Origin of the sequence: Psychrobacter sp. 5A.1 (assembly GCF_030407455.1) — a bacterium.
In the GTDB taxonomy this organism is placed as follows: Bacteria; Pseudomonadota; Gammaproteobacteria; order Pseudomonadales; family Moraxellaceae; genus Psychrobacter.
The window spans coordinates 1-57,671 of record NZ_JASDDJ010000012.1; the positions used below are offsets into that span (position 1 = coordinate 1).

Here is a 57,671-nt window from a genome sequence, read left to right on the forward strand (position 1 = left end):
TTCTACGACAAGGCTGGATGGAGAATAATTTACCTAAACTGTTCTATGATATGGGTTGTACTAGTTTTATTGTGGATTGACTATACAAACAATATAGCTGATCTACTAACAAAGTTAACATTAATTTATCCCTTTGTTAATTTTATTATATACCAAGTATTGGAATAGAGCACTTTAATATCTAACCGCTCATGAATAAAAAACGACCGTTGGTTAGGAAAAAACTAAAATATTCAATAATGAGAATTATTTATCGTTCAAAAACGTCATTTTTGATACCTAAACCCTATTCACTCTCTAATTCTATCAATAACATAACAAAAAAGAAGCAATACTTGAGTCACTTATAAAATAAAGGTCAATATACCAGTCATAAACCATTAGCCCTTATCAGTATTTGTGATTCTCATACTAAAAGTATGAATAAGGTTGCTAATAGGTTAAAAGTTGTAACAACGAGTCAAAATATATTTACGATGTTAAATATTACTTAAAGGAAGCATTTGAACAGATCGGTAAAACCAAAAAATATTTTACAAAAGCTGATATTTTTGAAGGTGAATTACGATTGATTGTGATGGTGATTAAAAATCATACGATTAATCTGCATGTCTTTTTTTAAAAGACCCGAGAATAGAAATACGAAACTTTAATTCGATTAAAAAACGTACAATGCATATGCACTGACTATTGATATAGATTTTTTCGTTTTCAGTAAGACGCATTCATTAATGATACGAAAATCCATGAGTCCTGAAAACTGGCACGATAGTCTTTGTATAACGATATAAGCAAACTACGATAGCATAGATAATATCGATACAAAAAAATCAAATTCAAGTAAGGAATCTTTGTACCCGCAGAATGCTGTTAATATTTGTGCCACTTTTATTCTGAACTGATTATATCGTTAGGTCAATATAAAAGAGTACGTTTTTACTGCGTTGAGTTTGTCGGCGCCTCTATCGTGCTTACGAACAGCCCAATGAAAAAACGTTAAACCCATACAGCAGCATAGACCACTTTTATGCCGTATCAACTATATAGGGTCTGTTGAACATTCAAATATTAGGGCTGCTGATTGCTAAAATTGCACCAAATTAGGCGCAAGCCGACGATAATGTCGAGACCTTAACTAGGATTGCAACAACGTTTGGGGTGATTTTAGCATCAGCCTTTCAGGGCAGTACTATTTTCTGCCAATATATGGCGAAATTATTTAACCTAGAATGACTAGGCGTCAAAAATTTCACTGCATATTGTCTAAAAAATAGTGACTGCCAGCACCACATTTGAATGTTCAACAGACCCTAGTCAAAGTAAATTCTTTTTTTATATGACTTCAGCCTAGGCCGTGTCTTCATTGCAAAAATGGTGATAAAAATGAGATAAGTTGCCGTCAAACCAGAAAAATAGCGCAGATAATATCGAGATATTAGTCAGCTATTTGACGCCGTTTGGCAAGATTTAGCCATTTTTAGCCCATGTAGATGACTATCGAGTGAATCGAAGACACGCCCTAATAAAGCATTCATTCTGACAAACAATAAAGAGTATGGTTATGATTAAAGTATTGGTGGTAGATGATCATGATTTGGTACGGATGGGCATTAGCCGTATGTTGTCAGACAGCCCCGATATCGAAGTAGTGGGTGAAGCAGACAGTGGTGACATGGCGATTAAGCAGGCCAAGCAATTGCGACCTGATGTTATTTTGCTGGATGTGAATATGCCTAATATTGGCGGGCTTGAAGCAACCAAACGCTTGATTCAGCTCGACATGGGCATCAAAATTTTAGCCGTTAGTAGCATGTCCGCCCAGCCCTACCCATCTATGCTAATCAAAGCAGGCGTCAACGGCTATATTACCAAAGGTACACCGCTTGACGAAATGATACGAGCGGTCAAAAAGATTTATCAGGGAGGTCGCTATTTTAGTCAAGACGTGGCTGAGCAGTTGGCAGATGTTTTATTGTCCGATAATGCCAGCTCACCTTTTGACTTATTAAGTGACAGAGAAAAACAAGTGGCCATGATGGTTGTCAACTGTCAAAGCCCTCAGCAAATCGCTGATCAATTGTTTGTCAGTGTCAAAACCATTAACACCTATCGCTACCGTATCTATGAAAAAGTCGGGGTTGATAGTGATGTGAAATTGACTCATTTGGCCATTCGTCATGGTCTGATTCAACCTTAACTCACTCAGCGTCTATTTTATTACGGTCAGTTTATGAAACCTGCTACCAGTCTTACCTCTGCCATGACTCGCTATGTACACCACGATGATACGCTACCTTTGCCACAATTGCGTAAGTTAGGGCTTATCTATAGTAGCTATCGTTTCGTCGTTAGCCTGTTTTCTATGCTCATGCTATACATCGCGGCTCATACTGAAGGCAGAGCATCCCTACCCAGCTTTTTGCAACAAACCACACTGAGCTTTTATGTCCTTTTGAGCTTAATATTGCTTGGGCTATTTTACGTCGTCAGAAAACATATGCGCCGCCAATTGGCGTTTGGACTGGCATTAGACGTTATTATATTGAGCTTGCTGCTCTACACTGCAGGGGATCCTGATTTGCAGTTGACCATGTTATACATGGTGGTGGTCGCAGCCAGCTTTATGCTCCTACATGGCTCACAAGCATTGGTAATTACCTTGCTGGCCATTATTTTTGTTATTTATCAGCAGTTTTTTTATGCCATTGCCAATAGCATGAGCCTGACGAACTTGGGTGATGCGTTGCTTATGTCGGCGAGTTTTTTGGCAGTGGGCGGCCTGAGCTGGTCTATTTCACAGCGTTTAGTGCAGCTTGAAAAGGTGGCCGCAACCCATGCCAAAGAGGTTGAGCGACTCAACGTCATCAATCAAGAGGTTATCACTCAGATGGTCAATGGTGTCATCGTTATCGATAGACAGCATATCGTCTTAGCAAACCTTGCCGCGCATCAGCTGCTTAGTGTGTCACTCGTTTCACCAAACGCGATGCAAGACACTTTTACCGATATAAAAGAAGCACAAAACAAAGCGCTTCTCTCTAATTTTGAAGAACAGCTCAGTCAACAACACTCTCAGCTATTCAATGCCTGCTTAGCCGTCGCATCAGGACAGTCACGCGCTTTTACCTATGATGTGCCTGCTATAGCAAATGCCTCGATATTTGGTAAATTACGTGTACAGATTATTCCATTAAAAGATGACAGTAAGCTCATCATATTAGAAGATTTACGCCGTGAGCAAGCCAACGCCCAACAACTCAAACTGGCTTCTTTAGGACAATTGACTGCCAGTATCGCTCATGAGATCAGAAACCCTTTGGCGGCGATATCACAAGCCAGTCAGCTATTGATGGAAGATATTACAGAGCAGGCAGAAGATAACAGCCTATTAGCCGGTACATCAGATGCGGCGATGACGGGTAATCATGAGCTTTATGAAATGATATTCGCACAAACAAAACGAGTGAACCGCATCATTGAGGATATTCTAAAGCTGTCTCGCCAGCAGACAGCCACTCAACAGGTGCTAACATTGGCTGAATGGATGCCAACATTTCTAGAAAATTATTTTCAAGGGCATGACATCTTTTTACGAGTCAAAACCCAACCCACCATATCGTTTGATACGCACCAATTAGAACAGATATTGATCAATCTAATCAATAATGGCCTGCGTTACAGCAGTTACACCCATCCCCATGCTTACGTAGAAATCGATATTTACTGTGCGGACAACGATGTTATAATCGACATACTAGATAATGGTGATGGCGTTAGCGCTGATAATTTACAACATTTGTTCAATCCATTTTTTACAACAGATAAAGCGGGTACAGGATTGGGGTTATATTTATCGCAAGCGTTTTGTCAAGCCAATCAAGCACGTTTGCTCTATATTCCCGAACACAAAAAAACGTGCTTCCGCTTAATTGTGCCCGCTATCAATTCTGATAATAAATTTCCAATTATTGAAGAAAATCTCTCCTAACGCTATTTTTTAAGCAAAGTGCTATTTCGCATCAAATCTTGCGAGATGACATATTTGAAGTCAGAAAAATAATATAAAAACAAACTGCTGCTCGATTTTTTATAAAGCGGTACGCCTATTTAGACCAAGCTACTACTATTTTGTAGCCATTGAATACGATGAGATGATGTATGACAACAACCGCGCTAGTCGTCGATGATGAAGTAGACTTATGTCGATTGATGCAAATTACCTTGACTAAAATGGGTATCAAAAGTGATGTGGCTTATAGTTTGTCGCAAGCAAGATCATATTGGCAAGATAATGATTACGATTTTTGCTTGACCGATCTGAAACTGCCAGACGGCTCAGGACTGGAATTGGTCAAAGAAATCAGTAATAGCTCTAATACACCCATCGCCGTGATTACTGCGCACGGTAGTATGGATCTCGCTATTGAGGCATTAAAGCTTGGTGCTTTTGATTTTGTGAACAAACCACTTGAGTTGCCTCGCCTACGGCAGCTGGTAGAAAACGCCTTAAAGGTCATCCATCAAGATAATGAAGCCAAAACCACCCCTGAATGCTCTCCTGAACAGCAAATGTTAGATAGTAGGCTGATTGGTAACTCTGCGGTCATGCACCCCCTCAAAAACACAATCTTAAAACTGGCACGCTCACAGGCACCCGTGTTTTTATCGGGCGCTTCTGGCACAGGTAAAGAGGTGGTCGCCAGACTGATCCATGACCTAAGTCCGCGACGAGATGGCAGTTTTGTCCCAGTGAACTGCGGTGCGATACCGTCAGAGCTCATGGAATCAGAGTTTTTTGGTCACAAAAAAGGCAGCTTTACAGGGGCTGTCGCTGACAAACAAGGGTTGTTTCAGCAAGCCAACGGTGGCACGTTATTTTTAGATGAAGTGGCGGACTTACCGTTAGCCATGCAAGTCAAATTACTGCGTGCCATTCAAGAAAAAACCGTCAGAGCCATTGGTGATACAAAAGAGGTTCCAGTAGACATTAGGATTTTGTCCGCAACCCATAAAGACTTAAGCCAATTGGTACAAGATGGCGCATTTCGACAAGATTTGTATTACCGCATCAATGTCATTGAGTTAAAACTACCGACGTTGAATTCACGCCGTGATGACATTCCTGTGTTAGCAAAACATTTTTTAGCGATGATCGCTGATGAATGGCAATTAGAATCACCGCCATCATTGACGCCTGAGGCATGCGCGCGTTTACAATGCCATGATTTTGCTGGTAATGTTCGTGAGCTACGCAACTTGCTTGAGCGTGCTGTGACGCTAGCTGAAACCTCTCACATTGACACCAGCCATCTGGGTCTACCCGATATTGAACCGAATCTTGCGAATACACCAGAGCAGAATAATAACTCAGCCATCGATGTGCCTGAACGATCTGATCGTCACGTAGAAAGTCAAATCGGCGTGCGATCGACCGCTCAACCAGCAAGCCAATCTAGCAGTAATGTAGCTGAGCAAAATACGACCAATTTACATCCCTATCGCACCAATACTCATCACTACCCTTCGATGGTACAACGCTCGTCATCTAATCATGTAGATTCCTCAACCAGCGTAGTCAACAGTCATGATAAAGCGTCACACATTGATTCTACTCATCAACAAGAAGCACCTGAAGATATCTCAAGCTTACAAGAATTGTTTGATGGTCAACTGCCCATTCAAGGGTTAGAGCACTATTTGCAAGAACAAGAAAAGCAGCTCATTATCACCGCACTCAAACAAACTGGCTGGAATAAAACTCAAGCCGCTGAATTATTAGGCACTACTTTTCGCTCATTACGCTACCGTATGAAAAAGCTAGAGATTTCTGAAGATGCGTTCGACTAATTTCCTTTAAACGGCATCTTCAAATATTTTTAACCGTGAGAGAAGTTAGGTAATGCGCGGTTAATTAATTGCTACGAAAATCTATTCTTTCGTAGCATTTTTTCTAACAAAGCGAATGCCAGAATCAAGTGCGCGCGCCTTTACTAATTCTAATGCTTGCTGTTCCCACGTGTTCTCGCTGCCTGATAAAGTCACATCAGGTTCTACGCCGATCTCGTCTATTTGTTTGCCTGCTGCCGTCATATAGTTGGCCACCGTTAATTTGACGGCTTGCTCATCGTTTAACGGTATGACTGATTGTACTGAGCCTTTACCATAGCTAACTTCACCGATAATAGTAGCGCGTTTTTGTGCTTGTAAACTACTGGCAAGCACCTCTGCCGCTGATGCTGAATAGCGGTTTTGTAGCACAACCATGGGTAACGGTTTGAGTATCGCATCACCTTGGGTCGATAGTACCCGTGATTTATTTTGACGTGCTTGCACCTGCACCACATCGGTATCATCCATAAATAAACTGGCAACACTCACTGCCGATGTCAGTACGCCACCTGGATTATCACGCATATCTAGTAAAATGCCTGATATCGGAGCGTTTAGGTTAATTAAACCTTCTAGTAATTTTTCACGGCTGTTGTTTTGAAACGCCGGTAATTTAACAATGGCAATGCCATCCACGAGCCTTGTCTCGATAATCTGCGGATGACTATTATTACGCTGCAACGTCGTTGTGTGCTTACGGCGGCCAGCTTTGGAAGTAATGATATCTATTTGTGTACCGGCAATACCTGTCAAAAGCTGCTCGATATCGTTGACCTGTCGTCCTTCGTCTAGCTTAAATTCATCAACTTGATGTAAATAGTCGCCAACTGCGATGCCTTTTTTGTCCGCGGGTGAATCGTCGATGACGTCTGTGACGACCCAATATCCCGCCTCTGGCTGATAGCTGACCTTAATCCCAATATCACCTACGTCGCCCTCGGTAAAAGCACGCAGGTTTTCATAGGCTTCTGCGTCCAAAAACTCAGCATGGCTATCAAGCTTGGTCAACATACCGCTCATTGCATTGCTAAATAATTCTTCATCATTGACCGCATCAACATATTGACGGCGTACTAAATCTACCACAGCCACAAAGGTCTTTAGCGTCTCAGGAGAGATAGCATTTAACGATACTTGTGCAACTTCTGCTGGAATGTCCGTATCAATATCATCGGCATCATCTGTTAGCGCGCTTTCATCTGGCACACTATCTATCGAGTCATCTGGCTCATCTGCGACATCTAACATATCGGCAATATTTGATAAATTATCAGCATCATTTTCATCCGCTATTTCATCTGCCTTTAGACTAATCAGCTGTAGACCATTGGTAGGATTATCCCCTTCTACTGCTTGCACATTCATGCTGGCAGCACAGCCAAGCAACCCTATCATAAGTGCAGGCTTCAAGACTCTGGACGCGGCAAACGCTTTCGCTGCTTGTTTGCTTAACTCTTTGGATAAAAAAGAACGCACAAAATAAATAGGCTGCATAAAGGAACTCATTTGAATAATAAAGAATACGAAGTGATGGTTATATACCCACTTATAAGATAGCACCAAAGGCACATCTCAAACCAGCATCGTATTGCAAGTAAATTAGGTAAAATGTATCACAAAAAAAGGAAAGGATAATAAGTTATCCTTTCCTCTTCTAGGGCGTGTTCTCATTTTAAAAATGGTGATCAAAATGAGGACACGCCCTAGTATGGCTAATACGGTACAACACATCTAAAGTGCAGTGCTTCTGCCCATTTGGTTTACAATGCTGGAATCAATAAACTTTCACCCATCATCTCAGCAGGGGCATCAATATTCATCAACCCTAAAATGGTCGGTGCCACATCGCTAAGTTTACCACCGCGACGTACTTGCAGCTTTTGCTCACCCACATAAATCAATGGCACATGCTCGGTCGTATGCTGTGTATGTACTTGACCGCTCTCATAGTCTTGCATCTGCTCACAGTTACCATGGTCAGCCGTAATGAGCATGTCACCACCAGCAGCACGGACTGCTGACTCGATACGTCCAACGCATACATCTAAAGCCTCTACCGCTTTGACCGCCGCATCAAAGATGCCTGTGTGTCCAACCATGTCACCATTGGCATAGTTGACGATCAGTACGTCATACTTACCAGACTCAATCGCTTCTACCAACTTATCTGTCACTTCAGGCGCGCTCATCTCAGGCTTTAGATCATAAGTCGCAACATCTGGAGACGGTACTAAAATGCGCGTTTCACCTTTATACTCTTCTTCACGGCCACCACTAAAGAAAAACGTTACATGCGCATACTTTTCAGTTTCAGCGATACGCAGCTGTGTTTTTCCTTGATCCTGCAAGTACTCTCCCAATGTGTTGGCCAAAGACGTTGGATAGTAAGCGATACTGGTTTTTGGATTGTCAGCCAAAACATCTGAATACTTGGTCAGCATCACAAATGCTGCCAGTTTCGGCTGTTTTTGACGAGCAAATCCAGAAAATTCATGGTCTGGCAGAACAAACGCTTGCGCCAGCTCGCGAGCGCGATCCGAACGGAAATTCATAAAAATCAGCGCATCATTATCATTGACGGTATACGGCACTTCATCACGCCCAATCACGGTCGTCGGACTGATAAACTCATCAGTCTCACGCGCTTTGTAAGCAGCTTGAACCGCACCATCCGCTCGTGTTGACAGGCGGTCGGCTTTACCTTCAGTGATCAGCTCATAGGCTTTTTGTACTCGATCCCAACGGTTGTCTCGATCCATCGCGTAGTAGCGACCGATGATACTGGCAATCTGTACACGGCCACCCTCGTAATGAGCGTTGAGCTTATTGATATAGTCACGCAAACGATTGATGTACTTGTCAGCAGACTTAGGCGGGGTATCACGACCATCTAAAAAACAATGAATAAAGACGTTTTTGGCACCATGAACCAATGCTGAATGACACATGCCTTCGATATGGTCTTGATGTGAATGGACGCCACCATCAGAGAGCAGTCCCATAATATGGACATTACCGCCGCGCTCATTGGCCGCTTTTACGGCATTGACCAACGCTTCATTTTTATAAAACTCACGGCTGACAAGCTCACTTGAGATACGGGTTGAATCCTGATAAAGAACTCGACCAGCCCCTAAATTCATGTGACCGACTTCTGAATTACCAAACTGACCATCTGGCAAGCCAACATCTTCTCCTGAGGCAGAGATCAGCCCATGTGGATATTGCTGATAAATTTTGTCTAAATTTGGCATATTGGCCGCCGCGATGGCGTTGTCTTTATCTTCTTCACGATGACCAAAGCCGTCCAATATCATCAAGACATGCGGTATTTTTTTATTCTGTGCACCATCTTGATTATTGCTAAGCTGTGTTTGTTTATTATCAATAGAGTCTGATGCTTGTTGGGTACTGGTCATATATTACCGCTCCTCGAGTGAATGAACGCCTATAATGCTGTGTAAGGGAATATAAAGCCCTCTATATTAACACACATCTTGAAATAGCTGAAAAACTGACAATTTTTCACTCGCAAGCGCTTAGTTTTATAAAATTGTCGTCTAGGACGTGGTCAATTCATCATGCTACGTATCAATCTGTAATTCAGACTTGCAATCATTCATTTCATTGGTTAAGATAAAACTATTCTGAAGTGTTGGCTAGTAGATGTTTATTCCCTGAGCCGATAATGCTTTACCAGGATGTGGTACCTATCGTCTCATTGTGTATGCCTGCACCGCTTGCGGTGTATCAGGAAACCTGCAGAGATGATGACGCATCCGCCCTGAACTTCACGGTTCATGGGTCGCCATCTTACAGCGGCGCTTCGGTTGTTTCATTCGGTTGGTACGTATATTCTTTATAAAAATATATTTCCTATAAATAGTATGCTTACGACCACTAAAAAGCCCCTTTCGTCATTGATGAGAGGGGCTTTTTTTATGCTTATGATTTAACTATATAGTTATTCGTCATTAGCAGATTTAGTAATCTTTTTTACATCTTTAGGGATGTTTTTGGCAGTACCATCAACCGTAGTATGCTGTTTAAACACATCACCGAATGGGTTTTGCTGCTGTTGACCAAATGGATTCTGGCCATTCATGCCACCTGCACCACCGAACGGATTTTGACCGCCCATGCCACCAGCACCGCCAAATGGATTTTGACCGCCGCCCATTTGACCACCCATCTGCTTCGCCATCATTTCCATCATTTTTTGCTGATTATTCATGACGTAATTATTGGCCAAGTCTTTGAGCTTCTTTTGTACCGGTGGCAAAATCACCAATAACGCGAGCAAATCACTAAGCACCCCAGGAATAAGCAGTAAAATACCTGCAGCTGCCATCGCGATACTCTTAATCATCGTGGTCTCTGGCGGACGCATGGCAGGGTTCATCATGCCACCCGCTTTCATCTGCTGTGCCATTGGATTAAGAGCTGCCATGCCTTTACGCATGAGAGAGATACCAATGACTGCGGCGATAATAAACCACATAAACACCCACCAGCCACTCATAAACTGAGCAAGCAAATACCACAGTAGCATTTCGATAATAAACCAAACGATGGCTATACCAACTATCTGACCCATAAAGTGTCGTCCTATAAAATAAAAACCAATAAATTGATCGCCATACAAATTAAAATGGCTAACATATGATGTATATGGGGATTGGTTGCTATACTATCAAACTTAAGGCTGATTTTTAAGCCATATAGTCGGTACAATATAATTTGGGTACAAGGAAGGTGAACGAAAGTGCTAGAAGTAGTAGGCTAAGCGAGTCTGACTCCTATCCGATTTATATAGGATCGACTATAAAATAAAATGTAAGCAAGACGGGATATTATGGCAATTATTATTGGGATTGATCCAGGGTCACGCATGACGGGTTATGGGATATTACAGCAAACGGGTGATAAGCTGACCTATATCGATGCAGGGACGATTCGCACAGATACCAAAGAGATGCCTGAACGCCTGAAACGTATCTTTAACGGCTTAACTCGTATTACTCAACATCATTTAAAATATGCTGATGAGCCTATTTATACAGCAATTGAGCAAGTATTTATGGCAGAAAATCCAGACTCTGCGCTTAAACTTGGGCAAGCACGAGGTGCTGCGATTGCAGCAATGGTTGCCTTAGATCTAGAAGTATCAGAATATACGGCTCGGCAGATCAAACAAGCTGTCTGCGGCTATGGTGCTGCTGCCAAGGAGCAAGTACAAGAGATGGTTTGCCGGATATTAGCGTTAGAAGTCGTACCGCAACAAGATGCTGCCGATGGACTTGCCTGCGCCATCTGTCATGCTCACTCAAGCCATTCAATGAACAAACTGATATTGAATAGCGCTATGCGTGGTCGCGGCGCTTCTAAAAAGAAAGGCCGTTGGCGCTTGACGGAAGAAGATTTAGGTAACTTACGTTAAAATGAACAGAGATTACAGTAGATAAGTTATAGGAAACACGCGCTATGAGACGCGTGTTTCTTTTATGGATATGTGCGTGTTTACTCTCTGCACTTAAGATGCCAAGCTACGTAGGCTACTCCACCACTGAACTTTCAATGACTGCATCTAATATATAAGCATACTGTTCATCCGCGGTATCATCTTCTGGCAATTCATTGATATTTATCTGGTAGCGTTGTAAGCGCAGCACTTCCTCATGCGTATTATCATGTTGATAGCCATCGATGTCACCAACGAATATCCGCCACTTTCCTTCATAAATTTTGATACCTTGATCATTGTAAGTGATAGGTTTAACTTGTAGACACTGGTTTGAGCGACTGTCTTCACAAGCGGTAGTCTGAGATTTCACAGCCCAAAATATCGTTTCACCCTTACTGTGGTATTTCGCTTGAGGGGTAAGCCTACCACTCCAAACCAAGGTGACATCATCGTTGGTAAACTGCGTCAATATTGGGGTTTCATCTTGATCAATTTTTAACTCACTATTGCCTAGCATCAAGGTATTCAAGGTATTTTCGGCCACATCCAGATCACTACAGGACATTTTGGTACTCATGCCATCTTCAGTACTCAAGTTATGGCCTTGTAACTGATAGGCCGCACTAATTGTGTTGCAACCTACGCTATAGCTTAACGTGTCTTGCCCTTGGTATTGGCTGAATGCGAGTGTTACTTGGTTTTTAGGCACTGCAAACTCAACCAGCGGTTGCTTATTAACGTCGGTCGCGCTCACCAGTGTCCAACGATGATGAGACAAAATCGTCGTCAGCTTGTCTTCAGCGGTCAGTTGGGGCGGGCTATCCGCTGCCGAGCTGGCATTGGACATGGTATTGTCACTCGCTACTGAATCCCTTGCTTTACCAGTTTCTATCGTGTCACCAGCTTCAGCTGTAACTGATATATCATTTTCATTAGATGCTGACTCTTTTTGGCAAGCACTTAACATCAGACTGACCATGAGCACACTGGGCAATAAAAATACTTTTAACGTGGGGTTTTTGTGGCTACCTACCATGCTACATACCTCTTAGTAAGCTTGTATAACCTTTTTCTTGTATCATCTATATGTTGACGTGCATATTTAAATAAGGCATCTATTTGACACCTTAATTTAGAGAAAGGTTGTTAAAGACAGCTTTTATTTAAAATAAGCACCTATTTATGGATAACTATGGCTAGGGCGCGTCATCAATTAGCACATTGAGACATTTAGTGGCCTTAATATGGCTAAATTTTGTCAAACATCGTCAGAAATCTTGTCAATATATTCATATTTACGGCGAGTTCTTCCTTGTTTGGCGGCAATTTTTCTCATGTTAAGCCCCGCAGTCTAAATGATGATACGCCCTAGTTGCCTGTTTTAAATATAGGTGGCACAACTGAGCTAGACTGACCACTATAACCTTGACGCTACTGTGATATGTAACGAAATGTTTATTTTTATTATATTTTAAAATAAATACTGAACCCTTTTGCCCATTGGCATCATTGATTGCACAAAAAAGACAGCTAACGATTGAAGTTAACTGTCTTTTTTAAAGCGATTTATTTTTCAAAAAAGTGAATAAATAAACGCTCTAATCGTTGGCACGGGTATATTTGGCTTTGGCCATATTTTTAATACTAAAGCGTTCATTCATCATTTGATAAAAACGGGCGAGATTTTCACCTTGTCCATTGGGATCAACTTTAAGCACTTTCCCAAAATCCAAACTTAGATATAGCACAATATCAGCAAAGCTTAGCTGCTCACTTACCAGATATTCACGACCTTCTAATATCGTCTCAAAGTACGCCATGGCTTTGACGGCACGAGCAATTGATGGTACGACAAACTCTGGCACTTGCTCAACACGCTTTGCTTTGGATGGATGACTGTGCTGAAACGCCAGCATCAAATTATACATCACCTCAAACTCTGCAACACGGCGCATAGAGCACACTTGCGCACGCTGTATCACATCATTACCCATGACTGAACGCTCACCATAAACGCGGTCAAGATACTCACAGACTGCCTGTGAATCATTCAGCACTGTACCATCACCTAACGTTAAAACCGGTACGGTCTGCATCGGATTCATCTGAGTAAAAGCTTCTGACATCTGCTCGTTTGCAGAAAAATCAATATCTATCACGTCAAGGTCATCCATATCATCGACATCGAACCCCTTTGAGGCCAATAAGATAAGTGCTTTGCGTGGGTTGGGCGCTGTACGGGTGACGTATAGTTTTTTCATGGCGAACTCCTTGTAAGAATGTCTAAACAGTAACTTAGGGTTGATACGCTATACCACAGTTATAGCCTAATCTGGCCATCATGGCAAAGTCTTATTGACCATAAGATAGAAATAAATAAAGCCCCATCACTTTGCGTCATGGGGCTTTATTGAATCGTATTTATACAGCAGCCTACTTACTTATTTGGTGCAGGTGTGGTGCGTAGATACGGCTTAATTTCTGTATAGCCTTTAGGGTATTTGGCAGCAATGTCTTCGTTTTTGACACTTGGTGGAATGATCACGTCATCACCATCTTTCCAGTCTACCGGCGTCGCAATGTTATATTCGTCAGACAGTTGCAGAGCATCAATAACGCGAAGAATCTCGTCAAAGTTACGACCACAGCTTGCAGGATACGTTAAGGTTAGACGGATTTTTTTGCTTGGATCAATGATGAATACGCTGCGTACGGTATGAGTGCTGTCCGCATTTGGATGCATCATGTCATATAGCTCAGCCACTTCTTTGTTTGGATCCGCGATGATTGGGAAGTTCAGCTCAGTCCCTTGTGTCTCACCGATATCTTTTGCCCAAGCATGGTGATCATCTATACCATCAACTGAGATACAGATTGGCTTGACACCACGCTTTTGAAATTCACCATTAAGTGCAGCAGCACGGCCAAGCTCGGTCGTACAAACTGGCGTGAAGTCAGCTGGATGTGAGAAGAAAACAACCCAGTTATCACCCGCCCACTCGTGGAAATTGATGTCACCCTCTGTGGTTACTGCATCAAAATTCGGTGCGGTATCGCCTAAACGTAAATGTGCCATGCTCTATTCCTTAGCTATGTTGATGAACGCTTATATCGACACGTCGGCCTCGCGCTCTATTATTATCATCGACGTGCTCCGTGATCAAATATAACACAGAGCGCCTCAGTAAAAACTGACTTTATCTTAACAAACTGGTTATGAATGTCTTGTGACGGATTGTAATGCGGTTATACCATTTGCAAATAAGATCACAATGAATGATAACGACTCATTAGCCTATCAGCGTATTACTCAACGCTAGCCAGATTTAAACATAGGTGCACCATCAATCTTTAACTCAACCTTATCACCCTTCCATGCCAACTGTGGCGTTGCCTCACTCATACGCTTACTGGTCTCCCCTGAATGTTGCAAGGTAATGCCCTGCTCATCAATAATGGCGATGCCAATGACGTAGGTATATACGAAATTGCTTTTGGCTTTAGGGGAAGCTTTTATGTTAAAGACACATTCTATAATTTGATCTTTATATTGCATTCGCATTTTGGGCTGCAAAGAGGCGATGGAGACTGCGCCATTGGATACAGCGGAATAGACTGAAAATACCAGCGCAACTCTGCCGCCATAATGTTTAGCAATGTCTGAGCTGACCAAAACGGTCTCTTTTCCTGGCTCATTGGCACTAGCAACCTTAATATCACCTTGATGCTCAATATAAGGCATACGGCTCAAACTACCGCTTTGCTCTGGTGCATGGACATAGCTCATGGCTTTACCATTCTGTGCCAATATGCCGACGCGTAAATCCAAGTCATCATTGTTGGCGCTGGCATCACCATTATCTATCCATATCGCTTCTACTATTAAATGATCGTTTCCACCTTTAGTAAGATTGATTCGATGTTCGCTACCCGGTTTATCAAGCGTTACTTTTTTTAGATTAAAAGGCTGAGAGGTTGATGGACTATTTGGATTATGGGCAAAGTCATCCTGTGCGTAAGTCGCTTTATTTTCTTCTATCTGTTTGTCTGCTGCCTCATCATCAGCCACTTCACCACCGAAATGGGTGCCCAAAGCACTCAAGCCACCATTAAAACCTTGTCCAATAGCGTTAATGCGCCAAACCTCATTTTTGCGATAGACTTGTAATAACATGATAGCGCGTTCACTATCAAAGCCGTTACCATCGAAATTGTAAGTGGTTAACGTTTGCCCTGCTTGCTCTAATGTTACTTTACTAGCACCAAGCTCTCGCATGGTTATTTGCCCATCAATGGTCGCGGTCAATACCAAATAATCTATCGTATTGGGCAGTTTATTCAGATCGATATCGAAGCGCTGCTGCTGATTTGTCGCTTGCCAACTGACTGCCCCACATGGCGTCTTTGGCTGATTATAAAAAGTCATATAATCATCACTTGCCAGCTTTTGCTGACTATCCAGCCCAAAGCACGCTACGTCTATAACCGCGCTATTGGTCATCAATTCCACCACCAAAGTAAACTGCTGCGCGATACCTACATCAGTAAACTTAGCTTTTTGACCCGTAATGAGATTTAGCATTATTATTGTCCTAATGATAACTTATTATCAATTTATACTTATTCACAAAAAAGCCCATCCCTAGCGTACTAGAAATGGGCAGGCTTGAAAACCACTATTGTTCAGTATTATCTCAAAACAAATGCCATTTGCACGGCTTGCTATGTATTAGGCAGGTTTATAGCTGTCACGTAAGCTAACGATTTGATTAAAGACTGGTTTATCAGTGCTATGGTCTTCGCTATCAGAGATAAAGTAGCCTTCACGCTCAAACTGAAAACGCGTGCCAGCGTCAGCATTGGCAAGTGATGGCTCAACCACGGCATTGAGTTCAGTCAACGAGTTAGGGTTCAATGCTTGATGGACGTCAGCAACGCTGCTTGGGTCTTCAACACTGAATAGCTGCTCATACATACGCACGGTTGCTGGAACACCTTGACTGGCCGATACCCAGTGAATGACACCTTTAACCTTACGGCCTTCGGGATTTTGACCCAACGTAGTCGGATCAATGGTGGCTTTTAGCTCGACCACATTGCCCGCTTCATCCGTAATATGTTCAGTTACTGCCAACACATAGGTATTACGCAGGCGGATTTCTGGCTTTTCTGGTGACAAGCGCTTATAGCCTGCTGGCGGTTCAATCTCGTAATCGCCTTGGTCGATATATATCGTCTCAGTGAATGGGATTTCACGTTCGCCCATATCGACATTGGGATGGTTTGGCTGAGTCAACCATAAGGTTTGTGCGGCATCATCAAAACGCGCGTTGACGCTATCCGCTTTTAGAGATTCCCAGCTGCTAACCGCTTCTGCAAAGTTAGTGATGGTCACTTTTAATGGCTTGAGTACTGCCATACCACGGGCAGTCGTCGTCTCTAACGACTGACGAATACTAAACTCTAATAAGCGAAAATCAACCACGCTATCTACTTTCGTCACGCCTACACGTTCACAGAAGTCACGTAAACCCTCTGGCGTATAACCACGGCGACGCATACCAGCGACGGTTGGCATACGCGGATCATCCCAACCACTAACGATGTTTTCATCAACCAATTGCTTAAGTTTGCGTTTACTGGTCAACGTATGGTCCACATTCAAGCGGCTGAACTCGTACTGGTGCGGCGGCGTGGCAAAGCCAACTTTTTCGATGACCCAATCATAGAACGGGCGATGGTCTTCAAACTCTAGCGTACATAGTGAGTGAGTAATCCCTTCGAGCGCATCAGAGAGCGGATGGGCAAAATCATACATAGGATAGATGCACCATTTATCCCCTGTTTGATGATGCGATTGATGCATGACACGGTAGATGACAGGGTCACGCATGTTCATGTTTGGGCTTGCCATATCAATCTTGGCGCGCAACACGGCTTTGCCTTCAGTATACTTGCCGTCTTTCATATCAGTAAAGAGCGCTAGGTTTTCTTCGACACTGGCATCACGCTGCGGAGACGGCGTGCCTGCCTCATTGAATGAGCCACGGTTTTCTTTCATCTGTTCAGGCGATTGCAAGTCAACATACGCATCACCTTGTTCAATCAACTGCATTGCCCATGCATGCAACTGGTCAAAATAACCTGACGCATGGTGCGCTTCACCTGACCACTCAAATCCGAGCCATTTCACATCGTTTTCGATATTGTCGATGAAGTCTTGCTTTTCTGCCGTTGGGTTGGTGTCATCAAAACGCAGGTTACACACACCATCGAATTCTTTGGCCACACCAAAGTTTAAACAGATAGATTTTACATGACCTAAATGTAGGTAGCCGTTTGGCTCAGGCGGAAAACGCGTCACAATCTGTTGCTGTTTTTGCGCTTTGATATCGTCACGAATAATATTACGAATAAAGTCGTTTTTGTGCTCGTCTTTTTGTGCATTATTGCTTGAGTTCTCACTCATCGGGTATTGCTCCTAACGCAAATTGTCAGTTCACGATGCATGCCATCACACATCATGGAAAATTCAAACCAAACTATTAGGGCATGTCCTCAATTCAATCGATGGTCATCTAAATGGGTTAAAAATGGCTAAATCTTGCCAAACAGCGTCAAATAGCTGACTAATATCTCGATATTATCTGCGCTATTTTCCTTGTTTGACTGCAATTTATCTCATTTTCACCACCATTTTTAAAATGAGGACACGCCCTAAAAACAGGTTATCAAAAATGATAATAAAAAGTTAAAGTTACGTTATTCTATCAGCTTTTGCGAACGCATTAACAGCCTGATACATGACACAGACTAAAAAAGCCGTTAGACTACCCATGACTTTTTATTAACCAGCTTTTTACCCACCACTTAACAGCGTCATTTAAGGCGCTGCGACCAAAAAGGAATACCCCATGGTAGACATGCCACCAGTAGTAGAACTTGACACCAGTATGGGTGCGATCGTTATCGAACTCAATGAAGAAAAAGCACCAAAAACCGTAGAAAATTTTTTAAACTATGTAAAATCTGGTCAATATGACGGTACGATTTTTCATCGCATCATTGATGGTTTCATGATTCAAGGCGGCGGAATGGACGCTGAAATGAATGAAAAACCAACCAATGCTCCCGTTGAAAACGAAGCAGACAACGGTCTAAAGAATGACAAAGGTACGATTGCGATGGCGCGTACGCAAGATCCGCATTCAGCGACTAGCCAGTTCTTTGTAAACGTAAAAGACAACGACTTCTTAAACCACACTGGCAAAAACATGCAAGGTTGGGGCTATACTGTATTTGGTAAAGTCACAAGCGGTATGGATGTCATCGAAAAAATGAAAGGCGTACCAACAGGTCGTTTCGGCATGCATGCTGATGTACCAAAAGAGCCAGTCGTTATCAACTCAGCGACCATCATTACTCAATAGTAGTTATTTAATAGCTGCTACTCAGTGGTAGTTACTTAACGATAGCTGTGAATTAGTGAGCATTACTCAATAAAATTTATTAAGCAATGCTCGCTATAAGTCACGAGGATAAAGATAAATGCAAACTTTTAATCATTTAATCACGACCCGCCCTCATGAGGTGCGGCAAGTTTTGATTAGCGATTTGCATTTATCGCCTGAAGAGCCTGCCTTAGTGCAGGCTTTTTTGGCGCTGCTTGACGATTGCTTTGCCTTGCCTGCTCTCAAGCGTCTATTCATCTTAGGTGATTGGTTCGAAGTATGGCTGGGTGATGATGTTTATCTATCGTTGTCAGAAGATGAACGCCAGACCCATTGGCTCACCCCGCTTATCGTGAAGTTAAAAGCACTGCGAGTGGCTGGCTGTGAGATTTTGGTGATGCATGGCAATCGTGATTTTCTATTAGATCAACCATTCTGTAATTTATTCGGTGGTGAGCTTATTTATGAGCCATACACCCTAAACGTTGGGCAGCAAAACTACCGATTAGAGCATGGCGATGCGCTCTGTACCGATGATAAAAAATATCAGTTCTTTCGCAAAATCATGCGCAACCGATTGACTCAATGGTATTTACTTAATAAATCACTAGAAAAACGCTTGGCAATTGCTGATAACATGCGGCAAAAAAGTCAAAGAAATAACGCTAATAAAGCCACCCATATCATGGATGTCAATGCAGACGCAGTCAGTACAGTGATGGCTGATAGTGATGCCTTATTACACGGGCACACTCATCGTCCAGATATTCATCAAACTGCCAATGATAAAATGCGTTATGTCTTAGGTGATTGGCGACTATTAGATACAGAGACACGCCAGCCGAAAGTCAGTGCCGTTATTGGTGCAGTGATAGATGATGAACAATCAAATGACAGTTTTAGTAGTAATAATACTGAGTTTGGATTGTTTGAATTTAAAGTACTCGTTTAATTTGATTTTGGAATATATATTGAAAACAAAAAGGGTCTGTTGATGATACAACAGGCCCTTTTTACTGTCTCGCAATTGCTCGCTTGTATCTAGAGCATTTTTCGTTTTAAGGAATTAACTTAAAGAAATGCTGACGGTAATGCTTTAACTCACGGATAGAGTCACGAATATCATCTAGGGCTAAATGACTGCCACCTTTTTCAAAGTTTCTTAAGATATCAGGGCGCCAGCGGAAACAAAGCTCTTTGATAGACGACACATCGAGGTTACGATAATGAAAGAAGCGCTCAAGCTCTGGCATTTGGCGTGCCATAAAGCGACGGTCTTGACAGATTGAGTTGCCGCACATTGGCGACTTGCCGCTATCCACCCATTTGTTTAAAAACTTAATGGTCTCAGCTTCGGCTTCTGCTAATGTCACCGTACTGCGACGCACACGGTCGACCAATCCTGACTGGCCATGCTGCTTGGTATTCCAATCATCCATCTTATTTAAGACTTGATCAGATACCTTAATGGCAAACACAGGGCCTTCTGCCAATACATTCAAATCTTCGTCAGTGACGACAGTGGCAATCTCGATAATCTCGTCATTGACGGTATCAAGACCTGTCATTTCTAGGTCAATCCACACCAGCCCTTTTTTGCCTTGGTTTCTGATTTTAATTTTATTGGGATGGTCATCGGTACTCATATTTTGTCCTATGGTCAATAAAGCTTGGAACAACTTTGGGGCAATGTGAACTAAATAAACCACCTATAAATGGTCATGCTCAAATGATATTATGTTGCGCTGACGGATTCATAACATCTCAAAAACTTAAAACATTACAAAACCACCGTCCGGTATAGGCGCTTTAGGCTGTATGTTAGCAAATTTTCACGCTACACTTAGCAATATTTTTTTAATAGGTTCAAACCCATGGCATTAATCCGGCAACGCAAACTGACCAAACAGCAGATTCGTCGCATCGACAAGCAGCAATTGTTAAGTCAAGACAGCATCGATGGCAGTTTGATGGATGGCGTGGTCATGGCGCATTACGGTAAGCAACTAGAAGTGCAAGTCACCAGCTTGCCTGCGGTGATACCTGAGCAGCCAGAGATTGGACCTGATGATCCTGAGCCGTTTTGGCAAACGCTTGAGTTGGGTGATATTTGGCGTTGTCATGTACGTACCAATTTGCCGATGCTAGCGGCAGGCGACCAAGTACGCTGGAACGCCGACTCCAATACTGGATTTGGCCGTATCGAGTCCGTCAAACCACGCACCTCGCTGGTCTCTCGACCTGACCGCTATCATAAGCTCAAACCCGTCGCTGCCAACGTCGATATTTTGGCCATTGTCTTTGCACCACTGCCTGCTGCTGCACCCACACTGATTGATCGCTACCTAGTGGTTTGTCATCTTGCTGACGTAAAGCCATTATTGGTGCTGAACAAAGCCGATTTACTGGCGCAAGAAAACAGCGTCGATACCAATGAGTTATTGGCACAATATGCAGCACTTGGGTATGAGAGTGTCTTAACCTCAGTAGATTGCCCTGAAAACGTCGCTGACAGTGATGAGCAAGAAGGACTGGATGAGCTAAAACGCTACATAGATAAAAAACTGGTTATCTTTGCAGGACAGTCTGGTGTTGGTAAAAGCAGTTTAATCAATGCGCTGCTGCCAGAATCGGGTCAAGTGGTAAACATCATCTCTGAGAACTCGAAGCTCGGTCAGCATACCACTACCACCAGCCGCTTATTACCGTTTAATCCAGACGACTTGACTCAAGGTGGCATCGTCGATACGCCTGGTATCCGTGAATATGGTATTTGGCATTTGAGTCCAGATGATATTATCTCAGGCTTTGTTGAGCTTGCACCACTAGCAGGCTACTGTCAATTCCGTGACTGTCGTCATACTCACAACAGCAAAGGTTGCGCATTATGGCAAGCCGTGGCTGACGGTGAAGTATTGCAGCGCCGTGTCGAAAACCTTGTGACCCTTAGAGAAGAGGCCGATACTAAACCTTATTAATCGCGGCCTTATTAATCGTTCATCACTAGGTTGACCATCACACGTTTACTATGGATGGTCTAATCGGTATAATAGCGCCTTGTTCAATATCGTTGGGCTGGCTTCTCGGCTTAACAGAACACTTATTTTTTTGGAGGTATGGTTTGGATCGTGCGCTGGAATTTGTGGGCAACCACCCGTTTTTATTTGGTATATTAGCCGTACTTGCCGTGCTGTTTTTTACGATTGAAAACAAACGTAGCGGTAGAAAAATATCGCCTAACACCCTTGGTATGATGGTCAACTCGCAAAACGCACAGTTGATCGATATCCGTGCCAAAAAGAAATTTGAGACGGGCTATATCCAAGGCAGCCGCAACATACCTTTCACTGATCTCAAAGACCGCTTAGAAGAAATTCGTGCCATTGAGCAGCCAGTGATTATCATCTGCGATATGGGCGTACAAGCAGGCGCTGCCATTCAGATGATTGGTAAAGCTGAAGTCTATCGCTTAGAGGGCGGTGTTGGTGGCTGGCAAGGCGCTGGTATGCCATTGGTTGGTGTAAAAAATGCCAAATCAAAGAACAAAGGTAAAACGAAGCCCAGTCTAAGCAAATAATAGACCTGTATAGGCGCTTAAGTGAAGCGTTTATACACATTGCTTAGCCCATGTTTGTGTGACCTGACTGACGGTATCATCGCTACCAATGCTATGAAGAAGACACCTTTTTATCAGGTGTCTTTTTTTGTACCGCATTTATGATACTACAACGCGTTTTGGGCTAAGGCGGCTTGAATTTGTCATGCCCATCCCCACTTTAGTAATGAGCTTCACCGAATACATGTGCACATTACTCATTGATAACAGATTATACCGATACTTAGACGATGAACCTTTATCATGCGCTCTATCATCCGTTTGTTATCTCATAAATTTATAAATAAGGATTTCCCATGACTGTATCTGTCAAAGTTTATACCACCCCTATCTGCCCATATTGCTCAAACGCCAAACAACTACTAAAAACCAAAGGCGTTGATTATGAAGAAATTGGCATGCATGATATGAGCAGTGAAGAGCGCCAAGCACTGATGAAAAAAACCAATAACTATCGTACTGTGCCACAAATTTTCGTTGGTGAAACCTTTGTTGGTGGTTTTGATGAACTCAACCAAATGAACCAACAAGGCAAACTTGACGAGCTATTGGCAGGTTAATCTGCTACCTTGCTTTACTGCCTGTCTTTATCTATGTAAAGATAGGCAGCAATGGGTTTAAAATAGCAATAAAAAGTAGTGATAAAAAAACATCGAGTTTTAGTTTCGATTTATATTACAATGAACTTTTATTGAAATGACAGTTTGCCCAATCATTTGATTTAATTTTAGAGGAATTATCATGGCTGAAGAACAAGCACAACCACAATTGGCACTAGAACGCATCTACGTAAAAGACATGTCACTTGAAGTACCAGGCGCTGGCGTATTCACCAAAGAGTGGAACCCAGAGCTTGATATCAATTTGTCTAGCAACGCCGAAAAGCTGGATGATGAGCATTATCAAATCATCTTGACTGTGAGCGTTACCGCTAAAAATGCTGATGAAGCAGCCTTTATCGCTGAAGTGCATCAAGCAGGTATCTTTTTGCTAAAAGACATTCCAGAAGACCAAATCGGTCAAATCTTGGGTGCATACTGCCCTAACGTGCTATTCCCATACGCTCGTGAAGTCATCAGCGACATCGTGACGCGTGGTAGCTTCCCGCAATTGCTACTAGCACCTGTAAACTTTGATCAAGCTTACGCACAAAGCCAGCAGCAAGCACAAGTTGGTGCTGAAGGTAATGCCTAAGCTTTAATCAGAAATATGCGAGCTTTATCAGTCACATGTTTTGATAAAAAGGCCGTTTACTTATGATGAGTGAACGGTTTTTTTGTGGGTGCTTTTTAATTCTAAATGAACAAGCCATTACGACAAATAGATTCGTGAGATATAAAATCATCAGATACAAGATCATTAGGGCGTGTCCTCATTTTAAAAATGGTGATAAAAATGAGATAAATTGCCGTCAAACGAGGAAAATAGTGCAGATAATATCGAGATATTGACCAACTATTTGACGATGTTTGGCAAAATTTAGCTGTTTTTAGCCCATTTAGAGGACACTCGTTTGAATTGAGGACACGCCCTAGCCATAAAAAGACCCTGCTATTAAACAGGGTCTTTAATGACTATACCAACTAGCTAAAATTGATAATTAGCCTTTTAGTGCAGACAAAATTTGTTGCTTCACATCATCGATACCTTGCGTACCATCAAACTTGTCATACTTAGGCGCATCAGCACCTTCTTTGGCTTTATCTTGATAAAAACCAACCAATGCAGATGTCTGCTCATGATAAGTCGCTAGGCGATCACGAATCGTAGATTCTTTATCATCTTCGCGCTGGATTAGCGCTTCGCCAGTCACATCATCAAGACCATCTTGCTTAGGTGGATTGTGATGAACATGATAGACACGACCTGAGCCTGGATGCTGGCGGCGACCAGACAAGCGGCTCACGATTTCATCATCAGGCACACTGATTTCGATGACATGATCGATGGCAACTTCAGCATCTGCAAGTGCTTGCGCTTGAGGAATAGTGCGCGGAAAACCATCTAGGATACAACCATTCACACAATCAGGCTTAGCGATACGCTCTTTCACTAGGTTGATAATGAGGTCGTCAGAAACCAAACCACCAGCGTTCATGATATCTTTGGCTTTTTTGCCAAGCTCGCTGCCTTCTTTGATTGCTGCGCGAAGCATGTCACCAGTTGAGATCTGTGGAATATCATATTCTTTAGAAATAAACTGGGCTTGGGTACCTTTACCCGCGCCTGGTGGTCCTAGCAAAATAATACGCATCATTACACGACTCTCCTTAATAGATAGGATTTTGGGATTAATAAAACTTAGGGATTAGTAGTTTGCAAAGCTACCTTACCCTGTGGCCTTGCAAAGCTCAAGTATTTTCATTATTGCTGTGATAAGTTGGCATGACTTATCTGTTCATATACTATGGAATTTGTTGATTAATTTCCACATTGGCCTGATTTTGTTCTGCGCTGATCACCACTGGATTACCAGATAAATCGCCTGACTCTGCACTGGCATTGCCACTATGGCTGATACGAGCGATGACTGCTAACTGAATTTTATCTGTGCGAGCAGATTTCAAAGTACGCTCAGGCATCATGGCATCAAGATCACTTAGGCTAATAACAGCTTCACCTTGCTTGATAGTACTGATTGGTAAGCGTTTCGCCGCAAATGGTGGGCCGCCTTTGACGTCACGTATCGCCACAAATAGCACATCATCAGCTTTTACCAAGGGTAGTAGACTCGCGCTGATTTTGACCGTTACCTCAACGCCTTCAGACGCTTGCTGCTGCTGTAGAACCACATTAGCACTCAGCTCATCTAGACTTGATAATGCTTGCGTATGATCACCTGGTTTAGCAGAAATACTCTCACGTAGCCGCTTGATCCAGCCTTGTGCTTGATCGAAGTTACTAGCGCGAGCTTCACCCATTGCCATGAGCATTTGCGCGCCCTCATGCTTTGGGTTATTGGCCAGTACGTTTTCTAGCACGCGGCGACTATTTGCATCTAGCTGACCTTTATTAGAAAAGAAGCTGATTTGCGCATAAGTGGTCGCAATTTCTTCGTTATCAGGCGATAGACGATAAGCACGCGATAAAGCCTCTAATGCCGAATCAGTCGCCTCTAACGACAAGAACAACTCTGACAAGCGCATCCAGCGATTGTAATCACTAGCATGACGATAAACGTTGGTCTGCATGGCACTAATCAGCTGATTGCCATCTTCAATCGCCCAAGCAGGCGGCTGATCAATTTTTCCTGTTAACAAATCATCGGCCACTTGACCCACTTTGTCCTCGCTTGCCCAAAGCTCAAACACAGGCGTACGATCACTGACCATCAGATATGCCATGGCAGTCAATACAGGTACCCAAACCATGATAATCAATCGGCTTTTGATACCAGGCGTGACCATCGGTGATACTTCACGCTGAGCATCCAAAAGCTGACGTTCAAGCTCAAGCTTTTGGTTTTGATAATGATGGTCATCAATGATACCACTGTCTTTGTCTGTTTTTAGCTCTGCTAATCGCTCACGAAATACAGCGACGTTGATATCTAGCAGTTGATTGTCCAAAGGCTTACTATGCGTATGCGGTGCTCTTAGCCATGGCTTGATGGTAATAACCGCCAATAACAAGGCGATAAGTAAGCTTAGCGCAATAAATAAGCCAACAGTAGAAAATATGGTCATTTTTTGCCCCCAAGGCTTGTAGTATCGGCTTTGTCATCATTGTTAGCCCGTGACAACAGGCGATCAAGTTCTGCTTTTTCGGCGGCAGACAACGCTTTGACATGGTTATCTACTGCCACACCACTCTCGCCACTGGCGACAAGCTGCCGACGTTTACTGTGCCAAAACCAACCGACCAATAGAACGATGAGTAATAACGGCGGGAAAAACCATAAAATCCATGTTGAAGGGCGGACAGGCGGCTTGTAACTGATAAAATCACCGTAGCGTTCTTGCATATATGCTCGAATCTCGCCATCACTACGGCCATCTTTTATTAAATCATAGGTTTTTTGCTTCAAATCTTGGGCAATGGGTGCATCAGACCCAGCCAAATTTTGGTTTTGACATTTGGGACAACGCAGCTCTTCGATGAGACCACGATATTGGGCTTCTTGTTGGACAGAATCAAAATCATAGACATCAATGGCAGCAAAACTGGCCATACTGAATAGACAAGCGATAAACAAGCTTGCTAACTTTATGGACGCATTTCTTATTTGGTAGGCTATCATTTGCAGGCCTCCGCAACTTGGCTCGGATCTGGACTGACACCATTATTGCTAGCATCATTGAGCACCATCAAGCAAGGCGTGATACGACTTTGCCAATTGCTCTCATTGATCTCGCCGATGATATGCTGACGAATGATTCCATCACCATCGACGATGAATGTCTCAGGCGCACCAGTCAAACCCAAATCTAGAGCGAACTGTCCTGACAAGTCCTGAATAGACATCGAGAACGGATCACCACCGCGATTTAGGTATCCTAATGCATCACCAATATCATCTTTGTAGTTTACGCCCACCAAGTTAACACCGCGCTCTTCTAGCGTCATCAAAAAAGGGTGCTCAATGATACAAGTCGGACACCAAGAGCCCCAGATATTCATCAGAAATGGCTTATCAGGCAGATTGTCATTGGTCATGATACGACTGGTATCTGACAGTAATGGCAGCTCAAAAGCAGGCACAGGACGTTCAAGCGCCGTATTGGTCACGATATCAGTGGGTTTACCCAAACGCATATATAGCATGGCGATCAAACCAATAAAGATCACAAGCGGAATCAAAAACCCAATCTTAAGTTTTTTCTTACTGTTGACTTTATTGCTGCTTGCCGTTTTAGTGTCGTTGACAGTCGCTTGCTGAGCTTTTTTATCAGATTCATTGTTTGAGGTAGTCATCTTAACGCTCCCCTATCTTTGTAGCTGATGCATCCAAATCCGCAACTGTCGCAAAGCCTGATTTTTTGGCCGCGATTTGCGCAGGGGTTTTGGTCTTCTTAATGCGGTAACGACTGTCTAGCATACTGAGCAATGCACCAAACGCCATGATAAGCGCACCCAGCCATATCCAGCGGATAAGCGGTTTGACGTAGATACGAAACGCCCATTCATTGCTGTCTGCGGCAATCGGCTCACCAAGTGCCACATATACATCACGCATCAGATTGGCATCAATCGCAGCCTCCGTCATCGGCATCATACTGATGATATAGTTACGTTTTTCAGGATATAACGTGGTCACTTCTTGACCATCTTTACTGACTGTTACTTCTGCTTGCGTAGCGTCAAAGTTACTGCCTTTTACTTCACTAAAGCCTTTTACCGTAAAGTCATAGCCTTGCACATTGACACTGTCATTAGGCCCTAATGCCACATCGCGCTCAATGCTCAACGTGCTGGTAAATGCCACGCCGATGACCGCAATGATGACGCCGATATGAGCGGTTTGTTGACCCCAATAGCTTAGGCGCAATTGACGTAAACCCTTCAATCGACTCGGTGCATTTTTGGTCTTGTCTTTGAAATCGACAACCATCCATAACAACACCCAAAAACTGACCGCTAATGTGACACCGATATTTAACATCGCTGATGGACTGGTGAAATACGTGATAATGGCGGCCAATACCAAACTACTCGCCGCGATAACCATGCCAGCACCCAATAACGGGCGGCTGTCTTGTTTCCAGCGGATATTAGAACCCATACCCATCGCTACCAGTAGCAGCCATGTCAACGGCACAAATAGGGTGTTGAAGTATGGAGGACCAACCGATACCTGACCTAAGTTAAAGGCATCAGCAATAATAGGATATAGCGTACCAAGTAGTACGACTAAGGTTGAAATTAGAATAATAACGTTATTGATTACCAAAAATGATTCACGTGAGATGAGTCGGTACTGACTCTCGACCGTCAAACGCCAGCCACGTACAGCAAACATCAACAAACCACCGCCGACAATGATACCGAGGATGACCAGAATCACTAGACCACGCGTCGGATCAGCGGCAAATGAATGCACTGACGTGATGACACCTGAACGTACTAAGAACGTACCAAGCAAACTGAGCGCAAAAGCAAAGATTGCGAGCATAATCGTCCATGCTTTAAACACACCGCGTTTTTCGGTGACAGCAAGTGAATGCAATAGCGCTGTCCCTGCCAACCATGGCATCAATGAGGCGTTCTCTACTGGATCCCAAAACCACCAACCGCCCCAGCCAAGCTCATAATAAGCCCACCATGAGCCAAGCGCGATACCGACTGTTAAGAACCCCCAAGCAGCCAATGCCCATGGACGCGACCAACGTGTCCATACCGCATCCAAACGCCCTTCCCACAATGCTGCCATACAAAACGCAAATGGCACAACCATGCCCACATAACCCATATAGAGCATCGGCGGGTGAATAATCAAACCAAAATCTTGCAATACAGGGTTTAGATCCGCGCCATCAACAGGTAGATTGGGTAATGTGCGATCAAATGGCGATGAGGTAAAGATTAGCATCGCCAGCATCATCATCTGCACGCCTGCCAATATCACCAGCACTCGCGCGCGCATAGACAACGGCAACCCACGGCTAAAGTAAGAGACCAGCGCACACCAAGTGGCCATGATGGTCATCCAAAGCAGCAGCGAGCCTTCATGCCCGCCCCATGTCGCCGACAGCTTGTAGTACCAAGGCAGCAATGTATTGGAATGCTGAGTGACATAGACGAGACTAAAGTCGTTGTAATAAAAGCCTGCCATCAGCGCAGCAAATGAGGTAATCATTGCCGCAAATTGCGCCCATGCTAGACTTGGCGCCAAACGCTGCCAAGCGACGTGGTCACGCATGACGCCAATGGTTGGTAGTACCACCTGCAAAATCGCCAGTATAAAAGCGGCCAGCAAGGCAAAATAACCCAATTCTGTGATTAACATACGGTCTAACCTTGTTTACCTTGGATACAATTAAGGGTTCACCGATGGCATTGCTAGCCACTGGCAAACGCTAAATAGTCCTTTATGCGGTCATAGTTTACGGTTAAAAACTGAGGTTTCAATTGCTGTAGAAGCACATAAAACCCGCTACTATCATTGTGACGTATCAATATGAATGATTGATACAAAATGCTTATCTGTCGTTAATTTTACATTTTTTTAATTATTCAAAGCTTATTCAATACAGTTATACATTACCATTTGAAAATACTTATTAATGCATTACTGCATCGAGGGGAAGAACACTAACACTAAATGCAACCAACCTGCCAGAAATCCGGTCAAACCGCCCAATACAATCAACGTCATTTCATCCTCACGAAACGCTGGACGCAACAGGTTTTGAAACTCGTTTGGCGTAAGCGCACGTATTCTATCGCGAAACAGCCCAAATATCTTACTGGCTCGGCTTTCATTTAGCTCAGGATCTCGCAGTGGCACCATCGTTGCGACAATGGATTTGTCAATAATGGTGTTTTTTAGCTGGCCATAATCACGGCGACCCAATCCGACTCGCAACGTCGTACTGATAACAGGTGACTCTAGCACCATATACAGATGCGATTTCATCAAATCACGGGTTTGTGCCGAGCGATCACCATACATCATCTCATTCATGATGTTTTCTAGAGTGACCAAATCCTTCACCACAATCTCAGCAAAAACGTCAGAGACTTCCTCTTGGCGCTTCATAAAGCCACCTTGGAGGCGATACTTTGCGATATGCGGCATTACTGGTTTGATAAATGGGAAGCGATTCTGGACCGCAAAAAACTTCAAATAAGAGATGAAATGTGGCTCTACTGGATTAAACACCATCCAAATGGCAATCCAATTGGTTAGAAAACCCCAAATCGCCGCAAAAAATGGTACGGTCCAATGCTGTGGCACCACTAGAAATATAAACAGCTGAATGATACCAAATACTAAGCCAATCAATGCGCTGATATGCCAGATAAAATCGATCTCTTTTTGACCGACTTTTAAAAACATATTGACCATCAAACGACGATCATTTTCCATCGTATTGACAATCATCTTACGCATATCGACCAGATCTTCGACATGATGGGTCAAATCCGTCACGAGTGACTGCATAATACTGGGCAATTCTTTATGGGCTTGCGCATAGACACGGCGCTTTAACGCATAAGGCAGATTGCCCCACAATGCTGGCGAGTGATCCAGCATAATCTCATCAATCAATGGCTCAAGATTTTTGTCTACCGTATCAGTGACGAATATCGCCATCTGTTCAGGTTCCATCGCCTTAAAAAACTCATCAAGCGAACCGAGTTTCGAGAGCGTCTGGTCAACGATAACCCCTGATATCTTACCCGCTTTGCGCGGCACGATACCTTGCCAGCCGATACCTGGCAACCCAAAAAACGGGAAGTTTGGAATACGAATACCCCAAAACTTGACCGGATAAAATAGCATCTTGAGCGCCATCCAGACATGTACCCAAGTGACAAATGCCGTCACTGGCGGAATGGTCAGCATGGCAAAAAACTCTGGGTGTTCCGCGATCGTCTGCCACAATGAAGTTACGCCCATGACTTATCTAGTCCCTGACAGGTTGATTGTCGTTGCTAATATTGTCGTTACTAATAACGAACCTGTAGCAAAATCAGAACGTTCCAAAAGACGCTCTGCCCATAATAACCACTATAAAATAAATCGCCTGATTTTAGCATACTTGCTATTTATTAGCACATGTAGACCCTCGGCAAGTTGTGACTAAAGGTGACACCTCTTATACCATCCTTTTGGTAGCTAACATATCCGTATGGCCCGTCGCTTATATAGCGGACAACCGCAATAAAATAAATGGCAGGTTACTGCGCCTTCTCATTTGTTCTGTTATAATTTGTAGTGAAATAACACAGACCACCTGCGTATCAATGGATGTGTGCTGATTTCACGCCATATCATCCTATGTGATTGAAACCATTTGCCTTATCCTTTAGACTCACCGCACTTTGGTTGATTAACCTGCCCACTTACTCCTCTCTTGCTGACTCACTGACCGTTTGGGCTCTGATTTTCTATGAATAAACCGCTAACTCCCAATACCGAAAAGGTCAACAGCATTTTTACCAATCGTATTATTATCTTTGGGATTTTGATATTCATTGGCTTAGGCGGCCTGATAATGCGTTATGGCTACCTACAAGTCTACGCTCATGACAAGTACACAACGCAAGCTGATAACAATCGAATCAAGCTGATATCTGCACCGCCTAGCCGCGGCTATATTTACGATCGTAACGGCGTGATACTGGCGGACAATCAGCCTGTATTTACGGCAATGTTAAGCCCTGACGAGGTCGAAAACCCTGAGCGTACGTTGAATTTGCTCGCGCCTATCTTTGAATTAACCGATAAAGATATTACCGATATTTTGGCGCGTCTAAGTAAAAATAAGAATGACCCTGTCACCATAAAAATCGACCTAACAGAAGCACAATTGGCTCAGTTTAGTGAGCGCAAGCCCTTCTTTCGCGGGGTCTCTATTCAGAGTAAGCTGACACGCTCCTACCCTTACGATAAGCTATTTGCGCATGTCATCGGTTATGTCGGTCGTATCAATGATAAAGAGTCTAAACGCATCGATAAAGATCGCTATGCGGGTACTGACTTGATCGGTAAAATCGGTATTGAAGACTATTATGAAGATATCTTACTAGGACAACCAGGCTATCAATCGGTAGAAACAGACGCTCATGGCAATATTTTACGTCAATTGGATACCAAACTTCCCATAGCAGGTAATGATATTACGCTGAGCTTGGATTATGGTTTGCAAACCATCGCCCAGCAGCAACTGGATGGTCGACGCGGGGCAATCGTAGCGATAGATCCCAAAAACGGTGACGTCTTAGCGTTTGTCAGCAACCCAAGCTACGACCCCAACCCTTTTATCTCAGGCATATCCTTTAGAGACTATGGCGACCTGCGTGAAGATTTGGATCAGCCACTATACAATCGCGCACTACAAGGGATGTACCCTCCTGCTTCTACTATTAAACCGTTCGAAGGTTTGGGCGGTATTCATTATGGCCTACGAGATTGGAACAGCACCATTTATGATCCTGGCTATTTTAGCTTACCGGGAGATACGCATCGATTCCGTGACTGGAAACGTGGCGGGCATGGCACGGTAGATCTCAAAAAATCCATCATGATGTCGGTCGATACTTATTATTATAAGTTGGCCTATGAGATGGGGATACAACGTCTGCATGATTGGATGACACGCTTTGGGTTTGGTCAACAAACAGGCATTGATTTGCCCAATGAGAAGTCAGGCATTATGCCATCGCCAAAATGGAAAAAAGACACTTACGATAGAGACTGGCTACCGGGTGAAACCATCTCGGTCAGTATTGGACAAGGGTATTTTTTAGCCACGCCGCTACAGGTTGCCAACGCTACAGCCATGACAGCCAGTAAAGGTCAGCACATTACCCCGCATTTATTAAAAAGCAGTGACGGTGCTGCGGACGTCAAAATCATTACTAAACCAGATGGCAAAATTGACTATAACGGTAAGCCGTCCGACTGGCTACGTATGCATGATGCGATGGAAGACACGGTCAAAAGCGGTACTGGGCGCGGTATCTACACCCCACGCTATCGCATTGCAGGCAAAACTGGTACGGCACAGGTGAAATCGATTGCGCAAGGTAAACGTTATGACAAGTCTGCTATAGATAAACGCTATTGGGATCATGCTTGGTTCAATGGCTTTGCACCAGTAGAAGACCCTCAGATTGCCCTTGCCGTATTGGTCGAAAATGGTGGTGGCGGTAGTAAAGTTGCTGCACCGATAGGACGTGCGCTGTTTGACTACTGGGTATTACAACGCAAAAGCAATCCTATACTGCCACCAACAGCTGATGAGTTGAAAGTCATCAAACGTCAAAAAGCATTTGATAAAGCACTGCGTGATGCCCTGCGCGATAAAGAAGAAAAAGCATTGGAAGCTCAAGAGGCGGCAGCGGCAGAAGCACCAACGACAGCGCCGTCTGAATAATAGTGCCTATTTTTGTAAATGTTCAACACGCTCTGACAATACTTAAGAAAAAAGATCTAAATAAAAACATCTAAGAAACAGCACCTAAGTGAACAACAGTAAGCGAGACACTCTTAATGAAAAAGACCTCAAACGGGCGCACACCAAAGAACAATCACAAAGCAAAGCGTGGCGCGGCTGGTGATGTTCGTATCATTGGTGGGCAATTTAAGCGCCGTATTGTAAGTTTCATCGATGCAGATGGCTTACGCCCGACCCCAGACCGTCTGCGCGAGACACTGTTTAACTGGCTACTGGCTGATATTCATGGGGCTTATGTGCTGGATAGCTGCGCAGGTAGTGGCGTACTGGGGTTTGAAGCGCTGTCTCGCGGTGCAGCTCACACCACTTTTATCGAAATCAATACTGCACAAAGCAACATGCTACGCCAAAGCGCTGAGCAGCTGCGCCTTGATGCCGCTGCTTATCAAATCATTACTGGCACTGCTGAGCAAATACTGAGCCAAGATCAACTAACCACTCGACCTTTTAATGTTGTATTTATTGATCCACCTTACGCTCAGGATCTATGGCAGCCAATTTTGACAGTCCTGATTACTCAGTCGTTAATTGATACCGAAACGCTGATTTATTTGGAAGCTGACAAAGATTTAGAGAGTCAACTGCAGCAATTGGCAAATACTTTAAATAATAATTTAATTGCTCAAGAGCAGACAACCCTAAAGGTTGTGGCGTTTGAATGCTTGAAACAAACCAAAGTTGGACAAGTTGTCGCTGGACTTTATCGGCTATCATCGTCATAATTGCACGGTGATTACCAAACGTAACATTGACGGTTATGTCATTTGTCATGTTTGATAAATCACTTAATACCCACTAAAAATGTCTAAAACCGCTTAAAACTGGCCAAACGCTGCAGTTAAATGTATATAAGGCAAAAATAAACCCTAATGCAGCTTGCAAGCGTAGGCTCTACTGCTTATAATGTGCAGTCTGTTTTTTGAGAGCCCCGTTCCCAGCTAAACTCTCAATGAATTCTAATTTTAAGGTTTTATCATGAAAACACTTAGTGCAAAACCAGCTGAAGTGACCCATGACTGGTATGTCGTAGATGCTGACGGCAAAACCCTTGGTCGCTTAGCCACTCAAATTGCTACTCGCTTACGTGGCAAGCATAAGCCTTCTTTTACGCCGCACGTTGATACTGGTGACTTTATTGTTGTCATCAATGCTGACAAAATCACGGTAACGGGTAAAAAAGCGCAAGACAAAAAATACTATCGTCACAGTGGCTACCCAGGTGGTATCAAAGAAACTAACTTCAGTAAATTGCTTGCACATAAGCCTGAAGATGTTCTACACAAAGCAGTTAAGGGTATGCTTCCAAAAGGCCCTCTTGGCTATGCGATGATCAAGAAGCTGAAACTATATGCGGGTACTGAACATCCACATGAAGCACAGCAACCTAAAGCACTAGACATCTAAGGATACACTTATGGAACGCAATTACGGAACTGGTCGTCGTAAGACTTCTACTGCTCGTGTCTTTTTATCAAAAGGTACTGGTAGCATTGTCGTTAACGGCAAGCCACTTGACGAATACTTCAGCCGTGAAACTTCACGCATGGTAGTACGTCAGCCATTAGAGCTATTAGACTCTGCTAACGCATATGACTTATATGTAACTGTTGCAGGTGGTGGTATTAGTGGTCAAGCTGGCGCAATCCGCCACGGCATCACTCGTGCGCTAATCGAAGCTGATGAAGCTTCGAAACCTGCTCTAAAAGCAGCTGGCTTTGTTACTCGTGACTCACGTCAAGTTGAACGTAAGAAATTGGGTCTACGTAAAGCACGTAAACGTCCACAATTCTCGAAACGTTAATCAAAGCTATCTTTTATTTTTTTGCGACTGTTGTCTTTATCTCAGAGCGGCAGTATTCGCATTAAATAAAAGAGTAGATTTGCAAAACCTTACAAGCTGTTCGCAGCTTGTAAGGTTTTTTTATGGCTATTGATTAGGGCGTGTCCTCATTTTAAAAATGGTGATAAAAATGAGATAAATCGCAGTCAAACAAGGAAAATAGCGCAGATAATATCGAGATATTAGTCAGCTATTTGACGCTGTTTGGCAAGATTTAGCCATTTTTAACCCATTTAGATGACTATCGATTGAATTGAGGACATGCCCTAGATAGATCGTTATCTTTCATATTTTATAGATACGCCAATTCATGGCATTTTGATAGACTTATTTTGCCAAAAACCAACTTGTAAACCCGTTGTCACTACCCCATTATCATAATAACTTTTCATCAATAGCCACAATGCTATAAGATGCTATAACCCGATGCCATAAAAGTGCTGCAAAAGGATATTATGAAAGCGCCCGAACAATACGATCCCAGTAAACACTCTTCCAAAGACAGCATGCCCTCACCGAGCATACAGCCGTCGGCTAAGTCACCAGCACTCCCTGCTGGTACGCCAACGATTACGCAAACCCATAAGCGCACAGCGCAAGCCGATAAGAAATCCTTTCAATGGCAGTTTTTATCACCTAGATACTGGGGCATTTGGGTATTGTTCTTGGTCATGTTACCAATGATATTGCTACCATTACGTTGGCAATTTTGGCTAGGTCGTAAACTGGGTGTTTTGCTTTATAAAATAGCAGGCTCTCGCAGGCGGGATACGTTGATTAACCTCAAGCTGGCCTTTCCAGAAAAACCTGAAGTTGAACGTGAACTGATGGCCAAGCAAGTCTTTGTCAATCAAGGTATTGGGGTATTTGAAACTTTGTGTGCCTGGTTCCGCCCGAATATTTTTACTCGCACGGTCTCTATTTCAGGCTTACAGCATTTGGTCAATGCGCAAAAAGAAGGACGCGCGGTAATTTTGCTGGGCGCTCATTACACCATGCTAGATCTGGGTGGCTTATTTTGTGCCCAATTTTTTGCCTTAGACTGTATGTATCGCACACAAAACAACCCGCTGCTTGACTGGTTTATTTATAATGGTCGTACCAATATTTTTGGTAAGCAAATCTCCAGTCGTGACATGCGTAGTTTAGTCAATTCCATCAAGGCAAAACATGTTATTTGGTACTCGCCTGATCAAGACTATGGTCTTAAACAAGGTGTCATGGCACCGTTTTTTGGTGTGCCAGCCGCAACGATTACAGCATCGCGTCGCATGGCTAAACTGGGTGACAAGACACATCCACCAGCGCTAATGGCGCTACATACCTATCGTCAAACGCCGGACAATTTACCAAGGGGTAAACGTCCGCATTATCATCTGACGATTACGCCTGAGATAAATAACTATCCGAGTAATGATGAAGTTGCTGACGCCACTCAGGTTAATGAAGTCTTAGAAGGACTCATTCGTATCGATCCTACCCAATGGATGTGGTTTCATCGGCGCTTTAAACATGGTCCGAAAGGTCGCACGGATATCTACAAGTAGCCGTTATTGCAAAGAAAAATGGTCGAAAAGTTTGTTATACTTTGTGGTCAATATTTTCACTATGACTAGGGCGTGTTCTCAATTCAATCGATAGTCATCTAAATGGGTTAAAAATGGCTAAATCTTGCCAAACGTCGTCAAATAGCTGACTAATATCTCGATATTATCTGCGCTATTTTCCTTGTTTGACTGCAATTTGTCTCATTTTTATCGCCATTTTTAAAATGAGGATACGCCCTAACTCATAAATAACAACGCATTTATAATAATTTGATAAACGAAATAACGGATTTCCTATGACTAGTAATGGTACATCTAACAACCAAACCTCTACCGAAGTAGCAGCTGTAAAGCGCGTATTGACTGGTATCAAACCGACTGGCACTCTACATTTGGGTAACTACGTTGGTGCGATTCGTCCAGCCATCCAAGCTATTCAAAACAGTGACGATGAAGCATTTTTCTTTTTGGCAGACTATCACGGCATTATTGGCTGCTACGACCCCGCTATCATTCATGAGTCGACCAAAGCGATTGCCGCGACTTGGATTGCCTGTGGTCTAGACCCAGAGCGTGTGACGTTTTATCGTCAGTCAGACGTGCCTGAAATTCCAGAGCTAGCTTGGATCTTAAACTGCTCATGTGCCAAAGGGCTAATGAACCGTGCTCACGCTTATAAAGCAGCGGTCGATATCAATATGGACAAAGAAGACGTCGATCCTGATCAAGGTATCAATATGGGGCTGTTTGGCTATCCAGTACTGATGGCCGCTGATATCTTGATGTTTAATGCCACTCACGTACCTGTTGGCCGTGATCAAATTCAGCATATTGAAATGGCACGTGATATTGCTGGCACTTTCAACCATCGTTACAAAACCCTATTTACGCTACCGTCAGCGGTCGTCGATGATGATATCCCGTTATTGACGGGTCTTGATGGCCGTAAGATGAGCAAGAGCTATGGCAATACCATTCCTCTGTTCGGTGATTCTAATCCGCAAGTCAGCGCCGAAAAACAGATGCACAAAGCCATCATGAAAATCGTCACCAACTCGCAACTGCCTGAAGAGCCAAAAGATCCTGATGATTCAGCTATCTTTGAGATTTATAAGGCGTTTGCGACGCCTGAAGAAATTGCTGACATGCGTGAGAAGTTTGCAGCTGGCATTGGTTGGGGAGATGCAAAAAAAGCTCTATTTGACAAAATCAATGACGAAATCGCCCCATTCCGCGAACGTTATCAAGAGCTAATGGCCAATCCAAAAGAGCTAGAAGAAATATTGCAAATGGGCGCAGAAAAAGCCCGTCGCCATAGCCGTAAGCAATTAGACAAGACTCGCCGTGCCATTGGTATTCGTCCACTTGCTAAGCTTAAATAATCGTTGCTTAAATAATTGTTTCACTGGCGCAACGTGTCATCAGAGTGGGTGCTAAACGTGCAGACTGAACCAAAAACTAAACAGGCGGCTTTGTCTAAAGCCGCCTTATCTGCCATGGCTGATTCAACTTCTCAGCCTACAGATCCTCAGAGCGAGCATGATGAATCAGTGAACCCTGATATGTCGTTACGTATCTATCAAACGCCCGTGCAGCATTTACCAGCAGATCTTTATGTACCGCCGCAAGCATTTGCGATTTGGTTAGAACAGTTTGCGGGTCCATTGGATTTTTTGTTGTATTTGGTCAAAAAAAACAATGTCGATTTGACACAAATGCCGATTTTGCCAATTACCGAGCAGTACTTGGCTTATATCAGTGAGTTGGATACTGAGCATTTTGAATTGGCAGGCGACTACCTACTGATGGCATCGACGTTGATTGCCATCAAAACAGAGCTATTACTGCCTAAACCAGAAGCACCTACCGATGAGCGCGACCCAAAGGCAGAGTTGATTGAACGTCTTGAAGCCTACGCTCAAATTAAGGTAGCCAGTCAGCGCTTGGACAATTTGGTTCGTCTTGAGCGCGATGTGTTTTTGGCAATGGTCAGTATGCCTAGCCAAGACGTTATGAGTGCTGAATTGCCGAGCTATTCACCTACCTTGCTGATTGATAGCTTATTTAAAATGCAGCTACAACCAGACTATCAAATGCATACCATCAAAGTCGATGCCGTACCACTTGCCGATCGCATTGCCAGTATTAGTCGGCAGCTGAGCACGGATGGTGCTCACTCGTTTTATGAGCTACTGGATAAAGCACAAGGCAAGATAGGCGTAGTTGTAAGCTTCGTCGCGGTATTAGAGCTGATAAAACGGCAGCTGGTTGGTGTGGTCCATACTGAGACAGATAGCAATATCACCACCTCTGCGCCCCACGAGTCTGACCAGCCCAATATGGAAAATGAATCCACAAAACTCACGTTACAGTGGCTGGCCTAACAAGCGTCAGGATGGTTTCCTAGCCTATCCTTCATCCAAAACACAGTATTGAAATAAGAGCACATTTTAGATGGTAGATATTGACGACCCAAAGCAGCAGGATGAGACCCAAGAGCCGACTACGGTGACTGCATCTTCATCAGTTAACGCACAACTTGCAGTGCTTGAAGATGTGAGCAAGCGTATTGAAGTGCTCTTACATGCCTCAGAAGCACCGCTGACAGCACATGCATTGAAGAAGCATCTGTCATTATCTACCAAAGCATTAAAGCAGGCCTTAGACGTGCTACAACAGCGACTGGATACGGGTGTGCTCACACTACATGAGACGGCCAGCGGCTATCGTTTGCAGATATCGGATGACTATAGCAGCCTCATTCAGCGTATTTTTCCGCAGCGTCAAGAGCGTCTTAGCCAAGCGTTACTTGAGACCTTGAGTGTCATTGCTTACAAGCAACCCGTGACACGCAGCGATATCGAGCAAGTACGCGGTGTGACATTATCGAGTAATATACTGCGGCAGTTGTTTGATAAAGGCTGGATCGTCGAAAAAGGTTTTAAAGACACCTTAGGCCGTCCCGCATTACTCCATACCACCGCGCAATTTTTGGATGCGTTTGGGTTGAGCCACTTAGACGAATTACCACCGATGCCAGATATGGACGCCATAAGAGCCATGTCTTAGATAATTTAAATAAAAATATTTAACATCTTAGGGCGTGTCCTCAATTCAATCGATAGTTATTTAAATGGGTTAAAAATGGCTAAATCTTGCCAAACGGCGTCAAATAGCTGACTAATATCTCGATATTATCTGCGCTATTTTCCTTGTTTGACTGCAATTTATCTCATTTTTATCACCATTTTTAAAATGAGGACACGCCCTAGAACATAATTATCAAAGTATCGTTACTCACATAAAAAAGGACAGACCGCATAGGATCTGTCCTTTCTTTGAATGGCTAATTTTGAATCAATATCAAAGCTTAGCAATAAGTCCCACTCACTCATTTTTACTGATTAATAACATCTACACCCTTTGGTGGGTTAAATTTAAACTGACCGCTACCAATACTTGGGTTCATCTTGATGCCGCTAAACTTGATAGAAGTCGTCTGACCTAGGGTATCATTTAACACCATCATGACAGGTTTGCCGCCACTAAAGCTGATTGAAAGGTCTTTGAAGCTCGCATTGTCTGATTTTGGGTACAACACGTAGTAGTTTTTATTGTCATACGGCTGAGTGATTTTGAAGTTTTGATCGATTTTGCTAGGGTCACCTGATAGCAGTAATGCTGGGGTGTTACCTACTTGGCTATCGACATTTTGTTTGGTCGCTTGCTCTAAATCTTTGTCATAAACCCACATCGAGTTACCATTGGCAACGATTAGCTGCTCTGATGGTGATTTGGTTTCCCAGCGGAAGTTATTTGGACGCTGGACGCTCATAGAACCTGTAAATGTGCCGCTGCTTGCGCCTTTGGTGGTTTGACTAAAGTTGGCCGTCATACTCTTGGTATTGGTCAGCAATTTATTCAAACGCTTAGCAGCGGTTAAATTGTCAGCAGGTGCCGCTGTTGCCGTTTGGGTCAAAGCCATCATAGGGGCTGCAATACCAAGCGAGGTCATTAATACGCCGGCTAAAGCACCGCTCATCATTTTTTGTTTGGTCGATTTTTTCGTTGATAAAGTCATCATTAATCCTCTCTAAAAAAGCATCATCGCTTTAAAATTGTCGCTTAAAAAAATAAAACAGCTTACTAAAATTTTTGTTTTCTATAAATGCTTATTTTACCAAGATAAAACTGGTTACCATCAGCAATGGCAACAGTGTGCCAGTTTTTTTATTACACGCCTAGTCATGATTTGCAATCTTTACTACGGCTGCCATACACGCTTGTAACCAATACAGTTACACGATAAAAGTTCGCATTTACCATTATCAGTTATTGAAGCTATATTAATAAAAATGCCTCATCAAAGCCTTTGAGAGCGCCAACATACCGTAGTAGCTTTAAAAACATTACCCATAAAACGTATCATTACTCTCTTTATGGCACGCTATAAATATAAAAAGCCCCTACTACCATAAGGCAATAGGGGCTTTTTTCATTATCCAATCATCTCATTCAAAGAATAAAATGACTTAAGTGGACAATTATGCGTTTTCAACCATAACATAACGACGGTTAAATTTGCCTTTGGTCGCAAACTTTACAACACCGTCATTCAGTGCAAATAAAGTATGGTCACGACCCATGCCAACGCCTTCGCCTGCGTGGAATTCTGTACCACGTTGACGAACGATGATGTTACCAGCTGTGATAGCTTGGCCACCAAAGATTTTTACGCCTAGCATTTTTGGGTTTGAATCACGACCGTTACGAGTCGAACCGGCAGCTTTTTTATGTGCCATGAGAAAATCTCCTTGTTAATGTGACTTATCGCTGGTGCGATAACTCTTAAGCATTTAGTGCGCTATTTAGCAATAATGGCTAAATGGATAATTAGGCATTAATGGCTTTGATTTTTAACAAGGTGTACCATTGGCGGTGACCTTGTTCTTTGTGATAATGCTTACGACGGTTGTGCTTGATGATACGGATTTTTTCGCCGCGACCATGCTCAACAACTTCAACTTCTACGCTAGCGCCATCAACAACAGGCTGACCGATTTTGACGTTATCGCCGTCAACAACCATCAACACGTCTTCAAATTTGATTGTTTCGCCTTTCTCTGCTTTAAGCAATTCAACTTTAAGCAATTCATCGACGACTACACGGTGCTGTTTACCACCAGTTTTAATTACTGCGTACATTGTATGACTCCGTTTAACCCGTGTGCCGTGGCTGATGTTATACCAACGCTTTTACGACGAACACGACAGGGAAAAATTAAAGGCAAGATTTTACGGCTTTTTGCTCATAAAAGCAAGCCGCGCCTCTTGTTTTTGCAAGGTGGTTACACTAATGACCATCTCTCATTTTGCTATAACGGCTGCTCACCAAGGAAAGGCGATAAACGACAATACGAATATAAGCATGAGAAATAGTAATGATAAGTGATAGATTAAGCCCAACAGCGGCCATTATAACTTATGCAATCAGTTACTTACAGCCTTTTATAAGCCATTTATGTGACTAAGCAGCATGCAATACACCAACAGCCATATATGCAAAGCCTGCAAAGTTTTTTATAAGTTTTATGCTACTTAACGTAGAGGGTAAGGCCTGTATAAAATGCGCTCTATCTATTATGACCATATACTTTAACCAACAATTTAAAAATATAGCTATGCTATCATAAGCGAAATAATACCTTACCTATAGATAGATGAAGTCAAGGTTATAACAACTCTCTTTATTCTTATTAATATGACTATTTATTATGACTAGTATCTCTTTAAATAACACCGTGCCTGCTTCTCAATCAACGCCACGCTATGCTGATATTCAAAGTATTGTGGCCCATGATTTTGAGGTGATGGACCAGCAAGTATTTGGCAGTCTCAATTCAAAAGTACAGCTCGTCATGAGCGTCTCTCAGCATGTGATCAATGCTGGTGGCAAACGTATGCGCCCACTGATTACGTTGTTGTGTGCACGTATGTTTGATGACAATCCGTCAGAAAAAGCCATGCATCTGGCCGCCATCACTGAGATGCTGCATACCGCGACGCTAGTCCATGATGATGTCATCGATGAGTCGGGGCAGCGCCGTGGTAAGCCAACGGCAAATGCCACATGGGACAACGCCACTGCCGTTCTGGTCGGCGATTATTTGATTGCCCGTGCCTTCAATCTGTTGGTTGGGTTTCAAAGTTTGCCATTGTTGCAAGTGTTCTCAGATGGGACTTGTGATATCGCTGAAGGCGAAGTGTTGCAGTTACAGCATCAGCATAACCCTGCCGCGACAGAAGAAGACTACTTGCGCATTATCGATGGCAAAACATCACGCCTGTTTATGATGGCAACCCAAGGTGCCGCTATCTTGCAGGACAAAACAGAATACATGACGGCATTGGGCGATTTTGGGCAGCATTTTGGCAATGCCTTTCAGATTATCGATGATGTGCTTGATTATAGTGGTGATAGTGAGGTGATGGGCAAGAACCTAGGCGATGATTTAGCAGAGGGCAAACCTACCTTGCCCACGATCAAAGCACTTGAGCTACTCAAAGACAGCGACACCGAAGGCTATGAGCAACTTCGTATCGCCGTACAAACAGGTAAAACACCGAACGCCGAGTACCTTATCGAGTTGGTACGCAATTCGGGCTCATTGGCTTATTGCAAGCAACGTGCTTGGGAAGAAACCAAACTGGCACAACAAGCCCTTAGCACGCTACCAGACAATCGTTATCGTCAAGGTTTATATCAGCTGACTGAGCTTGCTAGTGCGCGTTTGCTATAGCGCTACGGTCATTATCTGCTGCTCGTAGTTTTGGCTGATAGGTTTATGCCGATCGTTTTTGTGCCTATGATTATTGTGCCCATAGTTGATAGTTGATAGCTGCTATCAGAAAACTGAACCACGCTTGATAAACGCTATAGGCAATCTACTATAAAAAAGTGACAACGTTAATGGTGCTTGAGGTCTCTCTGACACCTCTGCACCTATAGTCTGTTCAATATAAGTTGGATACAAGGAAGCCGAGTGAAAGTGCTACAAATAGTAGGCTAAGCGAGACTGACACCGCACCCAATTTATAGAGGATTGACTATCGTTACTTTCGCTCTTTTTCGAATTGAATCAACCCTATTAGAGACCTAGACGACAGTGGTCAGTATTAAAGGTTGCTAAAACGGTCATTTTGTTGACAAAGGTGATTTTTCACCGCTTAAAGACCTTATTCCTTATATGGCTTTGCATTTATAACAAAAGTTTACAATATATTTTGATGCTAGGTTGTACCTGACTCTATTAGCTGGTAATAGAGACAACGCTTACTATGACGTTACTTCATTAATTCGTAAAACGTAATATTACCATTTTTTAGTCCAACTCATCTCGCAAATCACTTGACTGTAGGGTTACCCCAATAGTTTATAATGACCCATCAAATTTATGAATCCATTCTGTGGATTGCTTAGGGTTTGTCCTCATTTTTATTACCCTTTTCAAAATGAGAACACACCCCAGTCTATTAGTTCTATATATTTAGCGCTAGCAAGCCCTTTATATTCAGTACACCAAACTTATTGATCGATTTTTATACTGTCATTATTTTTATACACATATCGCCGAGGACATTGATGAAGCACTCTTATCTTGCGCTTGTAATAGCATCTGTACTATCTGGAGCTGTACTGGTTGGCTGTGACAAAAACGAGGACGCCGCTGGTGAGCAAGCCGCACAGCAGCAAATGCCGCCCGCGGTTGTCAACGTTCAAACAGTCACTCTCGATACCGTCCCTCAAGTACAAACTTTTTCTGGACGTACTGCAGCCTACCAGATTGCTGACGTCCGCCCACAGGTCAGCGGTGTCATTGACGACGTGCTATTCCGTGAAGGAAGCAATGTCAAAAAAGGTCAGCCATTGTATCGCATCAATACTGATAACTATGCCTCGTCTATAAGCAGTGGCCAAGCAGCCGTACAACAGGCACAGGCCAACTATCAGACAGCAATGGCCAATAGCGTCAATGCACAAGCTGATCTGGTTAGCCAACAAGCAACACTGTCTCAAGCACAGAATGACTTGCAGCGCTTAAGCGGATTGGTCGAAATTAATGCCATCTCTAAACAACAGTATGACCAAGCGGTAACAACTGTCCGCACGGCTCAAGCTGCTGTACAAAGTGCCAATGCTTCTATTGGTCAAGCAAAAGCTGGCATTGAAAGCGCAAAAGCAGGTATTGAAAGCGCAAAAGCAGGTTTGCAAGCCAGCTCATTAGACTATAGTCGTACAACAGTACGTGCCCCAATCTCAGGTCGAAGCGATCGCTCAAACTTTACGGTGGGTGCGTTGGTTAGCGCCAGTCAAGCTGAACCACTCGTGACGATATCACGCCTAGATCCTATCTATGTCGATATCAGCCAGTCTTCTTCTGAGTTGCTAAAACTCCGCCAGCAGATAGCAGAGGGTACGGCCCAGCCAGGTATGAACTCCGTTGAATTGGTGCTAGAAGATGGCTCTGTTTACCCAGTACGTGGTGAGCTTGCATTATCAGAAGCCAAAGTTGATGAGTCAACAGGTGCTATCACCTTGCGTGCTATTTTCCCAAACAGTAACAATATTCTGCTACCAGGTATGTACGTCACTGCACGCTTGACGCAAAGCATGATTACCAACGCGGCTCTCGTCCCTCAAAGCGCTGTGACCCGTACGCCTAAGAGTGAAACGCAAGTCTATATCGTTGATAAGAATAATAAAATCCAAGTACGTCCAGTCACCATCAATGGTACTTACGATGGACAATGGGTTGTCACTGATGGCTTGAAAGCGGGTGATAAGGTGGTTGTGATTGGTGGTGCTAAGGTCAAGCCTGAACAAGAAGTGGTCGCCAAACCACTAGAAAGTGCAAATCCAGCGCCATCTGCCAAAAAAGCGCCTAATGGCAAAACGCCACAGCAAGCCGCAAAAACGATGGATAAAAAGCCAGCTGGCGATGAGACTTCTAGCAAAAAACCAACAGAAGCCGCTGCCAACTAATTCCATTCAAGACAGGAAGACTTAGGGATATACTATGTCACGTTTTTTTATTAATCGCCCTATTTTTGCATGGGTGCTGGCTGTTTTGGTCATGCTCATCGGGGTAATATCCGTTCTCAATCTACCGATTGAACAGTATCCACGTATTGCACCGCCAACGATTTCAGTCAGTGCAAGCTATCCTGGTGCCAATGCGCAAACCGTAGAAAACTCAGTCGTACAGATCATTGAACAGCGCATGAAAGGCCTAGATGGCCTGATGTATATGTCATCATCGAGCTCGTCAAACGGTGGTGCGTCAGTAACGCTGACCTTTGAAAATGGTACCGACTCTGATACTGCGCAAGTACAAGTACAGAATAAACTACAAGCCGCGATGAGCTCGTTGCCGGAATCTGTACAGCGTCAAGGCGTCAACGTCAACAAATCCTCTAGCAGTTTTATGATGGTGCAGGCGTTCATCTCTGAAGATGACAGTATGGATCGGGCTGATATTGCCGATTATATTAACTCTAATGTCCTCGACTCGATCAGTCGTGTCGAAGGTGTGGGTGAAGTACAAGTTTTTGGCTCTACTTATGCGATGCGCGTATGGTTAGATCCATCACGCTTGCGTAGCTACAACATGGTGCCATCTGACGTCGTCAATGCGATACGAGCACAAAACGCTCAGGTATCTGCTGGTCAATTGGGTCAAGCACCTGCCGACACAGACAAACAGGTTATCAACGCCACTGTTACTGTACAAAGCTATCTGCAAACCCCTGAAGAATTTAAAAACATTCTACTCAAAACCGACACCTCGGGTGCGCAAGTACGCTTGGGTGATATAGCAGATGTCGAAATCGGTAGTGAAAACTATAGTGTTGTTTCCCTATATAACGGACAAGAAGCCGCCGGTCTAGGTATTTCACTTGCGGGCGGTGCCAATGCGCTGGAAACCCGCGAAGCTGTTGGCGCACGTATGGCCGAGCTGGAGCAAAACTTCCCAGCAGGTCTAGTATCAGTTGTTCCTTATGACACAACGCCATTTGTACGTCTCTCTATTGAGCAAGTAGTACATACGCTTATTGAAGCCATTGTATTAGTGTTTATCGTCATGTTCATTTTCTTACAGAACTGGCGCGCAACCATTATTCCGACACTTGCCGTACCTGTCGTTCTATTGGGTACATTTGCAGTGCTTTACATTGCGGGCTTTAGTATCAACGTGTTGACTATGTTTGCCATGGTATTGTCCATTGGTCTATTGGTCGATGATGCGATCGTCGTGGTAGAGAACGTTGAGCGAATATTAGAAGAAGATCCTCACATCTCTATCAAAGACGCGACCATCCAATCCATGGGTGAAATCAGTAAAATCGTTATTGGTATTGCGCTTATTTTGTCCGCAGTATTCATACCGATGGCGTTCTTCGGTGGCTCAACTGGTGTGATTTATCGTCAGTTCTCTATTACTCTGATTACCAGCATGACGCTCTCTGCCATGGTCGCGCTGGTGTTCACCCCTGCCCTCTGTGTGACATTGCTAAAACGTGGCAAGAGTCATGAAAAAGGCAGTACCGAAAAGCAAAAAGGCTTCTTTGGTTGGTTCAACCGTGGCTTCTTTAAACTTAGCCGCTCTTACGAAAACTTTGTAGGCAAAAGCATTCGTTTTAAATGGCTATATATGGTTGGTTATGCTGCCATTATCGGTATCATGGCAGTTGTATTCTTACGTATTCCAGGCTCGTTTTTGCCAGAAGAAGATCAAGGTATTATGTTTACCTTGGTTCAGCTTCCTGCTGGCTCGACGTTGGATGAGACGCAAGACGTACTGGATAAAGTCAGAAACTATTACGATACTCAAGAGACGGATAACATTGAGTCAGTCTTTACCATTGCAGGCTTTAGTTTTGCAGGTCAAGGTCAAAATATGGGTCTGGCATTTGTTCGATTGTCGGACTGGGAAAAACGTTCTGGCGATGAAAACACGGCTCAGGCTGTTGCTGGTCGAGCGATGGGGTATTTCTTTACGCAGCTAAACGAAGCACAAGTATTTGCCATCGTACCGCCAGCGATTACCGAGCTTGGTAATGCCAGTGGTTTTGATTTAATGCTACAAGACAGTGGTAACCTCGGACATGATGGGCTACTTGAAGCCCGAAACATGCTCCTTGGTATGGCTGGACAGAGCGATCAAGTGGCGGGCGTACGTCCTAATGGTCAAGAAGACTCGCCACAACTTAAAGTGAATATCAATCAAGAACAAGCGGCGGCGTATGGCCTGTCACTAAGCAATATCAACAGTGTCATCTCAACAGCCTGGGGCTCAAGCTACGTTAATGACTTTATCGATCGTGGCCGTATCAAACGCGTCTATGTACAAGGGGAAGCCAGCAGCCGTACCAACCCTGATGATATTGGTAAATGGTATGTACGAAATGACATGAACGATATGATTTCGTTTGATGCCTTTTCTAGTAGTGAGTGGCAGTCGGGCTCACCGCGTCTTACTCGCTATAACAGCTTACCGTCAATGAATATTCAAGGTAGCGCCGCACCCGGTCTCAGTACTGGTGAAGCGATGAGCTCAATGGAAGCGATGATAGACAAGCTCCCTGAGGGTATCAGTTACGAGTGGACAGGCATGTCATTGGAAGAGCAAAAGTCAGGTGCCCAAGCGCCAATGCTTTATGCGCTTTCAATCCTAGTTGTCTTCTTATGTTTGGCGGCTTTGTACGAAAGCTGGTCGATACCTGTCTCTGTCCTACTAGTGATTCCACTTGGGGTCTTAGGTGCGGTAATATTTACGTGGCTACGTGGTTTTGCCAATGATATCTACTTGCAAGTTGGTCTACTGACTGTCGTTGGTCTATCCGCCAAAAACGCCATTTTGATTATCGAATTTGCAAAAGAGCACCAAGAAGAAGGTTACAGTCTCAGAGAGGCCGTCATGACTGCTGCACGTCAGCGTTTGCGTCCGATCATTATGACCTCACTTGCCTTTGGGCTGGGTGTTGTGCCATTATTCTTGGCGAGTGGGCCAGGTTCAGGCAGTCAAAACGCCATTGGTACTAGTGTTGTCGGTGGTGTAATCACAGCGACCCTTTTAGGTATCTTCTTTATCCCAATGTTCTATATCTGGGTCCGCAGTGCGTTCCCGCATAAATATGAGAACAACACACCCAACGATAAAGATGGTGACAATGGTACGCCTGACTCACACAACCCAACGCCTTCTGAGAGTTATCAGCCTGCAAGTCTTGGAGACAATACATAATGAGTGCTCAAAAAACAACTATCACTAACTCGTCATCGGTAGCTATTACAGCTATCGATGCGCAGCCAGCGCTGTCACGTTTGCGCAAAAACAGTGGTCGCCTATTAGGTTTGACTGCGTTAGTAATAAGCATGGCCGCTTGTAACACGATTCCAAAAGCAGATATGCGCCCTGTACTTGCTGAGCCTAATATTCCGGTTCAGCAAGCCTATGGCGCGTATGACAAAGAAACTGTCAGTAGTGCTGATCAGGCAAGTATCGCCAGTCAACGCTGGCAGAACTTCTATAGCGATGAGCGCCTAAAAGGTCTGATTGCTCTCGGTCTTGAAAAAAACAAAGACTTTGAAAGTGCGCGCCTAGCCATTGAAAAAGCACGGGCCCAATATCAGATTACCGATATTAATGACCTACCCGCTATCAACGGCAATGCTGGTTATACTCGTTCAGCACAGAATCGCACTGATCGAAATGCTAGTAGTAGCTACAGTGTCAACTTGGGCCTTGCCAATTACGAGCTAGACTTTTGGGGTAAAATCTCAAGCTTAAAAGATCAAGCATTGCAGAACTTTTTGGCGACCACAGCAGCCAAAGATGCCACTCAAATCAGCTTGATTAGTAATATTGCGCAAAGCTATGCCAATTTAAGCTACAGCTTAGCGCAGTTAAAGCTGGCTGAAGCTACGGTTAAAAGTCGTGAGCGCTCGCTCTTTATCGCGGACAAACGCTTTGAAGCAGGTATTGATCCTAAGCTACCTTCATTGCAGGCCTCTGCAGCGCTAGAGAATGCCAAGCTTGCCGTATTACGTGCGAATACCAGTATTCTCAAGTCACGCAACGCACTGCAATATTTGGTCGGTGGCGCTATTCCAAATGCTCTTATTCCAAAACCTGCCGTCAGTAATATCACCAGCCAGCAGATATTTAATGCGGGTCTACCCAGTGAATTACTGCGCTATCGTCCTGACGTTTTACAAGCAGAATACAACCTAAAAGCCGCTGGTGCCAATATCGAAGTGGCCCGTGCTTCTTACTTCCCATCTATTAGCTTGACCAGTAGTGTGGGCGTGAGTAGCGGTAGCTTAAATGACTTGTTTAAAAGTGGTGCCGTTGGCTGGTCATTTGGGCCAAGCATTAGCGTACCTATTTTTGATGCAGGCCGTTTAGATGCCAATTATGATGTGGCGCAGATTGAACGTAAGCAGACGCTTGCTGGTTATGAGCGCTCTATTCAAACGGCATTCCGCGAAGTGTCAGATGTGCTTGCCACGCGTGCAACTCTTGGTGAGCAGCTCGATGCACAGTATCGCCTGCAGGATAATTTTGAGCAGACGTATCAGATAGCAGATGCACGCTTTAAGGCAGGTATCTCAAACTATCTAGATGTACTTGATGCGCAGCGTTCACTGTTCTCAACTCAGCAAGGTATCTTGAATTTAGAGCTACAAAAAATCATTAGCCAGATTGAGTTATATCAAGTGCTCGGCGGTGGTTCAAATCTAGACATACCGACTGCCATTCCTGTGCCGCAACATACCAATTTAGCGCAAATCGCTAATGTAGCTGCCAATACCAATAAGGCAAAAGCGACCAAGGCTATCGATGCAGCTGGCTCGGCACGTGTTGCTTCTCAACAAGAAGCAGTGGCTATCAAACAGGCACAACCTGTAGAAACGACTACCTTTACCCCTACTGCTGTTGTCGATGTTAACGATGATGGTAAAAAAGATGCTGCCGTAGGTGTGATCACTGAAGAAACGCGCTTAATTAAAAAATAGTGTAGAGTCAGTTCACGTTACAAAGATTGTTAGGCCTTAAATTAGACAATCATCATCTTGTGACGTAACGGTATCCTCACATTGACAGTCGATACGTACAATCAGCCCTACCGACTTGGTGGGGCTTTTTGCTTTTATTGACGTCTTTTGGTTATAGTATGGTCGATTCAATTTAAAAGTAGTACAAGGCAACCGAGTGTAGATGTATATTAAATACTTCAAGCGAGGTTAATGCAGTAATACTTATATAATGATATGACTATAGTGACATTTTATCGAACACACTGTTACCTATATGAATTCTATAAAAAATTGGACTGCTTTATAAAGCAGATCTAACAGAGCCTGACGCAGTTAACATCCGAATAACCCTGATTGTAATTAAAATAAGGAATTATGATGACTTATACTTTTAATCGCCAATACCCTGCTACTCGCTTGCGCCGTCTACGTTATAACGATAACGTGCGAGCGATGATTCGTGAAGTTGAACTACATCCTAAGCATTTCATCGCTCCCGTCTTTGTATTAGAAGGCGAAAACCAGCGCGAAACAATTGCGAGTATGCCAGGTGTCGAGCGCCTATCCATTGATCTACTGATTAAATATGCCAAAGAGCTATTGGCAGAAGGTGTTACGACCATCGATATCTTCCCTGTGATTGATAACTCACTAAAGACACCGGATGGTAGATCAGCGTATGACGAAAATGCCCTGACAGCACGTACGATCAAAGCGGTCAAAGACGCTGTGCCAGAAATGGTCGTCATGACTGATGTGGCGCTAGACCCTTACACTTCACATGGTCAAGATGGTCTGCTTGATGACAGCGGTTACGTCATCAATGATGCCACCATCGAAGTATTGGTCAAGCAAGCACTTGTACATGCACGCGCGGGCGCTGATATCATCTCTCCTAGTGACATGATGGACGGCCGTATCAAAGCCATGCGTGATGCGTTTGAAGCCGAAGGTTTTGTCAATACCGCTATCATGGCCTATTCAGCTAAATACGCCTCTTCTTATTACGGCCCATTCCGCGATGCCGTCGGCAGTGCTGGAAACCTAAAAGGCGGCCATAAGAAACAGTATCAGATGGATTTTGGCAATCGTGCAGAAGCATTACATGAGGTGGCAATGGACATCAATGAAGGTGCTGATATGGTGATGATTAAACCTGGTCAGCCATACTTAGATTTGATTCGTGAAGTCAAAGATACCTTTGGCGTACCAACCTTTGCTTATCAGGTCTCTGGCGAATATGCCATGCACATGGCTGCCATTCAAAACGGCTGGTTGAGTGACGCGGTCATTTTAGAATCATTAATTGGCTTCCGCCGCGCAGGTGCTGATGGCATCTTGACTTACTTTGCCCTAGAAGCCGCACGTCAGCTAAACAATGCTTAATAGTATTTAACCTATATTTAATCTCACAAAAAAAGCCCCAACTACTATTAAGCAGTTGGGGCTTTTTTTGAATATTTTTTGATAAATATAGTCAAAGAACTCTAAAATGGGTACATGGGTACAAGGCAGCCGACTGCAGATTGTACATCTAAGGAGGGTAACACCGTAGCGGTTTAGCAGTTCGCTGACTATAAAACTATAGACGTGCACGGTTATGTGGCTCATTAAAATCAATCACTGGGCCAGCAGGTATGATACGCGTAGGATTAATATTGGCATGACTGGTGTAATAATGCTGCTTGATATGCGTCATATTCACCGTCTCTGCTATACCTGGCACTTGGTATAAATCACGCAGATATCCCCATAGATTTGGGTAATCAACGATACGATGCAGATTACATTTAAAATGCCCGACATACACAGCATCAAAACGTACCAAAGTCGTAAACAATCGCCAATCGGCCTCTGTTATGGTATTGCCTACCAAATAGCGCTGACCTGACAGGCGTACCTCTAACGTATCTAGTGCGTCGAATAGTGCGGTCACGGCTTCTTCATAAGCCTCTTGTGTGGTCGAAAACCCTGCTTTATATACACCATTATTTATCGCAGAGTAAACAAAGGCATTAATCTCATCAATTTCTCGTAATAACTCGTTCGGTAAAAAATCACCTGCTACAGCACCAATTTCGTCGAAAGCTGAATTAAACATACGGATAATTTCTGACGACTCATTGCTAACGATGGTGTTAGTCTGCTTGTCCCATAAAATAGGCACCGTGACGCGCCCTGTATAGTCTGGTTTTGCCGCGATATAAATCTCATAGGCATTCGATGCATGGTTCAGTGGATCGGTAATAACCCCTTCTCCTGCTGCAAACGTCCAACCATTCTCACCCATAAACGGATGAACGACAGACAGTGAAATCATATCCTCTAAGCCTTTGAGCTTACGATAAATCAAAGTACGATGTGCCCATGGACACGCTAGCGACACGTATAGATGATAGCGGTTAGGCTCAGCTTTAAAGCCGCCTATACCTGTAGGCCCTGCGCTACCATCTACTGTGACCCAGTTTCTAAAACCAGCATCTTCACGCTGAAAGTGTCCACCGCTAGACTCTGTGTCATACCATTTGTCTTGCCATTGCCCATCTACCAATAGACCCATCTTATTCTCCGATTTTTCTGACTTTTATTTAACTTTTGTGAAAGATGATTGGTTCTAACTTATCATCATGATAACAATCACTTCATTTCCAGAGATATCATAGCAGTTGTAGGCGCTTATTCATGAGACTTTACCCTTTCATTAACAATAAAAACTAAACCAGTTAAGCAAGACATTTAGTAAAAATACATAAAAAATCTTTCACAATACTCAATATAAGGCTTAATCCTAAATTTTATAATAATAAGGCAGAATTATGATAAAAAAGACTTGCAAAATTTGAAAAACTTGCTAAAATGCATGACCTAAATAGGCGTATAGCTCAGTTGGTTAGAGCGCTACCTTGACATGGTAGAGGTCGTTGGTTCGAATCCGATTACGCCTACCAGATTCGAAAAGCCCCAATCTTAAGATTGGGGCTTTTTTTTGTCCGTGAAATATAGGCTGTAGCGGAAAAGGAAACTATACGTCGATGCAAATTTCCTCTTTTCTCACTTTCAGCAAACGTCATCAAAAAACGTGTGTGCCCAAATTGTGCCTAAGTTGTGCCTGCTCTCTATTTAGCATTCCTTCCAGAGTAGCACTTTTGACCTCTACCCTGAATCATCTAAAGCGCTCTCAAGATTAATTTACTTCTCTTTATCTAGCGACTCGTTAGGTACATAAGTAAATAAATCACCTACTTCAATATCTAGTGCCTCACAAATTTTATCCATAGTGTCAAAATCTATTCTTGAAGTCTGTTCGTTATAGATCTTGTGCACTGTTGACTTGCTAATTCCTGTCATTCTTATTAGATCTGCCACCTTCATACGTCGTTCAGCTAGTAGCACTGGTAAATTACATAAAATCATTAATAATTCCTTAATAGACTAAAAAAGTACTTGCATCGACTAACGATAGCTAGTAAAGTACTTCTATCGAATAACAAAATACTTTCATAGAATTATTTGTTATCTCGATAAAACAACCTAGTTATTTAATTGGCTTACAAGGAATTTATTATGTCACATACTTACCTAACTACCCAAGAGCTTTCTGAGCTCATCAAATATAACCCTCGTACTATCCGTAATGAGCTCAAGGATAGTGTGCTTATCGAAGGCATTCATTATATACGCCCGTTCGGTGGTCGTAAGATTTTGTACATTTGGGAGGAGATTGAAAAAGATATGCGCACTGGTATCGCCGGTAGCGTCAACGCCATGGCACTACAATAAGGAGAAATATGATGGCTAGTATCAGAAGGCGCAAAGGGAGCAATATGCTATTTGTCGATTTTTATTATATGGGTATACGCTGTCGGGAGACGACAAACCTAACAGACACACCAGCGAATCGCAAGAAGCTTGAGAAAGTGGCTGAGAAAATGAAAGCAGAAATCATCTTAGGACTGTTCAATTACGCTAAGTACTTTCCAAAAAGTGACAAAGCGGCACAGATGGTAGCGTTAAACGATCGCAAGGAATGTATTAATACCGATACGCCCTCTTTTGAACAGTTTGCAGAATTATGGTTCTCTGAAAAAGAAATTGAATGGCGCGATACCTATAAGCGCAAAATAAAGGAGATTATTGATATGTACTTGATTGCTAAGTTTGGGACTAAACCCATTCATCTCATAAAAAAGACAGATGTATTAGCCTTCCGTTCATCGCTCGCCAAAGTAACGTACGGAAAAGCTAACAAACATCTGTCAGCGGCACGCATCAATTCGATAATGGTACCTTTAGGTATGATACTAAAAGAAGCAGCTAAACGCTATAAATTTGATAATCCTTACTACGATATCAATGCGCTCAAACAGCCTAAAACGGATATTCAACCATTCACACTAGATGAGGTTTGGAAATTTATTAATGGTGTAAGAGCAGACTATCGCAATTATTATCTGGTACGTTTTTTTACAGGGATGCGTACGAGTGAGATTGATGGGTTGACGTGGGAGAACATTGACTTTAATCGACGTGAGATTGTGATCAAACAAGCTTATGTCAAAGGCAAAATTGTTCCTCCTAAGACTCAAGAGTCTTACCGTGCAATTCAAATGTCACCTTGGGTCTACGATGCTCTGAAGCAACAGCAGACCATCACTTATAAGCGATCTGACTATGTATTTTGCGCGCATACGGGTGAGCCACTTGACTACAACAACGTGAATAAACGTGTTTGGCACCCTACTCTTAAGATTTTGGGTCTGAAGAAGCGTAATGCTTATCAGTCTCGTCATACCGCAGCAACGCTATGGTTGGCTGCTGGCGAAAGTCCTGAGTGGATTGCCAGTCAAATGGGACACGCTACAACTAAGATGCTATTCAACACATATAGCCGTTACGTACCGAATATGACTCGGCAGGATGGTAGTGCATTTGAAGCATTGGTCAATCGCAGTCAGATTGCTCAGGTATCTACCGATAAGGGACCTCACAATGAAAATGATTGATTACGATAAACTGCATGCGACGTTTAAACCTAGTGGCTATGTCAGTAATGGCGCAGATAATATTGCTAACTACCTCATTTGTGAGCTCTATATTCAGTCAGGTACTGGTTTGGCTAGGTTCCTAAGTATTGATAGTTGCTTTGATAATCATACGGCGCTGCGCATATGGGTACAGAAGCGCTTAGAAACTAATCTCGACTATGTCTTTGATGATATGTGTAGTCAGCTACAGAGTGAGCTCTACGAGCTACTACCACAAACTGGCTATGGATACTAAGGAGGGTATTATGAGCATGAACTTCGTCTTTGATTCAGCTCTAGAGGATACAGCAAAGCGTTTGTGCCATGAGTATTGGTCCTATGTGTCGCCCAGTGATTATATAGCGCATTTAGAACTGCTTTGTTATGAACACAACACGGAGACTGATGTTTTATTTGCTACACTTGCAAAATGTCAGGTTTATTTAGATGACGTACACTGTGAATACTGTGGTCGTCCCTATCAATTAGATGTCCCAGCAGATATTCCTCATGCAAGGAGATTGAACTCTTGGTTTTGTGAGGGGTGTATTAGCTTTTCTGGTGGACAGTTTGTCCTAGGCAGGTAAATCTTGAAATAGTTAGAATCAAAAAAACAAAAAAGCCTCAGCTCAAAGTTGGGGCTTTTTCAATTTAGTCAGTTCAGCTATATTTTAGCTAAAATTTTTATCAGATTACACTTTACAGACTACACTAGCTTCTTTAGCCTTATCATAGACCCCGTAAGCATCTAGTCCTAAAGACTCCACATCATCAAGATATTTCTTTGTACCTTTTTCAAGTGGGCCTTTCCAATCTGGGTCATTGAGTGGGTCTAGGATATCGACAACTTCGTCTCCTTGATCGATAGCTGCTTGTAGTTGCGTTGAGTAAGTCTTATCCCACATTGACCCTACTTTTTTGCTAAGAGTCATACCTGAATTGTCATCAATAACTTGTTTCAAGTCCTCTGGCAGACCTTCATACTTATCTTTATTCATAGTTACCATTAAAGCAGAACTATAAAATGGCATATTGGTATGATACTTCGTCAACTCATTTAGTTTGAAAGTCTCCATAGCTTCCCATGGAAAGCTCAAGCCATCAACGACACCACGCTGTAAAGAAGTATATATATCATTGGCAGGTAGCCCAACCGGAGATGCTCCCATGCTCTCGATGATGTCACCTGCAACGGCTGAAGGCCTACGAATACGCATACCTCTCATATCCTCATGAGTTCTGATCAATTTATTAGTACTGTGCAAGGTTCCAGGTCCTGTGGCAAACATAAAGAGCAAGTGAGAATCTTTATACTCGTCAGCAATCGTACCATTGTCATACAAGGTTTGCAGCATACAGCCTGTTTGTGTTGATGAGTTAGATAATCCTGGAAGCTCTGCAATCTGAGATAGTGGGAATCGACCACTTGTATAACCTTGTACTTGTGAGCCAATATCAATGGTTCCTTTTACAGCAGACTCATAAGCTGTATCCGCTTTACTGATAGTGGCCGAAGGATATACCTCAACTTTAAGACGCCCGCCCGAATCAGCTTCGATTTTTTTTGCCCAAGGTTCAAAAATCTCTTTATTAATATCAGATGTTGCAGGATA

The 57,671-nt window shown here is 43.3% G+C and carries 48 protein-coding genes, 1 tRNA gene and 1 other RNA gene (1 of these 50 running past the window's edge); 29 read left to right on the forward strand and 21 right to left on the reverse strand.

Annotation, left to right across the window (positions count from 1 at the left end):
* Positions 1–1,561: 1,561 nt before the first annotated feature.
* The 3 genes from QL982_RS04245 to QL982_RS04255 all read left to right on the forward strand — a co-directional run bounded on the left by QL982_RS04245 (position 1,562) and on the right by QL982_RS04255 (position 5,847).
* Positions 1,562–2,197 (forward strand): response regulator, encoded by a 636-nt coding sequence (locus QL982_RS04245; RefSeq protein ID WP_290164556.1) that lies wholly within the window; start codon positions 1,562–1,564, stop codon positions 2,195–2,197.
* Between the two features lie 33 nt (positions 2,198–2,230).
* Positions 2,231–3,988 carry an ATP-binding protein gene (locus tag QL982_RS04250; protein WP_290164553.1) on the forward strand — a complete coding sequence of 586 codons (1,758 nt, stop codon included), beginning with the start codon at positions 2,231–2,233 and terminating at the stop codon, positions 3,986–3,988.
* A gap of 170 nt (positions 3,989–4,158) precedes the next feature.
* Positions 4,159–5,847: a sigma-54 dependent transcriptional regulator gene (locus QL982_RS04255; protein WP_290164550.1), complete on the forward strand. Its 1,689-nt coding sequence runs from the start codon at positions 4,159–4,161 to the stop codon at positions 5,845–5,847.
* Positions 5,848–5,928: 81 nt separating this feature from the next.
* Here QL982_RS04255 and QL982_RS04260 read toward each other — a convergent pair whose 3' ends face one another.
* A complete protein-coding gene (locus tag QL982_RS04260) occupies positions 5,929–7,383 on the reverse strand; it encodes a S41 family peptidase (RefSeq protein ID WP_290164547.1) in 1,455 nt (484 codons plus the stop codon).
* A gap of 266 nt (positions 7,384–7,649) precedes the next feature.
* A complete protein-coding gene (gene gpmI, locus QL982_RS04265; RefSeq protein ID WP_290164544.1) occupies positions 7,650–9,308 on the reverse strand; it encodes a 2,3-bisphosphoglycerate-independent phosphoglycerate mutase in 1,659 nt (552 codons plus the stop codon).
* 222 nt (positions 9,309–9,530) lie between these two features.
* Between gpmI and ssrS the strand changes: the two genes are divergently transcribed.
* A non-coding RNA gene (ssrS, locus tag QL982_RS04270) (6S RNA) lies at positions 9,531–9,726 on the forward strand.
* Positions 9,727–9,853: 127 nt separating this feature from the next.
* On the opposite strand, the gene QL982_RS04275 is transcribed toward ssrS, so the two are convergent.
* Positions 9,854–10,486 (reverse strand): FxsA family protein, encoded by a 633-nt coding sequence (locus tag QL982_RS04275; RefSeq protein ID WP_290164541.1) that lies wholly within the window; start codon positions 10,484–10,486, stop codon positions 9,854–9,856.
* A gap of 258 nt (positions 10,487–10,744) precedes the next feature.
* On the opposite strand from QL982_RS04275, the gene ruvC reads away from it, so the two are divergent.
* The gene (gene ruvC, locus QL982_RS04280) at positions 10,745–11,329 is read left to right on the forward strand and encodes a crossover junction endodeoxyribonuclease RuvC (RefSeq protein WP_290164539.1); all 585 of its coding nucleotides are present in this window, start codon (positions 10,745–10,747) and stop codon (positions 11,327–11,329) included.
* Between the two features lie 115 nt (positions 11,330–11,444).
* On the opposite strand, the gene QL982_RS04285 is transcribed toward ruvC, so the two are convergent.
* From QL982_RS04285 to QL982_RS04305, 5 genes are all read right to left on the reverse strand, one after another.
* Positions 11,445–12,389: an META domain-containing protein gene (locus QL982_RS04285; protein ID WP_290164538.1), complete on the reverse strand. Its 945-nt coding sequence runs from the start codon at positions 12,387–12,389 to the stop codon at positions 11,445–11,447.
* Between the two features lie 562 nt (positions 12,390–12,951).
* Positions 12,952–13,614, reverse strand: a complete 663-nt coding sequence (locus QL982_RS04290; protein ID WP_290164535.1) for a glutathione S-transferase family protein — start codon at positions 13,612–13,614, stop codon at positions 12,952–12,954.
* A 176-nt stretch (positions 13,615–13,790) separates the two neighbouring features.
* The gene (locus QL982_RS04295; protein ID WP_290190179.1) at positions 13,791–14,429 is read right to left on the reverse strand and encodes a peroxiredoxin; all 639 of its coding nucleotides are present in this window, start codon (positions 14,427–14,429) and stop codon (positions 13,791–13,793) included.
* A gap of 240 nt (positions 14,430–14,669) precedes the next feature.
* On the reverse strand, positions 14,670–15,935 hold the full coding sequence (locus tag QL982_RS04300) for a TerD family protein (RefSeq protein WP_290164532.1): 1,266 nt from the start codon (positions 15,933–15,935) through the stop codon (positions 14,670–14,672).
* A gap of 147 nt (positions 15,936–16,082) precedes the next feature.
* Positions 16,083–17,822, reverse strand: a complete 1,740-nt coding sequence (locus QL982_RS04305; RefSeq protein WP_290164530.1) for a glutamine--tRNA ligase/YqeY domain fusion protein — start codon at positions 17,820–17,822, stop codon at positions 16,083–16,085.
* Between the two features lie 445 nt (positions 17,823–18,267).
* Between QL982_RS04305 and QL982_RS04310 the strand changes: the two genes are divergently transcribed.
* Both QL982_RS04310 and QL982_RS04315 read left to right on the forward strand, forming a co-directional pair.
* On the forward strand, positions 18,268–18,783 hold the full coding sequence (locus QL982_RS04310) for a peptidylprolyl isomerase (RefSeq protein WP_290164203.1): 516 nt from the start codon (positions 18,268–18,270) through the stop codon (positions 18,781–18,783).
* Positions 18,784–18,901: 118 nt separating this feature from the next.
* Positions 18,902–19,756 carry a UDP-2,3-diacylglucosamine diphosphatase gene (locus tag QL982_RS04315; protein WP_290164202.1) on the forward strand — a complete coding sequence of 285 codons (855 nt, stop codon included), beginning with the start codon at positions 18,902–18,904 and terminating at the stop codon, positions 19,754–19,756.
* A 106-nt stretch (positions 19,757–19,862) separates the two neighbouring features.
* Here the strand turns inward: QL982_RS04315 and orn are convergent, their stop codons facing one another.
* Positions 19,863–20,450 carry an oligoribonuclease gene (gene orn, locus QL982_RS04320; protein ID WP_197099964.1) on the reverse strand — a complete coding sequence of 196 codons (588 nt, stop codon included), beginning with the start codon at positions 20,448–20,450 and terminating at the stop codon, positions 19,863–19,865.
* A 228-nt stretch (positions 20,451–20,678) separates the two neighbouring features.
* Between orn and rsgA the strand changes: the two genes are divergently transcribed.
* The 4 genes from rsgA (at position 20,679) to secB (ending at position 23,614) form a co-directional block, all read left to right on the forward strand.
* Positions 20,679–21,782 carry a ribosome small subunit-dependent GTPase A gene (rsgA, locus tag QL982_RS04325; protein ID WP_290190180.1) on the forward strand — a complete coding sequence of 368 codons (1,104 nt, stop codon included), beginning with the start codon at positions 20,679–20,681 and terminating at the stop codon, positions 21,780–21,782.
* A 143-nt stretch (positions 21,783–21,925) separates the two neighbouring features.
* Positions 21,926–22,381, forward strand: a complete 456-nt coding sequence (locus tag QL982_RS04330) for a rhodanese-like domain-containing protein (RefSeq protein WP_290164200.1) — start codon at positions 21,926–21,928, stop codon at positions 22,379–22,381.
* Between the two features lie 335 nt (positions 22,382–22,716).
* Entirely contained in the window at positions 22,717–22,980 is a 264-nt protein-coding gene (gene grxC / locus QL982_RS04335; protein WP_021813631.1) for a glutaredoxin 3, read from the forward strand.
* A 178-nt stretch (positions 22,981–23,158) separates the two neighbouring features.
* On the forward strand, positions 23,159–23,614 hold the full coding sequence (gene secB / locus QL982_RS04340) for a protein-export chaperone SecB (protein ID WP_290164205.1): 456 nt from the start codon (positions 23,159–23,161) through the stop codon (positions 23,612–23,614).
* 406 nt (positions 23,615–24,020) lie between these two features.
* On the opposite strand, the gene adk is transcribed toward secB, so the two are convergent.
* From adk to QL982_RS04370, 6 genes are all read right to left on the reverse strand, one after another.
* A complete protein-coding gene (gene adk, locus QL982_RS04345; protein WP_290164199.1) occupies positions 24,021–24,677 on the reverse strand; it encodes an adenylate kinase in 657 nt (218 codons plus the stop codon).
* Positions 24,678–24,825: 148 nt separating this feature from the next.
* Complete coding sequence (gene ccmI / locus QL982_RS04350; RefSeq protein ID WP_290164198.1) at positions 24,826–26,106, reverse strand: c-type cytochrome biogenesis protein CcmI; 1,281 nt, start codon at positions 26,104–26,106, stop codon at positions 24,826–24,828.
* On the reverse strand, positions 26,103–26,660 hold the full coding sequence (locus QL982_RS04355; RefSeq protein WP_290164197.1) for a cytochrome c-type biogenesis protein: 558 nt from the start codon (positions 26,658–26,660) through the stop codon (positions 26,103–26,105). Before QL982_RS04355 ends, ccmI begins: the two co-directional genes overlap by 4 nt.
* Positions 26,657–27,334 (reverse strand): DsbE family thiol:disulfide interchange protein, encoded by a 678-nt coding sequence (locus QL982_RS04360; RefSeq protein WP_290164196.1) that lies wholly within the window; start codon positions 27,332–27,334, stop codon positions 26,657–26,659. The genes QL982_RS04355 and QL982_RS04360 overlap by 4 nt, the downstream gene beginning before the upstream one ends.
* Before the next feature lies 1 nt (position 27,335).
* Positions 27,336–29,366, reverse strand: a complete 2,031-nt coding sequence (locus QL982_RS04365) for a heme lyase CcmF/NrfE family subunit (RefSeq protein ID WP_290164195.1) — start codon at positions 29,364–29,366, stop codon at positions 27,336–27,338.
* 282 nt (positions 29,367–29,648) lie between these two features.
* A complete protein-coding gene (locus QL982_RS04370) occupies positions 29,649–30,983 on the reverse strand; it encodes a hypothetical protein (protein ID WP_290164194.1) in 1,335 nt (444 codons plus the stop codon).
* Positions 30,984–31,476: 493 nt separating this feature from the next.
* Between QL982_RS04370 and mrdA the strand changes: the two genes are divergently transcribed.
* The 8 genes from mrdA to scpB all read left to right on the forward strand — a co-directional run bounded on the left by mrdA (position 31,477) and on the right by scpB (position 40,002).
* On the forward strand, positions 31,477–33,465 hold the full coding sequence (gene mrdA, locus QL982_RS04375) for a penicillin-binding protein 2 (protein WP_290164193.1): 1,989 nt from the start codon (positions 31,477–31,479) through the stop codon (positions 33,463–33,465).
* Between the two features lie 116 nt (positions 33,466–33,581).
* Complete coding sequence (gene rsmD / locus QL982_RS04380) at positions 33,582–34,268, forward strand: 16S rRNA (guanine(966)-N(2))-methyltransferase RsmD (RefSeq protein ID WP_290164192.1); 687 nt, start codon at positions 33,582–33,584, stop codon at positions 34,266–34,268.
* Between the two features lie 253 nt (positions 34,269–34,521).
* Positions 34,522–34,950, forward strand: a complete 429-nt coding sequence (gene rplM, locus QL982_RS04385; RefSeq protein ID WP_010199223.1) for a 50S ribosomal protein L13 — start codon at positions 34,522–34,524, stop codon at positions 34,948–34,950.
* 10 nt (positions 34,951–34,960) lie between these two features.
* The gene (rpsI, locus tag QL982_RS04390; protein WP_290164191.1) at positions 34,961–35,347 is read left to right on the forward strand and encodes a 30S ribosomal protein S9; all 387 of its coding nucleotides are present in this window, start codon (positions 34,961–34,963) and stop codon (positions 35,345–35,347) included.
* A 494-nt stretch (positions 35,348–35,841) separates the two neighbouring features.
* Entirely contained in the window at positions 35,842–36,933 is a 1,092-nt protein-coding gene (locus QL982_RS04395; protein WP_290164190.1) for a lipid A biosynthesis acyltransferase, read from the forward strand.
* A 296-nt stretch (positions 36,934–37,229) separates the two neighbouring features.
* Complete coding sequence (locus tag QL982_RS04400; protein ID WP_290164189.1) at positions 37,230–38,315, forward strand: tryptophan--tRNA ligase; 1,086 nt, start codon at positions 37,230–37,232, stop codon at positions 38,313–38,315.
* 180 nt (positions 38,316–38,495) lie between these two features.
* A complete protein-coding gene (locus tag QL982_RS04405; protein WP_290164204.1) occupies positions 38,496–39,317 on the forward strand; it encodes a segregation/condensation protein A in 822 nt (273 codons plus the stop codon).
* Between the two features lie 70 nt (positions 39,318–39,387).
* Positions 39,388–40,002 (forward strand): SMC-Scp complex subunit ScpB, encoded by a 615-nt coding sequence (gene scpB, locus QL982_RS04410; protein ID WP_290164188.1) that lies wholly within the window; start codon positions 39,388–39,390, stop codon positions 40,000–40,002.
* 328 nt (positions 40,003–40,330) lie between these two features.
* On the opposite strand, the gene lolA is transcribed toward scpB, so the two are convergent.
* The 3 genes from lolA to rplU all read right to left on the reverse strand — a co-directional run bounded on the left by lolA (position 40,331) and on the right by rplU (position 42,138).
* Complete coding sequence (gene lolA, locus QL982_RS04415) at positions 40,331–41,014, reverse strand: outer membrane lipoprotein chaperone LolA (RefSeq protein WP_290164785.1); 684 nt, start codon at positions 41,012–41,014, stop codon at positions 40,331–40,333.
* A 463-nt stretch (positions 41,015–41,477) separates the two neighbouring features.
* Complete coding sequence (gene rpmA, locus QL982_RS04420) at positions 41,478–41,735, reverse strand: 50S ribosomal protein L27 (protein ID WP_201536385.1); 258 nt, start codon at positions 41,733–41,735, stop codon at positions 41,478–41,480.
* 91 nt (positions 41,736–41,826) lie between these two features.
* Positions 41,827–42,138, reverse strand: coding sequence for a 50S ribosomal protein L21 (gene rplU, locus QL982_RS04425; RefSeq protein WP_057761012.1), 312 nt, complete (start codon positions 42,136–42,138; stop codon positions 41,827–41,829).
* 569 nt (positions 42,139–42,707) lie between these two features.
* Here rplU and QL982_RS04430 point away from each other — a divergent pair.
* The 5 genes from QL982_RS04430 to hemB all read left to right on the forward strand — a co-directional run bounded on the left by QL982_RS04430 (position 42,708) and on the right by hemB (position 52,420).
* Positions 42,708–43,733: a polyprenyl synthetase family protein gene (locus QL982_RS04430; RefSeq protein ID WP_290164778.1), complete on the forward strand. Its 1,026-nt coding sequence runs from the start codon at positions 42,708–42,710 to the stop codon at positions 43,731–43,733.
* 842 nt (positions 43,734–44,575) lie between these two features.
* Entirely contained in the window at positions 44,576–45,976 is a 1,401-nt protein-coding gene (locus QL982_RS04435; RefSeq protein ID WP_290164779.1) for an efflux RND transporter periplasmic adaptor subunit, read from the forward strand.
* Positions 45,977–46,010: 34 nt separating this feature from the next.
* Positions 46,011–49,238 carry an efflux RND transporter permease subunit gene (locus QL982_RS04440; RefSeq protein ID WP_290164780.1) on the forward strand — a complete coding sequence of 1,076 codons (3,228 nt, stop codon included), beginning with the start codon at positions 46,011–46,013 and terminating at the stop codon, positions 49,236–49,238.
* Entirely contained in the window at positions 49,238–51,013 is a 1,776-nt protein-coding gene (locus tag QL982_RS04445; protein ID WP_290164781.1) for an efflux transporter outer membrane subunit, read from the forward strand. Before QL982_RS04440 ends, QL982_RS04445 begins: the two co-directional genes overlap by 1 nt.
* Before the next feature lie 399 nt (positions 51,014–51,412).
* Positions 51,413–52,420: a porphobilinogen synthase gene (hemB, locus tag QL982_RS04450; RefSeq protein WP_290164782.1), complete on the forward strand. Its 1,008-nt coding sequence runs from the start codon at positions 51,413–51,415 to the stop codon at positions 52,418–52,420.
* A gap of 196 nt (positions 52,421–52,616) precedes the next feature.
* Here hemB and QL982_RS04455 read toward each other — a convergent pair whose 3' ends face one another.
* Positions 52,617–53,594: a glutathione S-transferase family protein gene (locus tag QL982_RS04455; protein ID WP_290164783.1), complete on the reverse strand. Its 978-nt coding sequence runs from the start codon at positions 53,592–53,594 to the stop codon at positions 52,617–52,619.
* Between the two features lie 311 nt (positions 53,595–53,905).
* Between QL982_RS04455 and QL982_RS04460 the strand changes: the two genes are divergently transcribed.
* Positions 53,906–53,982, forward strand: a tRNA-Val gene (locus QL982_RS04460).
* 241 nt (positions 53,983–54,223) lie between these two features.
* Here the strand turns inward: QL982_RS04460 and QL982_RS04465 are convergent.
* Positions 54,224–54,448: a helix-turn-helix transcriptional regulator gene (locus tag QL982_RS04465; RefSeq protein ID WP_095570171.1), complete on the reverse strand. Its 225-nt coding sequence runs from the start codon at positions 54,446–54,448 to the stop codon at positions 54,224–54,226.
* Positions 54,449–54,598: 150 nt separating this feature from the next.
* Between QL982_RS04465 and QL982_RS04470 the strand changes: the two genes are divergently transcribed.
* From QL982_RS04470 to QL982_RS04485, 4 genes are read left to right on the forward strand one after another with little or no spacing between them, the layout of a single operon-like run.
* Entirely contained in the window at positions 54,599–54,814 is a 216-nt protein-coding gene (locus QL982_RS04470) for a hypothetical protein (RefSeq protein ID WP_075107543.1), read from the forward strand.
* An 11-nt stretch (positions 54,815–54,825) separates the two neighbouring features.
* The gene (locus tag QL982_RS04475) at positions 54,826–56,037 is read left to right on the forward strand and encodes a DUF3596 domain-containing protein (RefSeq protein WP_290164892.1); all 1,212 of its coding nucleotides are present in this window, start codon (positions 54,826–54,828) and stop codon (positions 56,035–56,037) included.
* On the forward strand, positions 56,024–56,314 hold the full coding sequence (locus QL982_RS04480; protein ID WP_290164891.1) for a hypothetical protein: 291 nt from the start codon (positions 56,024–56,026) through the stop codon (positions 56,312–56,314). The genes QL982_RS04475 and QL982_RS04480 overlap by 14 nt, the downstream gene beginning before the upstream one ends.
* A 10-nt stretch (positions 56,315–56,324) precedes the next feature.
* Positions 56,325–56,645 carry a hypothetical protein gene (locus tag QL982_RS04485; RefSeq protein WP_290164890.1) on the forward strand — a complete coding sequence of 107 codons (321 nt, stop codon included), beginning with the start codon at positions 56,325–56,327 and terminating at the stop codon, positions 56,643–56,645.
* Positions 56,646–56,750: 105 nt separating this feature from the next.
* Here the strand turns inward: QL982_RS04485 and QL982_RS04490 are convergent, their stop codons facing one another.
* Positions 56,751–57,671, reverse strand: the 3' portion of a protein-coding gene (locus QL982_RS04490; RefSeq protein WP_290164889.1) for a TRAP transporter substrate-binding protein. 126 nt of this gene lie beyond the right edge of the window; 921 of the gene's 1,047 nt are visible here — the last part of the coding sequence; its start codon lies beyond the right edge, outside the window; it ends in the stop codon at positions 56,751–56,753.

Coding starts and splice junctions, on each gene's coding strand:
- QL982_RS04255 (WP_290164550.1), top strand. CDS start 4,159: ATGACAACAACCGCGCTAGTCGTCGATGATGAAGTAGACTTATGTCGA.
- QL982_RS04405 (WP_290164204.1), top strand. CDS start 38,496: ATGTCGTTACGTATCTATCAAACGCCCGTGCAGCATTTACCAGCAGAT.
- QL982_RS04430 (WP_290164778.1), top strand. CDS start 42,708: ATGACTAGTATCTCTTTAAATAACACCGTGCCTGCTTCTCAATCAACG.
- QL982_RS04355 (WP_290164197.1), bottom strand. CDS start 26,660: ATGATAGCCTACCAAATAAGAAATGCGTCCATAAAGTTAGCAAGCTTG.
- QL982_RS04470 (WP_075107543.1), top strand. CDS start 54,599: ATGTCACATACTTACCTAACTACCCAAGAGCTTTCTGAGCTCATCAAA.
- QL982_RS04455 (WP_290164783.1), bottom strand. CDS start 53,594: ATGGGTCTATTGGTAGATGGGCAATGGCAAGACAAATGGTATGACACA.
- QL982_RS04300 (WP_290164532.1), bottom strand. CDS start 15,935: ATGCTAAATCTCATTACGGGTCAAAAAGCTAAGTTTACTGATGTAGGT.
- QL982_RS04315 (WP_290164202.1), top strand. CDS start 18,902: ATGCAAACTTTTAATCATTTAATCACGACCCGCCCTCATGAGGTGCGG.
- QL982_RS04275 (WP_290164541.1), bottom strand. CDS start 10,486: ATGGGTCAGATAGTTGGTATAGCCATCGTTTGGTTTATTATCGAAATG.
- QL982_RS04475 (WP_290164892.1), top strand. CDS start 54,826: ATGGCTAGTATCAGAAGGCGCAAAGGGAGCAATATGCTATTTGTCGAT.
- gpmI (WP_290164544.1), bottom strand. CDS start 9,308: ATGACCAGTACCCAACAAGCATCAGACTCTATTGATAATAAACAAACA.
- QL982_RS04245 (WP_290164556.1), top strand. CDS start 1,562: ATGATTAAAGTATTGGTGGTAGATGATCATGATTTGGTACGGATGGGC.
- QL982_RS04310 (WP_290164203.1), top strand. CDS start 18,268: ATGGTAGACATGCCACCAGTAGTAGAACTTGACACCAGTATGGGTGCG.
- hemB (WP_290164782.1), top strand. CDS start 51,413: ATGACTTATACTTTTAATCGCCAATACCCTGCTACTCGCTTGCGCCGT.
- QL982_RS04485 (WP_290164890.1), top strand. CDS start 56,325: ATGAGCATGAACTTCGTCTTTGATTCAGCTCTAGAGGATACAGCAAAG.
- QL982_RS04395 (WP_290164190.1), top strand. CDS start 35,842: ATGAAAGCGCCCGAACAATACGATCCCAGTAAACACTCTTCCAAAGAC.
- QL982_RS04435 (WP_290164779.1), top strand. CDS start 44,576: ATGAAGCACTCTTATCTTGCGCTTGTAATAGCATCTGTACTATCTGGA.
- rsmD (WP_290164192.1), top strand. CDS start 33,582: ATGAAAAAGACCTCAAACGGGCGCACACCAAAGAACAATCACAAAGCA.
- QL982_RS04305 (WP_290164530.1), bottom strand. CDS start 17,822: ATGAGTGAGAACTCAAGCAATAATGCACAAAAAGACGAGCACAAAAAC.
- rplM (WP_010199223.1), top strand. CDS start 34,522: ATGAAAACACTTAGTGCAAAACCAGCTGAAGTGACCCATGACTGGTAT.
- adk (WP_290164199.1), bottom strand. CDS start 24,677: ATGATGCGTATTATTTTGCTAGGACCACCAGGCGCGGGTAAAGGTACC.
- QL982_RS04480 (WP_290164891.1), top strand. CDS start 56,024: ATGAAAATGATTGATTACGATAAACTGCATGCGACGTTTAAACCTAGT.
- rpsI (WP_290164191.1), top strand. CDS start 34,961: ATGGAACGCAATTACGGAACTGGTCGTCGTAAGACTTCTACTGCTCGT.
- QL982_RS04400 (WP_290164189.1), top strand. CDS start 37,230: ATGACTAGTAATGGTACATCTAACAACCAAACCTCTACCGAAGTAGCA.
- QL982_RS04285 (WP_290164538.1), bottom strand. CDS start 12,389: ATGGTAGGTAGCCACAAAAACCCCACGTTAAAAGTATTTTTATTGCCC.
- grxC (WP_021813631.1), top strand. CDS start 22,717: ATGACTGTATCTGTCAAAGTTTATACCACCCCTATCTGCCCATATTGC.
- rpmA (WP_201536385.1), bottom strand. CDS start 41,735: ATGGCACATAAAAAAGCTGCCGGTTCGACTCGTAACGGTCGTGATTCA.
- orn (WP_197099964.1), bottom strand. CDS start 20,450: ATGAGTACCGATGACCATCCCAATAAAATTAAAATCAGAAACCAAGGC.
- QL982_RS04440 (WP_290164780.1), top strand. CDS start 46,011: ATGTCACGTTTTTTTATTAATCGCCCTATTTTTGCATGGGTGCTGGCT.
- QL982_RS04360 (WP_290164196.1), bottom strand. CDS start 27,334: ATGACTACCTCAAACAATGAATCTGATAAAAAAGCTCAGCAAGCGACT.
- rplU (WP_057761012.1), bottom strand. CDS start 42,138: ATGTACGCAGTAATTAAAACTGGTGGTAAACAGCACCGTGTAGTCGTC.
- scpB (WP_290164188.1), top strand. CDS start 39,388: ATGGTAGATATTGACGACCCAAAGCAGCAGGATGAGACCCAAGAGCCG.
- rsgA (WP_290190180.1), top strand. CDS start 20,679: ATGGCATTAATCCGGCAACGCAAACTGACCAAACAGCAGATTCGTCGC.
- QL982_RS04290 (WP_290164535.1), bottom strand. CDS start 13,614: ATGAAAAAACTATACGTCACCCGTACAGCGCCCAACCCACGCAAAGCA.
- QL982_RS04370 (WP_290164194.1), bottom strand. CDS start 30,983: ATGGGCGTAACTTCATTGTGGCAGACGATCGCGGAACACCCAGAGTTT.
- QL982_RS04260 (WP_290164547.1), bottom strand. CDS start 7,383: ATGCAGCCTATTTATTTTGTGCGTTCTTTTTTATCCAAAGAGTTAAGC.
- QL982_RS04465 (WP_095570171.1), bottom strand. CDS start 54,448: ATGATTTTATGTAATTTACCAGTGCTACTAGCTGAACGACGTATGAAG.
- QL982_RS04445 (WP_290164781.1), top strand. CDS start 49,238: ATGAGTGCTCAAAAAACAACTATCACTAACTCGTCATCGGTAGCTATT.
- QL982_RS04365 (WP_290164195.1), bottom strand. CDS start 29,366: ATGTTAATCACAGAATTGGGTTATTTTGCCTTGCTGGCCGCTTTTATA.
- ruvC (WP_290164539.1), top strand. CDS start 10,745: ATGGCAATTATTATTGGGATTGATCCAGGGTCACGCATGACGGGTTAT.
- mrdA (WP_290164193.1), top strand. CDS start 31,477: ATGAATAAACCGCTAACTCCCAATACCGAAAAGGTCAACAGCATTTTT.
- lolA (WP_290164785.1), bottom strand. CDS start 41,014: ATGACTTTATCAACGAAAAAATCGACCAAACAAAAAATGATGAGCGGT.
- QL982_RS04250 (WP_290164553.1), top strand. CDS start 2,231: ATGAAACCTGCTACCAGTCTTACCTCTGCCATGACTCGCTATGTACAC.
- ccmI (WP_290164198.1), bottom strand. CDS start 26,106: ATGACCATATTTTCTACTGTTGGCTTATTTATTGCGCTAAGCTTACTT.
- QL982_RS04295 (WP_290190179.1), bottom strand. CDS start 14,429: ATGGCACATTTACGTTTAGGCGATACCGCACCGAATTTTGATGCAGTA.